The sequence below is a fragment of the Paracoccus sp. PARArs4 genome (assembly GCF_947311865.1).
Lineage (GTDB): Bacteria > Pseudomonadota > Alphaproteobacteria > Rhodobacterales > Rhodobacteraceae > Paracoccus > Paracoccus zeaxanthinifaciens.
The window spans coordinates 221340-267943 of the sequence record NZ_CAMZMW010000002.1 but is presented as its reverse complement, the minus strand read 5'-3'; the positions used below and the strand labels follow the sequence as shown (position 1 = coordinate 267943).

Below are 46604 nucleotides of genomic sequence, written 5' to 3'. Positions count from 1 at the left end.
TGACGGGCCAGTTCGCCGCGCGCGCTTTCGGCGCGGCTGCTGGCCATCGCCAGGTCGGATTCGGCGCGGGTCGCGGCGCGGGCGGCCTCGGACAGCAGGCGCTCGGCCTCCCGGCGGGCATCGCGGGCGGATTTCTCGGCCTCGGAGGCCGCCGCCAGCGCGCCGCGCGCATCCTCGTGCGCCTCGGCTGCGGCCTCGGCGCGGGCCTGCGCGGTTTCGGACTGGCGCGTGATCTCGGCCAGCTCGTTGACCTTCTGCAGGTGCAGCGCGGCGGACGAGGACGCCTCGCCGGCCATGACGCGCATCCCGTCCCACCGGAACAGATCGCCCGCAGGGGTCACCAGGCGCTGACCGGGCAGCAGCGCATGCTGCAGCGACGCGGCGCGGTCGGCATCGACCGCCAGCCCCGTCTGCGACAGGCGGCGGGCCAATTCGCGCGGTCCCTGCACATGCGGCGACAGGGGCTGAGCCCCTTCGGGCAGCGGCTGCGGGGCGTCCCAGAAGGGCAGCATGTGCCACCCCGAGCCGTCATCCGTGACGCCCGCGCGCAGATCGTCGCCAAGCGCCGCCCCGAAGGCGGTCTCGTAGCCGCGCGCGACCTCGACCCGGTCCAGCAGCGTGGCACCCCCCTGGCTGCCCCGTTCGACCAGCCGCTTCAGGGCGGCCATCTCGGCGGCAAGGGCGCTTGCCTCTCCCTCGGCCTCGGCGCGGGCGGAACGCGCGGCGCTCTCGATGCCCTCGCGGTCGGCGCGGGCCTCCTCGGCGGCGGCCAGCGCCTCTTCGGCGGCCTCGACGCGGTCGCGGGCCTGGCCCTGGGCGACATCGGCCCGTTCCAGCGCCTGCTGGGCATCCGTGCCGGACGCGGTGGCGCGGGCGACGGCCTCCTCGGCCTCGGAGGCGGCGCGGGTCGCACGGTCGGACATGGCGCGCAGATCGGCGACCAGGCGTTCGGCGGATTGGTGACGCGCGGCAAGACGGGCGGATTCGTCGGTCAGTTCGGCCAGCCGCTGCTCGACCTCGCGCAGCGCCTCCGAGGCCTGTTCGGCGGCCTCGGCTGCGGCGTCCAGCCGGTCGTCATGGCCCTCGGCGGCCTTTTCCAGCTCGGCCTGTTCCCAGGCCAGCCTCTCGACCACCTCGCCCGCGTCGCGGTTCAGCGATTCCTCGCGGTCGATATCGCGTTCCAGCTGGGCGATGCGCGATTCCAGCGCGGCGATGGCCTCGGTGGCGCGGGTCTCGGCATCCAGCAGCGCGTCGCGTTCGACGGTCAGGCGCGACAGGATCGCGGCGGCGATCTGCTCTTCCTCGCGCAGGGGGGGCAGCGATTCCTCGGCCAGGGCGCGGCGTTCCTCGGCCTCGGTCGCGGCATGGCCGGCCTCGGTCGCGGCGCGGATGGCGGCGGACAGCGCTTCGGAAGCGGCAAGGCGGGCGGCCTCGGCCTCGGACCAGCGGCGGAACAGCAGCACGCCCTCGGCCTGGCGCAGGGCGGCGCCGATCTCTCGGTATTTCGCGGCGGCGCGGGCCTGCCGCGCCAGCGTCGCCGCCTGCGAGGACAGCTGGTCCAGCGTGTCGTCCAGCCGCGACAGGTTCGTCTCGGCCCCGTTCAGCTTCAGCTCGGCCTCGTGGCGGCGGGCATAGAGCCCCGAGATCCCGGCAGCCTCCTCGAGGATGCGGCGGCGGCTTTTCGGTTTGGCGTTGATCAGTTCGCTGATCTGGCCCTGCCGCACCAGCGCCGGGCTGTGTGCGCCGGTCGAGGCATCGGCGAACAGCATCTGCACGTCGCGGGCCCGCACGTCCTTGCCCGCGATCTTGTAGGCGCTGCCCGCGTCGCGGGTGATGCGGCGGGTGATGTCGAAGCCGTCGTCGTCGTTGAAGCCCGCGGGCGCCAGCCGGTCGCGGTTGTCCACAGACAGCGACACCTCGGCATGGGCGCGGGCGGGGCGGCGCGCGGTGCCCGCGAAGATCACGTCCTCCATCCCGTCGCCGCGCATGGCGGTGGGGCGGTTCTCGCCCATGACCCAGCGCAGGGCCTCCAGCAGGTTCGACTTGCCGCAGCCGTTCGGACCGACCACGCCGGTCAGCCCCTCGCGGATGACAAGATCCGTGGGGTCGACGAAGCTCTTGAAGCCGTTGAGCCGCAGCCTGTCGAAGCGCAATGGGTCCACCTTGGTCGGGGTCGGTCGGGGATTGTCCCAATCCCGCATCGGCAAGTCAACCGCAACCCCATATCTGGCGGGGTTTCGCCGCCCCCTCCACAAGATGAACGGGGCTGGCGCAGGGCAATGTGCCGCAGTATCCTGCGGCATGATCCCCGGCCTTGCCATCATCCTCTGTTTCCAGCTTGCGGGCGAGGTCGCGACCCGCGCCCTGGGCCTTCCCGTGCCCGGCCCCGTGCTGGGCATGATCCTGATGGTGGCCGCCTGCGCGATGCGGCCCAGGCTGACCACCCGCATCCGCCCCGTCGCCGAAGGGCTGCTGGCGAACCTGTCGCTGTTCTTCGTGCCCGCGGGCGTGGGGGTGGTGGCGCATCTGGCGCTGATCCGCGAACAGGGCGTCGCGCTGGCCGTGGCGATCGCGGTCTCGACGGTGCTGGCCATCGCGATCGGGGCGCTGGTCTTTCAATGGGTGTCGCGCCTGACCGGCACGACCGATCCGAACGCCGTGAAATCCGGGAAGGGGGCGCGATGATCTGGTCCTACCTGACGCAGGAGCCCCTGATCTGGCTGACCGCCACGCTTCTGGCCTATCTTGCCGGGACCGCCTGTTCGCGCGCCACGGGCGGCCAGAGCTGGGCGAACCCGGTGATGATCGCGGTCATCCTGCTGGGGGCGCTCTTGTCCCTGACGGGCACGGATTACGCGACCTATTTCGAGGGCGCGCAGTTCGTGCATTTCATGCTGGGCCCCGCGACGGTCGCGTTAGGCCTGCCTTTGCTGGACAACCTGCACCGCCTGCGCCGCGCGGCCCTGCCGATGATCGCGGCGCTGCTGGCGGGGTCGGGCACGGCGGTGATCAGCGCGCTGGCCATCGCCCGCGCCATGGGCGTCGAGGGCACCGTGCTGGCGTCGCTTGCGCCGAAGTCCACGACCGCCCCCGTCGCCATCGGCATCGCCGAGCGGTTGGGCGGTGAGCCCACGCTGACCGCCGTGATGGTCCTGCTGACCGGCATCTTCGGCGCGGTGGTGGTCACGCCCTTTCTGGACCTGCTGCGCATCCGCGACTGGCGCGCGCGCGGCTTCGCCATCGGGGTCGCGGCGCACGGGATCGGGACCGCCCGCGCATTCCAGGTGAACCAGACCGCCGGTGCGTTCTCGGGCATCGGGATGGGGCTGAACGCCGTGCTGACGGCGATCATCGCGCCCTTGGCGCTGGCGGCCTTCGGCTGACCTCGGCTCGGGCGGCGATTCGAAGCCTAGATCACCCGCACCTTTCCGCATCCCGCTCAAGATGCATGACATGCAAGGGAATTGGGGTATAGTTCACGGGTACGGTTCCCGGTTCCCTGTCATGATGTCCTTTGTTCCCCTGACCCACCGCGTCAAGCGCATCGCCGGAAGATCACGCGGGCTTGCCGAGGCCGCAGCCGAGGTCGTGGTCCTTGCCCCGTCCGAGGTTTCGCGGCGCAGCAGGGCGATATACCTTCCCGGCCAGCTGGACAAAATCGTTGCCGCACAGGCCGACACGTCGATTGCCCATGAATTGCAGCGGATCGATTGCTCGAAGGTCGTTCACGATCCGACGCTGGCCTTTCGTCTTGTCGATGCGCAGCTTCTGGGCGGAACGCTGTTCGCCGCCGGGACGATGCACCAGATGGTGGGGCGACACTCTCCGCGCATCCGGGGCCGCACCCAGCAACGGATCGAGGATACGGTCGCGCTTGTCGGAACGCCCGTCAGCGACCTCTATTTCGGGCACCGCGTCGTCGACGACAATGTGACGGCGCTGATGGCCGCGGAATTCGGCCTGGTCTGCCACCCCAAGGCGGTCCAGCGACCGGACTGGCCTCATGTCCGCGCCTATGGGCAGGCCCTGGGCACGACCTGCCACGAGATCGGCGATGTCGATCTTTCCGAGGCTTGGGTCTTTCAGGACCACGGCATGACCGATCACCGCCGCCAGCGGATGAAGCGACTGCGCGACAGGCTGCGGCTGGATACGGGCGGTGGCCAGGGGGTCGTGATCACGCGCGGATCGTCGGGCCAGGCAAGGCGACTGCGCAACGAGGGCGAAATCGTCGACATGCTTTGCGTAAAGGGATTCGAAGTGGTCGACCCGCAACGCGACGACCTGGGCACCATCCGCCAGAAGCTGTCCAACGCCTCCACCGTCGTCGGGGTCGAGGGCAGCGCGCTTGCCCATGCGCTGCTGCTGGGCGCAGACGACATGATGCTTCTGACGATCCAGCCGCCCAGCAGGTTCAACAACCTGTGGAAGGATTTCACCGACCTGATGGGAATGCATTACGGCTTCGTCGTGGCCGAGGGCCAAGGAGAGGATTTCACCGTCGATTGCGATGACATCCTCCGGACGCTCGACCTGAGGCCGGTCACTTCGCCCTGGGCCTGAACGCCTCGATCCGGGCGGGGTCGGTCTCGATCCGGGCGGCGCCCAGCAGGTCCAGGCAATAGGGGACGGCAGCGAAGACCGCGTCCAGACAGGTCGCGATGGCCGAGGGTTTGCCGGGGATGGTGATGATCAGCGTCCGGCCGCGGCTGACGGCGGTCTGGCGCGACAGGATCGCGGTCGGCACCTCGCGCAGCGATGCACGGCGCATTTCCTCGCCAAAGCCCGGATATTCGCGCTCGGCCACGTCGGACACGGCCTCGGGTGTCAGGTCGCGCGGCGCGGGGCCGGTGCCGCCGGTCACAAGGATCAGATCGGCCCCGCCGTCCGCCAGTTCGCGCAGCTTGCCGGCCACGATCTCTCGGCCGTCGGGGACGATATGCCGGTCGATCACCATGTCCGAGGTGATGACCCCGCGCAGCCAGGCCTCGGCCCCCGGACCGCCCTTGTCCTCGTATGCGCCGCTGGCGGCGCGGTCGCTGACGGTCAGGATGGCGATGCGGGCGGGACGGGTCATGGGGCGGCCTTTCGATGATGCGCGGCCAATCTGACGAGGCGCGGCGCAAAAGGAAACCCCGCCGGACAAAGGTCCGACGGGGCCGTGGAAACGCGTATCGCGGCGCTTACTTGAAGCGGGCGTTGCGGTTCGCGACCAGCTTCAGGCGCAGGGCGTTCAGCTTGATGAAGCCAGCCGCGTCCTTCTGGTCGTAGGCACCGGCGTCATCCTCGAAGGTGACATGCGCCTCGGAATAGAGCGAGTGATCCGACCAGCGGCCCACGCAGGTCGCGCTGCCCTTGTAGAGCTTCAGGCGGACGGTGCCGCTGACGTGTTCCTGCGACTTGTCGATGGCGGCCTGCAGCATCTCGCGCTCGGGGCTGAACCAGAAGCCGTTGTAGATCAGCTCGGCATAGCGGGGCATCAGGCTGTCCTTGAGGTGACCCGCGCCGCTGTCCAGCGTGATCTGCTCGATCCCGCGATGCGCCTCCAGCAGGACGGTGCCGCCGGGCGTTTCATAGATGCCGCGCGACTTCATGCCGACGAAGCGGTTTTCCACGAAGTCCAGACGACCGATGCCGTGCTTGCCGCCCAGCTCGTTCAGCTTGGTCAGGATCGCGGCGGGCGACATGGCCTCGCCATCGATCGCGACCGCATCGCCCTTCTCGAAGGTCACCTCGATGAATTCGGGCGTCTCGGGGGCGTCCTCGGGGGCGACGGTGCGCTGATAGACATATTCGGGCGCGGCATCGGCGGGGTTCTCCAGCGCCTTGCCCTCGCTCGAGGTATGCAGCAGGTTCGCGTCGACGCTGAAGGGCGCCTCACCGCGCTTGTCCTTGGCGATGGGGATCTGGTTCTGTTCGGCGAACTCGATCAGCTTGGTGCGGCTGGTCAGATCCCATTCACGCCAGGGGGCGATGACCTTGATCGACGGGTCCAGCGCATAGGCCGACAGCTCGAACCGGACCTGGTCGTTGCCCTTGCCCGTCGCGCCATGGGCCACGGCATCGGCACCATGCTTCTTCGCCAGCTCGACCAGCCGCTGAGAGATCAGCGGCCGCGCGATCGAGGTGCCCAGCAGGTACAGCCCCTCGTACAGCGCGTTGGCGCGGAACATCGGGAAGACGAAATCGCGGACGAATTCCTCGCGCAGATCCTCGATATGGATGTTCTCGGGCGCGATGCCCAGCATCTCGGCCTTGGCGCGGGCCGGTTCCAGTTCCTCGCCCTGCCCCAGATCGGCAGTGAAGGTGATGACCTCGCAGCCGTATTCGGTCTGCAGCCATTTCAGGATGATCGAGGTGTCCAATCCGCCCGAATAGGCTAGGACGACTTTTTTCGGCGCGTCGGTCATGCGGTTAACCCTTCATCGAATTTTCGCAGGGAATACGGCGTTCCGCGCGTTGTCACAAGGGTTCGACACGGATTACGGTCCGACGGCATTCAATAAGGGCATTTCCATGCTGGCCTTTCGACTTCTCCGCCATTCCATTCTGCAGCTGACCGGCAATCTGGGCGCGGCGCTGACCCTCTCGGTCCAGCCGCTGCTGATTGCGGCCCTGGGCATCGGCATCGGGCTGGCCGCGCGGCAGGTCTTCATCGGCGGCGATGCGCCCGGGATCGCGGTCGCGGCGGTGACTATCGCGATGGCCGCGACCTTCGTGCTGGCCTTCGTCAGCCTGGCCGCATCCTGGCATCGGTTCATTCTTCTGGATGAGCGTCCCCGTGTTCTGCGTCCGATCGGACGCCCGGAGCTGCGTTACGCCACAGCATCCGTGAAGCTGGCGCTTCTCCTCATGCTGCCGGGCCTGATGTTCGTGCTCTTGGGCCAGACGCTGATGATTGCCCTTGGAGGGGGCATCGGCCTCTATTTCGTCATCTTCATGATGTCGGGCTTCGTCCTTGCCGTTTTTGGTCTGCGTCTGGGAATCGGACTTGCCGGGGCCGCGACTGGGGCCGAACGCCCGATGACGACCGGCTGGCATGCAGGCGGATCGCATCTGGGGGTGCTGATCGTCCTGGTCCTGTTCGTTCAGATCCTGACCATGGCCGTGAACCTGTTGCTGTCGCTGCCCCTGGCCGGTCTGGCGGAATTGCTCGCATCTTTGCTGTTCGGATGGTTCAACACCCTGCTGTGGCTGTCGCTCATCTCCACGCTCTGGGGGCATTTCGTCGAAGGTCGCGATCTGCGCTGAGCCCTTGCCAAGCGCCTTCTTTCGCGGCATGGCCTTGGCCATGGAAAATTTTGTCGCCTCCGTCCAGAAAGCCGAGGCCGCGCTTCGCGACCTGTTCGAGCCCACGCCCCTGCAGCGCAACGACCACCTGTCTGCCAAGTTCGGTGCCGACATCTGGCTGAAGCGCGAGGATCTGACACCGGTGCGCAGCTACAAGCTGCGCGGCGCGTTCAATGCCATGCGCAAGCTGGTCCGCCCCGGCGCGCCCGGCCACTTCGTCTGCGCCAGCGCGGGCAACCACGCGCAGGGCGTGGCCTATGCCTGCCGTCATTTCGGCGCCAAGGGCACGATCTTCATGCCCGTCACCACCCCCCAGCAGAAGATCCAGAAGACCCGCGTCTTCGGCGGCGACGCCATCGAGATCGTGCTGACCGGCGACTATTTCGACCAGACGCTGGCGGCGGCGCAGGCCTTCTGCGTCGAACAGGGCGCGGCCTTCCTGTCGCCCTTCGACGCGCCCGACGTGATCGAGGGTCAGGCGACCGTCGGGATGGAGATGCTCGACCAGCTGGGCTGCGCGCCCGACCTGGTGGTGCTGCCCGTGGGCGGCGGCGGCCTTGCATCGGGCGTCACCCGCTATCTTCGCGGGCTGTGCCCCGAAACGCAGTTCGCATTCGCCGAACCCGAAGGCGGCGCCAGCCTGCAGGCCGCCCTGCAGACCGGCAAGCCGGTCGCGCTGAACGCGGTCGACAGCTTCGTCGACGGGGCCGCCGTCGCCAAGCTGGGCGCCCTGCCCTACGAGCACCTGTCGCATTTCTCGTCCGATCAGGTCTTCCTGGCACCCGAGGACCGCATCTGCGGCACCATGCTGGAGATGCTGAACGCCGAGGGCATCGTGCTGGAACCCGCGGGTGCGCTGGCGCTGGACGTGCTGGCCGACATGGGCGATCTGACCGACAAGACCGTGGTCGTCGTCTGCTCGGGCGGGAATTTCGACTTCGAGCGCCTGCCCGAGGTCAAGGAACGCGCGCAGCGCTTCTCGGGGCTGAAGAAATACTTCGTCCTGCGCATGCCGCAGCGTCCGGGTGCGCTGCGCGACCTGCTGCAGCTTCTCGGTCCCGACGACGACATCGCCCGCTTCGAATATCTGAAGAAATCCGCGCGGAACTTCGGCTCGGTCCTGATCGGGATCGAGACGACGGCCCCTGCGAACCTGACATCGCTGATGGAGCGCCTGACCGAGAGCGGGTTCAACTTCCGCGACATCACCAATGACGGCATCCTGTCCGAGCTTCTGGTCTGACGCGTCCTCGGCGGCGCACCCCGCGCCGCCGAAATCCGCGCAAGTTTAGCGGTCGTCTGTTGCGCGCTTTACGGCTTCTTTACGCCGGTCGCGCTAGAGACGATGCCATGAAAGCCGCGAATCCCTCATCACGCACCAAGGCGACCGCGCCAGCCCCGCTGCGACGGCAGGCATTGCTTGCGGGGCCGGACGGGGTCTGCCGCAAGGCGCTGGCCGACCTGCTGGACGCGGCGGGGGTCGATTGCACGCTGGTCGATACCGGCGCCGATGCCCTGCGATCCGTCGATGCCCGCCAGCCCGACATCCTTCTGTCATCGGCCGCCCTGCCCGACATGACGGGGCTGGACCTGTGCCGCGACTTCCGCTCTCGGCCGGGGCCGCATTACGGCTATTTCCTGCTGCTGACGCCCGACCGCAGCGACGACGGCATGGCTGCGGGGCTTGCCGCCGGGGTGGACGATTTCCTGTCGCTTCCCGTCGCACGCCCCGAACTGCTGGCGCGTCTTGCCGCCGCCGAACGCATGCGCCGGATCGAGGACGACCTGCGCGCCACCAATTCCCGCCTGCGCAGCGCAATGGCCCAGCTGTCGGAAACCCAGGCCGCGATGGAACGCGACCTGCGCGAGGCACGCAAGCTGCAGCAGGGCCTGGTGCGCGAACGGTCGGGCCGCTTCGGCCAGATCGACATCAGCCTGCTTCTGCGTCCGGCGGGCCATATCGGGGGCGACCTCGTCGGGTTCTTTCCGATCGCGGGGGACTGGATCGGGGTCTATGCGCTGGACGTGTCGGGGCATGGCGTCACGGCCGCGCTGCTGACCGCGCAGCTGTCGGTGCACCTGTCGGGATCGTCGGACCTGAACGTCGCGCTGCGCGCCGCGCAGGGCGGGGTCGATCCGCGCGGCCCCGGCGCTCTGGCGCATTTCTTCAACGGCATGATGCTCGAGGAGATGAACACCGACAGCTACTTCACGATGATCTATGCCGAACTGAACCACGTCACGGGCCAGCTGCGCATGGTGCAGGCGGGCCACCCCCATCCCGTGCTGCAACGCGCCGACGGCCGGGTCGAGCATCTGGGCCAAGGCGGCATGCCGATCGGCGTCTTCGAACGCCCCATCTTCGACGAGATGGAGCTGCGTCTGGAACCGGGGGACCGCCTTCTGATCACCTCGGACGGGGTGACCGAGGCCGCGTCCCCGAACGGCGTGCAGCTGGGCGACGAGGGGCTGGAGGCGATCCTGCGCACCAACGCCTTCCTGTCCGGCCACGGGTTCCTGGAATCGATGGCCTGGTCGGTGTCGGAATACAGCCGCGGCGAAAGGCTGGACGACGTGTCCGCCGTCCTGATCGAGATGCGGGGCGACAGCCGCGTCACCCCCATGCCCGTCAGGCCAGCCAGGCCCTGAGCGCGGCCAGCGAACCCGCATCCTCCAGCAGGTCCAGCGCCTCGTGGGGGGTGACCCAATGCGCGCTGTGGCCCGGTTCGGTCGGGGGTCCGATGCGCAGCGTCGGGCGCGCGGCCCAGATCTCGCAGCGCTTCTCGGCGTGGAAGCCAAGTTCGGGCATGTGGCAGAACCGGCGATAGGCACCGATCCGCTGTGCGTGCCCGATCCGCCAGCCGGTTTCCTCGAAGACCTCGCGATGCAGCGCGCGGATCGGGGATTCGCCCGGATCGACCCCCCCGCCGGGCAGCTGGAATTCATGTTCGGGCTGCCGCTGGAAGGTCAGCAGGATCCGCCCCTCGCGCCACAGGATCGCATAGGCCCCCGCCCGCCTGCGATAGCGGCGCGTGGCAAGCGGCGGCGGTCCGAAACGCGGAATCATGGCTTGTTCCCCCTGGCGGCGATATGCGCTCCGGTGATACCGCGCATGTCCTGCGGGCGAAAGCCGGGCCCTTGGGATCGCCGCAAAATCGCCTATATTGGGCCCCGACCCGGCGCTTCGCCCCCCGGACAAGAATTTCAAGGAAGCCTGATGAACAAGATCAACCAGATAGCCTGGGACGATACGGTCCTGCCGTTTCAGCTGGACCGCTCGGACATCCGCGGCCGCGTGGCCCGGCTGGACGGCGTTCTGGACCACATCCTCACCCGCCACGACTATCCCGCGCCCGTCGCCGCGCTGGTGGCCGAGATCGCGCTGCTGACGGCGCTGATCGGCCCCACCATGAAGCTGCGCTGGAAGCTGAGCCTGCAGGTCCGCGGCACCGGCGCGATCCGCACGCTGGCGGCGGATTACTATGCCCCGGAATCCGACGGCAAACCCGCGCGCATCCGCGCCTGGGCCAGCTTCGACGAGGATCGGCTGGACGCCTCGCAGCCCTTCGCGCAGATCGGCGACGGGTATTTCGCGATCCTGATCGACCAGGGCCAAGGCAGCACGCCCTATCAGGGGATCACGCCCCTGGCGGGCGGGTCGCTGTCGGCCTGCGCGCAGACCTATTTCGCGCAGTCCGAACAGCTGCCGACGCGCTTTAGCCTGGCCTCGGGCCATTCGCACCTGCCGGGCAGCGACGCGCAATGGCGCGCGGGCGGCGTGATGCTGCAGACCCTGCCCGCCCAGCCGCAGGTCGGCCCCGAGGGCGGCAGCGGCAAGGACGGCCTGATCGAGGCCGCCGACATCCTGCAGGGCGGCGAATCCGAGGACTGGAACCGCGCCAACATGCTGCTCGACACCGTCGAGACGCTGGAGCTGATCGGCCCCTCGGTCGGGCCGACCGACCTGCTGGTGCGCCTGTTCCACGAAGAGGCCCCGCGCGTCTACGACCCCCAGCCGGTCGAGTTCGGCTGCTCGTGCAGCTCGGACCGGGTGCGCGGCACGCTGTCGATCTATTCCGCCAAGGATATCGATCACATGACCACCGACGAGGGGATCGTGACCGCCGATTGCCAGTTCTGCGGCGCGCATTACGAATTCGACCCCAGCAGCCTGGGGTTCGAGGCGACCGTCGATCACGAAGGCAACCCCGTGGAGGCCCAGCCGGACCCGAAGGAGGGGCAGTGATTCCCGACTGGTCCGGCGATACCCTGCGCCGGGCCCTTGCCGCGTCGGGCGCGGCCAGCTCGGATTACGACCTGAACCCCGACGCGACCCCGCCCGATGCGCCCCTGCGCCGGGCGGGCGTCCTGGCCGCCTTCCACGCCGATGACGGGCGGCTGGTGCTGACCAAGCGCGCATCGGGCCTGCGCCATCATCCGGGCCAGATCGCCCTGCCCGGCGGCAAGGTCGATCCATCCGATGCCGACGAGACCGCCGCCGCCCTGCGAGAGGCCCGGGAGGAAGTCGGCCTCGACCCCGCATCCGTCACCATCCTCGGCACGCTGCCCATGCACCGCACGGTCACGGGCTTCGCCGTCACGCCCATCGTCGGGCTGATCACCGGCCCCTTCGATCCGCGCCCCGAACCCGGAGAGGTGCAGGAGGTCTTCACCCTGCCCTTCGCCCATGTCGCCGATCCCGACCGCTATGTCATCCATCGCAGGCGCTGGCGCGGCGGGTGGCGGGCCTATCAGGCGGCGCCCTTCGGGCCGTATTACCTGTGGGGCGCGACCGCGCGCATCCTGTTCGGCCTGTCCGAAAGGCTGGCGCGATGACCCGGATGCCCGCCCGCATCATGGACGATCCCGACCTGCGCCGCGTGCTGGGCGTGCTGACCCGTGACGGGGCGCGCGCCTGGCTGGTCGGCGGCGCGGTCCGCAACGCGCTGCTGGATCAGCCGGTGGACGATATCGACATCGCGACCGACGCGCTGCCGCAGCGGGTCATGGCGATGGCCGCGGATGCGGGCCTGCGCGCGGTTCCCACGGGCATCGACCACGGCACCGTCACGCTGGTCGCGGGCGGCAAGGGATACGAGATCACGACCCTGCGCCGCGACGTGGAAACCGATGGCCGCCACGCGGTCGTCAGCTTCTCGGACGACCTGACCGAGGATGCGGCGCGGCGCGACTTCACGATGAACGCGCTGTACGCGGACCCCGACGGCGTGGTGCTGGACCCGATGGGCGGGCTGCCCGACCTTGCGGCGCGGCGGCTGCGCTTCGTGGGCGATCCCGAACGCCGCATCGCCGAGGATTACCTGCGCATCCTACGCTTCTTCCGCTTCCTGGCCTGGTATGGCGACGATGCGGACCCGCAGGCCGTCGATGCCTGTGCCGCGCTGGCGGGTGGGCTGGACCGCATCGCCCGCGAACGCATCGGCGCCGAGATGCGCAAGCTGCTGGCCGCGCCGGATCCGCGCGCCTCGGTCGCGCTGATGGCGCGGACGGGGGTTCTGGCGCATCTGCTGCCGGGCGCCGATCCCGATGCGCTGGCCGACCTGGTCGCGACCGAGATCGCGCTGGAGGAACCGCCCCGCTGGCCGCGCCGGCTGGCCGCGCTTGGCACCGATGCCGCCGACGCGCTGCGCCTGTCCAAGGCCGAGGCCCGCCACCAGCAGGCCCTGCGCGCCGCCGCCGACTGGTCCCTGGACGAGGCCGGTTACCGCATGGACCCCGATGCCGCACGCGACCATGCCGTGCTGACCGCGGCGCGCGGCGTGCCCCTGCCCCCCGAATGGCGCGAGCGGCTGGAGCGGGGGCGGTCCGCGCGCCTGCCGATCGCCGCGGCGGATCTTGCCCCCCTGCGCGGCCCTGCCATCGGACGCGGCCTTCGCGCCGCCGAGGCCGCCTGGATCGCCTCGGGCTTCGTGCTGCCCGCCCCCGCCCTGATCGACACCGCCATCGCCGCCGCCGAGGAGACCGCATGAACCTTCACGCCCGCATGGGTCGCATGGTCGACGCCTTCCGTCCCGCAGACGGCCCGCCGCCGCGCACGCTGCTGGCCTTCTTCCGCTGGTGCCTCTCGGGCGCGTGGAAGGGGCTGGGCTTTGCCGCCGTCGCATCCGCGATGGGCGGGCTTGCCGATGTCGTATCCGCCATGCTGCTGGGCCTGATGGTCGATGCGGTCACCGGCAGCACGCCCGGCAGCTTCTGGGCCGACAACTGGACCGCGATGATCCTGTTCATCGCCTTCTTCCTGTTGCTGCGCCCGGCAATCTTCGGGCTGTCCACCGCCAGCAGCAGCGTCATCGTCGGGCCAAACGTGCTGCCACTCGTGCTGTCGCGGCTGCATCGCTGGACGATGGGACAGTCCGTGACCTTCTTCGACAACGATTTCGCGGGGCGGCTGGCGCAGAAGCAGATGCAGACCGCGCGCGCCGTCACCGATGTCGCATCGGAACTGGTGAACGTCGTGGCCTTCGCCCTTGCCTCGGTGCTGGGATCGGCCGCGTTCCTGATCTCGGTCGATGGCTGGGGGGCGCTTGCGCTGGTGGTGTGGTTCGGCGCCTATCTGGGGCTGATCCGCTTCTTCCTGCCGCGCATCCGGGCGAAATCGGGCGCGCGCGCATCGGCCCGCGCGATGGTCACCGGACAGGTCGTGGACACGATCACCAACATCAAGACCGTCAAGCTGTTCGCCCATGACGACCACGAGGATCAGGCAGCCCTTGGCGCGATGGCGGGGTTCCGCGAACGCGCGCTGGATTTCGGGGTGGTGTCCACCTGGTTCCGCTTCTCGCTGATGTTCGTGGCGGGCATCCTGCCGGTGATCCTGGTCGGCGGCTCGGTCATCCTGTGGCGCGACGGCATGGCCAGCGTGGGCGATGTCGCGGCCTCGGGTGCGATCGCACTGCGGCTGTCGCAGATGACCGGCTGGGTCAGCATGGCGCTGATGGGCATGTGGGGCAATATCGGCGAGGTCGAGGACGGGATGAAGACCCTGTCGCCGCCCCACGCGCTGTCGGACGCCCCCGACGCCACCGCGATCGAGCGGGCCGAGGGCCGGATCGAGTTCGCGGGCGTGGGCTTCGCCTATGGCCGCCGCGCGGGCGGGTTGCAGGACCTGGACCTGGTGATCGAGCCTGGCCAGAAGATCGGCATCGTCGGCGCCTCGGGGGCGGGGAAATCGACCCTCGTGGCGCTGCTGCTGCGGCTCTATGATGTCGAGACGGGATCGATCCGGCTGGACGGGCGCGACCTGCGCCGCATCCGGCAGGACAGCCTGCGCCGCCAGATCGCGATGGTCACGCAGGAAACCGCGATGTTCAACCGCTCGGCCCGCGACAACATATTGTATGGTCGGCCCGGCGCGTCGCAGGACGACATCGTTGCCGCCGCCAAGGCCGCCGAGGCGCATGACTTCATTCTGGGGCTGGAGGATCACGCCGGCCGCAAGGGGTACGACGCCCATCTGGGCGAACGCGGGGTCAAGCTGTCGGGCGGCCAACGCCAGCGCATCGCCATCGCCCGCGCCTTCCTGAAGGACGCCCCGATCCTGGTCCTGGACGAGGCGACCAGCGCCCTCGACAGCGAGGTCGAGGCCCAGGTGCAGAACGCGCTGACCCGCGCGATGCGGGGCAAGACGGTGCTGGCCATCGCGCACCGCCTGTCCACCATCGCGGAACTGGACCGGATCGTGGTTCTGGATGGCGGTCGCATCGTCGAACAGGGCAGTCACGACGAACTGCTGGCGCAGAACGGGCTTTACGCGCGCTACTGGAACCGGCAATCGGGCGGCTTCCTGGGCACCGAGGAGGCGGCCGAATGAACTGGACCATCGAACGGCTGGGCCGTCGCGGCGACGGCGTAGCCCTGCGTGGCGACGAACGCGCGCTGGCGCCCCTGACCTTGCCGGGCGAAGAGATCGCGGGCGAGGTCGCGGACGGCCGGATCGCGCAGCCCAAGATCGTCACGCCCTCGCCCGACCGGGTCCGCCCGATCTGCACGCATTACCGCGCCTGCGGGGGCTGCTCGCTGATGCATGCCTCCGAGGGTTTCACCGCGGAATGGAAGGCGCAGGTGGTCGGCGCCGCCCTTGCCGCCCACGGGATCGAGGCGCGGGTGGACGGGGTCGACACCTCTCCGCTGCAATCGCGCAGGCGCGCGGTCCTGTCGGGCAAGCGCACGAAGAAGGGCGCGCTGCTGGGCTTCCACGCCCGCGCATCCGACGTGATCGTGGACCTGGCCGAATGCCACATCCTGCACCCCGCGATCATGGCCGCCCTGCCGCTGCTGCGGCGGGTGGTCGTGACGGGGGCGTCCCGGCAGGCCGAACTGACGCTGACGGTCATCCACACCCCCGAGGGGCTGGACGTGACCGTCACCGGCGGCAAGCCGATGGAGCCTGCGCTTTTCGCCGCACTGGCGGCCCTGGCCGAGGAAGGCGATCTTGCGCGCCTGACATGGGACGGCGAATCAATCACCCGTCGCGCCCCCGCCCTGCCGATGGGTCGCGCCCGCATGGTTCCGCCGCCCGCCGCCTTCCTGCAGGCCACCGCCGAGGGCGAGGCCGCGCTGCTGTCCGAGGTGCGTCGCATCACGCAGGGCGCGTCGCGGATCGCGGATCTCTTTTCCGGCTGCGGGACCTTCACCCTGCCCCTGGCGGAAACCGCCGAGATGCACGCGGTCGAGGGGCTGGACGCGCCACTGCGCGCGCTTGATTCGGCCTGGCGCGCGGCCAGCGGCCTGCGCCGCGTCACGACCGAGCTGCGCGACCTGGCCCGCCGCCCGCTTCTGCCCGACGAGCTGACGGAATTTGACGCGATCGTGATCGATCCGCCACGGGCCGGTGCCGCGGCACAGGTGGCCCAGATCGCCTTGGCGCGCGTGCCCCGACTGGCCTTCGTCGCCTGTGATCCGGTGAATTTCTCCAAGGATGCGCGCATCTTGGTCGATGCGGGATACCGGATCGAATCGCTGCGCGTGATCGACCAGTTCCGCTTTTCGCCACATGTCGAAATTGTCGCGCATTTAACGCTGGCTTAAGGCGCGGCTAGGCAAGATACGGCAGCTTGTGGTATCCAGATATCTCAACAAACAAGAACACGTCTCAGAGGCAGTGATGGGCAGAACGACTCGTCGGAGTTTCACCTTGTCGGCGCTTGCGCTGCTGGCCGCTTGCGGCAAGCCGCAGGAGCCCAGCAAGTTCCAGCGCTATTCCGGGCCGCCGGTGACGCAGATCAACGTGAACAAGGGTGCGCGCAAGCTGTACCTCGTCAGCGGCAACACCGTCGTCAAATCCTACGATGTCAGCCTGGGCTTCGCGCCCATGGGCCACAAGCAGTTCGAAGGTGACGGCAAGACCCCCGAGGGCGTGTACTATATCGACCGGTTCAACCCGCGCAGCGCGTTCCACCTGTCGGTCGGCGTGTCCTATCCCAACCCCAACGACCGCGCCTTTGCAGAATCCCAGGGCCGCAGCCCCGGTGGCGACATCTTCATCCATGGCCGCGGCCCCGAGGGGAACAACCTGTTCCCGCGCCGCCGCGACTGGACGGCCGGCTGCATCGCCGTCACCGACGAGGAGATCGAGGAGATCTATGCGATGGTCCCGCCGGGCATCCCCATCGTGATCACCGCCTGACCCCGACGGCCCCGCCACTCGCGGGGCCTTTTCACATCCGGCCTCAGCTGCCGGTCAGCAGCACCCACCACAGCTTGCCCGACGGCTCCTTGTACCAGTCGAAGCCAAGCTGCGTCGCGGCCGGGTCCATGATGACATCGCGGGTGTCGCGCGTGCTCATCCAGGCCGACAGGGTCTCGATCTCGTTCTCGTATGTCTCCGAGATATTCTCGCCCACCAGCGATCCCTGGAACCCCGCCCTGCGCGCACGGTCCAGCGGCGACGACCCGTCCGAGCCCCAGTGCCACGCCCGGTTCTGGGCCGACATGTCGCGGGCATGGGCCAGCGCCGCAGCCTTCAGCTGGTCGTTCGGCGTCAGGGGCGGCTGGCCGATATTGCCGCGCAGCGTGTTGATCTGCTGCAACACCCGGTCACCGATCGCGGCCCTGTCATCGACCGGTGCGACGGGTGCCGCAACGGGCTGCGGCGCCTGCGGAAGCTGCTGCTGCTGCAGGTGATACGGCGTGCAGCCCGATGCCAGCAGCATGCCTGCGACGGCGATCGCCTTGAATTGCATGGTTTTCCTCGCGTCCCTCGAAGATTGTCGTCCCGAGCATTATCCAAACCCGGCCCGCGCATCAAACGCAACTTCACGTGACCGCGAGCGTGACGCCCCCGCGACCTTCGGGGTTTGTGGCGAATCGAGCGGCGGGCTATTCTGCGGGCAGACAACCCGCCCGTGAAGCGGGAACCAAGCAACGGATCAGAGCAGATGAGCAGATCGTCCTTCGACCGCCGGGCCTTTCTCGGTTCGGCCGCCGCATTCGGCGCCGCGGCGCTTGCCGTTCCGGCGCGCGCGCAGCAATACGACCCCTATACCGGCCAGCCCCTGCCCGCGGCCGAGGCCGTTCCGGCGACGCCCGCCGCACCGGTGAACAGCGGCCCGCAGCACAACATCTCCAGCTTCCGCATGCAGGACTGGCGCCCCCATTTCGAGACGCTGGCCAATGGCGCGATCCTGTGCGACCTGACCTCGCGCGCGGTGCATTACTGGTCCGAGGACGGGAACACCTATCGCGTCTATCCCAGCTCGATCCCGGTCAGCGCGGAACTGACCCGCACCGGCCGGACCGAGATCATCAAGAAGGTCGACGGTCCCAGCTGGGCACCCACGCCGGACATGAAGAAGCGCAACCCCGAATGGCCGGATTTCGTGCCCCCGGGGCCGGACAACCCCCTGGGGACGCATGCGCTGTGGCTGTCCTGGCAGTATTACCGCATCCACGGCACGCATGACACGCGCAAGATCGGGCGCAAGTCCTCGAACGGGTGCATCGGTCTCTATAACGAACACATCGCGGAACTGTTCGGCTTCGCCAAGCTTGGCACCCAGGTCCTGGTCATGGCCTGAATCCGGAGGGGGGCGGCAGCGATGCCGCCCCCTTCGCGTCACACCCAGCCGTGGATGTTCTCGCGCACGATCTCCAGCATCATGCGGACATGCGCCTCGTCGTCGTTCAGGCAGGGGATATAGGTGAAGCCGTGGCCGCCGGCCTCTTCGTAGGCTTCGAAGATCTCGCCGTTGATCTCCTCCAGCGTCTCGATGCAGTCCGACGAGAAGGCGGGCGAGATGACGGCGATGTCGCTGTGGCCCTGCCGTGCCAGTTCGGCCACATGCTCGACCGTGTAGGGGCGCAGCCATTCCTCCTTGCCGAAGACCGACTGGAAGGTGGTGTCGATCACGCCCTCGGGCCAGCCCAGCGCCTCGCGCAGCAAACGCGAGGTCTTCTGGCACTGGCAGTGATACGGGTCGCCCTGCATCAGGTAACGCCTGGGCATCCCGTGATAGGACGCGACCAGCTTGGACGGGATGCGGTCGCCCAGCGTGCGGCGCACGCTGTCGGCCAGCGCCGCGATATAGTCGGGGCGGTCCACATAGGGCTCGCAGGTGCGGATGGCGGGCTGCCAGGTCTGCTCCATCGCGGCGCGGAACAGCTGGTCGTTCGCCGTGGCCGAGGTCGGCCCCGCATATTGCGGATAGAGCGGCAGAAACACGATCCGCCGGCACCCCTCCTTCACCATCCGGTCCAGCACGTCATGCGTCGAGGGGTTCCCGTAGCGCATGCAGTAATCGACCATCACTCGGTCGCCCCATTCGGCCTCGGCCATCCGGGCCAGCATGCGGGTCTGGGACTTGGTGATCGTGGCCAGCGGGCTCTCGTTCGCTTCCTCGTTCCAGATCGACTTGTAGTTCTTGCCGGAACTGAAGGGCCGGAAGGTCAGGATGATCCCCTGCAGCAGCGGCTGCCATTTCCAGCGCGGCAGGTCGATCACCCGGCGGTCGGACAGGAACTCGTTCAGGTATCGCCGCATCGACCAGTAGTCGTAATTGTCCGGCGTCCCCAGATTCGCGATGAGGATGCCGGTCTTGCCGGGCTTGATGCCGGGGTGGTCCGCGGGCGCGTGGGTCGGTTTCATTCGTCGTTCTTCCTGAACTGGTTCAGCGCATCGGCCAACGAGGTCTTGGCCGAGCCGGGCCTGAGGGGTTTCTGCTGGTTTTCGGCCGGGGCCCATCCGGTCAGAAAGACCAGATCGAAGGTGACTGCGACACGGGACGGATCGTCGCGGTCGGCATGGTGTTCGGCCATGATCGCCCCCGCCCGCGCGAAGACCGCCCGAGAGGTCGGCCGCCGCAACCGGGCCGCCATCGCGTTCCCCTCGCCCATGGCCCGCAGGTCGTGGGCAAGGTGCAGGATGTCGCGATAGCTGGCGCGCTGGCTCAGCAGGTCGGCCACCGGCAGCGCCAGCCCGCCCCGCTGCAACAGGCCGCCCAGATCGCGGATCTCTCCCATGGGCAGGATGCGGGGGGCGAGGCCACCCGTCACCTCGGCCTCGGCCTGGGCCAGCGCGCCACGCAGTTCCTGCAGCGTCTGGTTCCCGAAGGCCACGCCCATGAACAGCCCGTCCGGCATCAGTGCCCGGCGGCATTGCGCGATCTGGCCCACCGGATCGTCGGCCCAGTGCAGCGCCATCGCGTGGATCACCAGGTCATGCGCACCGGGTTCAAGTTCCAGCACCGCATCGTCCGCGACGATCCGCGCCCCCGGAAAGCGTGCCTGCCACAGGTCGGGAAAGCCCGTCACGATCGCGATGCGCGTAAAGCTTCTGTTAACCTCGATCAGCCTATCCTCGATCTCGTCGGCGGCGATCTGGTGGAACAGATCGACCATGCCCTGGGCCTGCGCGCGCGCACGCTGGCGCAGCAGGGAGTCTCGGTCGGTCAGGTTCGGTCGGGTCCGGGGATCGGGAATTTTCATGACGCTTCAACATAGGGCGCTTTCGGGGGCGGTTAAAGCCGCGCTGGCGCTGATATATCCGCCCCAATGCCTGTGCTGCGGGGCGGCCGTCGCCCCCACGGGCGATGTGCAGCTGTGCCCCGACTGCTGGCCCGGGGCCGAATTCCTGTGGCGGTCGGTCTGCGACTGCTGCGGGGTGCCCCTGCCCGATGACGGCCTGGCCGAGGCGTCAGGCATCGTCTGCGACGACTGCCTCGATGCCCCGCGCCCCTGGTCGCGCGGGCGGGCGGCGATGGTCTATGGCGGAACGGCACGGCGGCTGATCCTGGGGCTGAAGCATGGCGACAGGCTGGACATGGTGCCGCCGCTTGCGGGTTGGCTGGCCCGCGCCGCCCTGCCGCTGGTCGAGCCCGACCAGATCGTCGTGCCCATCCCCATCCATCCGCGCAGGCTGCTCAGGCGGCGCTACAACCAGGCGGCGCAGCTGGCCGCGCGGCTGGCGCGGGACCTGGACCTGCCGCATCACCCGACGATGCTGCGCCGGACGCGCCACACGCAGTCGCAGGACAGGCGCGGCAGGCTGGAGCGCATCGCCAACCAGACCGACGCCTTTGCCGTCGCGCAGGGGCAGATCGCGGCGTTGCAGGACAGGCCGGTGCTGCTGGTCGACGACGTGATGGCCTCGGGGGGGACGATCTCGGCGGCGTCGCATGCGCTGCTGCAGGCCGGATCGGGGCCAGTTTCGGTGGTGGTTCTGGCAAGGTCGCTCAAGGAACACTAGATAAGGCGTCCAGACAGAAAGGACCGACATGACCCAACCCCGGATCGAGATCTTCACCACCCGCACCTGCCCCTTCTGCATCCGCGCCAAGCAGCTGCTGAACCAGAAGGGCGTGTCCTACGAGGAAACCGACGTGGGCGCCGATCCCGCCCTGCGCGAGGCGATGACCAAGCGCGCGGGCAAGCGCAGCGTCCCGCAGATCTTCGTGGGCGATTTCCATGTCGGCGGCTGCGACGAGCTGTATGCCATGGACCGCGCGGGCAAGCTGGACCCGCTGCTGAAGGGCGCGGCCTGATGGCCCCTGCCTCGCTGACGGTGGGGCTGGTGCAGCTGAGCGTGGGGGACGACCCCGCAGCGAACCTGCAGACCACGATCCCGCTGATCCGCGAGGCCGCAGCCTCGGGCGCAGGGCTGATCCTGACGCCCGAGGCCACGAACATCCTGTCGCCGTCCCGCGACCGGCAGCGTGCGGTCCTGGAACCCGAACATCGCGACCGGACCCTGGCCGCCCTGCGGGCCGAGGCGCGGCGCGCACGCGCATGGCTGCTGGTGGGATCGCTGGCGCTGCTGACGGACGATCCCGACGGCCGCTTTGCCAATCGCAGCCTGCTGATCGCCCCGGACGGCACCCTCGCCGCGCGATACGACAAGCTGCACATGTTCGACGTCACGATCAGCCCGACCGAGAGCTTTCGCGAAAGCGCGGCCTATCGCCCCGGCGACAGGGCCGTCGTCGCGGATGCGGGCGGGGTGCGGCTGGGCATGACCGTCTGCTACGACCTGCGCTTTCCGCACCTGTACCGGCGGCTGGCGCAGGCCGGCGCGCAGCTGCTGACGGTGCCCTCGGCCTTCCACCCCGAAACCGGCGCCGCCCATTGGGAGGTGCTGCTGCGCGCCCGCGCGATCGAGACGGGCTGCTTCGTGCTGGCGCCCGCGCAATGCGGCACCCATCCCTGCCCGCACAGCCCCGACCGGACGCCCCGCCGCAGCCATGGCCGCAGCCTTGTCGTCGACCCCTGGGGCAAGGTCCTTGCGGATGGCGGGACGGAACCCGGCGTCACGACGGTTTCGCTTGACCTTCAGGCGGTTGGCGATGCACGTTCCCGCATCCCTTCCCTGACGCATGACCGTCCCTTCGCGGGACCCCGAGGCTATGACGAAACCTGTGAACCGCAATGATGCCGGCCACCTGAACGGCGGGCTGGCCGCAAGCCTGTTCGCCGAGGTGCTGATCGCGGATCAGCTCTCTCGCAACCTGATCGGCAAGGCGCTGCCGCGCGGGATGCAGATTTCGCATTTCTCGGTCTTGAACCTGCTGGCCCATGTGAACGAGGAACGCACCCCTGCCCAGCTGGCCGAGGCGTTCCACGTCACCCGCGGGGCGATGACGAACACGCTGTCGCGGCTGGAATGGGCGGGGCATATCCACATCCGCCCCGACTGGGACGATGCGCGGCGCAAGTTCGTGTCGATCAGCCGCACCGGCCGCGAGGCCCGCGACCAGGCGATCGCGGCCTTCATGCCGCTGATCGCGGGCGTGGTCCGCGACATCGGCGCCGACCGGGTCCGCAGCGCCCTGCCCGTCCTGCGCGAATTGCGCAGCCGGCTGGAGGAGGACCCGCCCAGCGCCGAAGACGCTCAGGGCGCGCGCGACGTCAGCAGATAGTTCACCGACAGGTCGGTCGCGGACAGCCGCCAGCCGAAGCTGACGGGGTTGAACACCATCCCGCAGCGATCGACGGGCAGCAGCCCGCCGCGTTCGGCCATCGCGGCCAGCTCGTCCGGCGTCGGGAATCGCTGCCAGTCATGCGTGCCGCGCGGCAGCCAGCGCATCACCCATTCCGCGCCCACGATCGCCGCGAGGAAGCTTTTCGTCGTGCGGTTCAGCGTGGACAGGATCACCAGCCCGCCGGGGCGCACCAGCCTGCGGCAGGTGGCGACGAACTCGGCCGGATCGGCGACATGCTCGACGATCTCCAGCGCCAGGACCACGTCGAAGACCTCGCCCGCCTCGACCAGCGCCTCGGCGGTGGTCGCGCGATAGTCGATGTCCAGTCCCTGCGCCTCGGCATGGGTGCGGGCGACGTTGATGTTCAGCTCGGCCGCGTCGGCGCCGACGACCGTGGCGCCCAGACGGGTCATCGGTTCCGCGACCAGCCCGCCGCCGCAGCCGATATCCAGCACGCGCAGCCCCTCGAAGGCGCGCGCCTCGCGGCGGTCGCGTCCGAATTCGGTCCCGATCTGGGTGGTGATGTAGTCCAGCCGGATGGGGTTCATCAGGTGCAGCGGGCGGAACTTGCCCTTCGGGTCCCACCATTCGGCGGCCATGGCCTCGAACTTGGCGATCTCGGCGGGGTCGATGCTGGCGCTCATGCGGGCGTCCTTCTGGCAGGCGTCGTCTGTCTGTCTTATATAGGGGGCATGGACCGATTGGCAGGACAAATCACCGCGTCACATGGACGCCTTCACCCGGCCTCCGAGCCCTTCGCCCGCCACATGCTGGAGGTGGGCGACGGACATACCCTGTATGTCGAGGAATGCGGCAACCCCGCCGGACGACCCGTCGTCGTGCTGCATGGGGGACCAGGGGGCGGGTGCAGCCCGTTCATGCGCCGCTTCTTCGACCCTAGGCATTTCCGCGTCATCCTGTTCGACCAGCGCGGCTGCGGGCGGTCCCGGCCCCAGGCCTCGGTCGAGGCCAACACTACCCCCCACCTGGTCGCCGATATCGAGACGATTCGCACGCGCCTGGGCATCGAGCGCTGGCTGCTGTTCGGCGGCAGCTGGGGCGCGACCCTTGCCGTCGCCTATGCCGAGGCGCATCCCGACCGGGTGACGGGCCTCGTGCTGCGCGGCGTGTTCCTTGGCATGCAGACCGAGCTGGACTGGTTCTATGGCGGCGGCGCGGGGCGGTTCTTCCCCGACCTGTGGGCACAGTTCCAGGAACCGATCCCGGAATCCGAACGCGGCGACATGATCGCGGCCTATCACAAGCGGCTGTTCGATCCCGACGCCTCGCGGCAGGCGCGTTACGCGCAGCCCTGGCTGATGTGGGAAAACGCGCTGGCGGGGCTGCAATCGTCGGGGGGCAGCCACGCGCCCGCCGATTACGCCCGCGCCTTCGCACGGCTCGAGAATCACTTCTTCAGCAATGCCTGCTTCCTTGCGGAAGGCCAGCTGCTGCGCGACCGCCACCGGATCGAGCATCTGCCTGCCGTGATCGTTCAGGGCCGCTATGACATGGTGTGCCCGCCCGCCAGCGCATGGCGGCTGGCCGATGGCTGGGGGCGCTGCCAGCTGCGGCTGGTGCCCGCATCGGGCCATGCCCTGTCCGAACCCCGCATCACCGCGGAGCTGGCGGGCGTGATGGACCAGATCCGCGACGACGACCGCGCCAGGAACGGCGCAGGGGGGCAGGACGCATGAACCTGTTCCTGGTGTTCCTGTTGGCAAGCGCGGCGGCCGCGACGACCGGCATCGTGTTCAAGCCCGGCGCCTGGTATGACGGGCTGCGCAAGCCCGGCTTCACCCCGCCGAAATGGGCGTTTCCCGTGGCTTGGACCACGATCTATCTTCTGTCGGCCTATGCCGCATCGCGCATCGCTCCGCTGCCCGGGGCGGGCATGGCCTTGGCGCTGTGGGCCGCGCAGATCGCGCTGAACACGCTGTGGACGCCCCTCTTCTTCGGGGCGCACCGGATGGCGCTGGCGATGGTCTGCATGCTGACCCTGCTGGTCACGGTGCTGGCCATGACGCTGGCCTTCTGGCGGCTGGACTGGCTGTCGGGGCTGATGATCCTGCCCTATCTGGGCTGGCTGGTCGTGGCGGCGGGGCTGAACTGGCGGATCTGGCGCGACAACGCCTGATCGCGGTCGCGCTTGCATTTGGGGGGAAGCGGCGCTATATGCCCAGCAAGACAGCGGTGCAGGGGTCCAAACCCTGCCCACCGGAAATTCCGCATGGGGGCCGCTGACGGCCCCTTTTTCATGTCCGAGAGGATCTCATGTCGAACGATCTGCCCGTCTCGAACGACCTCATCGCCAAGACCGCGATCGACCGTCGCCTGGCCGAGATCATCATTCCGGTGATCGAGGATATGGGCTTCGAACTGGTGCGCGTGCGCCTGCAGGGCGGCAAGACGCCGCTGCTGCAGATCATGGCCGACCGCCCCGAGGGCGGCATCAACGTGGACGACTGCGCCGAGATCTCGACCGCGGTCAGCGCCACGCTGGACGTCGAGGATCCGGTCGAGGACGCCTACAACCTCGAGGTCAGCAGCCCCGGCATCGACCGCCCGCTGACCCGCATGAAGGATTTCGAGACCTTCGAGGGCTACGAGGTCAAGCTGGAGACGAACCAGCAGATCGACGGCCGCAAGCGCTGGAAGGGCATCCTTGCCGGCACCGAGGGCAACGAGGTCCTGATCAATATCGAGGAAGCCGGCGAGACGCACACGATCGGCCTGGATTTCGACTGGCTGTCGGATGCCAAGCTGGTGCTGACCGACGAGCTGATCAAGGAAATGCTGCGTCAGAAGAAGGAAGCCGGGGTCGAGATCGACAACCTGGACGAAACCGCCTTCGACGAGATCGAAACCGACGACCAAGATGGCGCAGACGGCGCCGAAACGAAGGAGTGAGCGATGGCGATCACCTCTGCCAATCAGCTGGAACTGCTGCAGACGGCCGAAGCCGTCGCACGCGAGAAGATGATCGACCCCGAGCTGGTCATCGAAGCGATGGAGGACAGCCTCGCCCGTGCCGCCAAGTCGCGCTACGGGGCCGAGATGGACATCCGCGTGAAGATCGACCGCCGCAACGGCAACGCGACCTTCACCCGCGTCCGCACCGTCGTCGCCGATGACGAGGTCGAGAACTACCAGGCGCAACTGACCGTCGAGCAGGCCCGCCCCTATCTGGACGAGCCCAAGGTCGGCGACGAGATCACCGATCAGGTCCCGCCCGTGGAACTGGGCCGCATCGCCGCGCAATCCGCCAAGCAGGTCATCCTGCAGCGCGTCCGCGAGGCCGAGCGCGACCGCCAGTACGAGGAATTCAAGGATCGTGCCGGCACCATCATCAACGGCATCGTCAAGCGCGAGGAATACGGCAACATCATCGTCGATGTGGGCCGTGGCGAGGCGATCCTGCGCCGCAACGAGAAGATCGGCCGCGAAAGCTATCGCCCGAACGACCGCATCCGCGCCTATGTGAAGGATGTCCGCCGCGAGAACCGCGGCCCGCAGATCTTCCTGTCGCGCACCGATCCGCAGTTCATGGCCGAGCTGTTCAAGATGGAAGTGCCGGAAATCTATGACGGCGTCATCGAGATCAAGGCGGTCGCCCGCGACCCCGGTTCGCGCGCGAAGATCGCGGTCATCAGCTATGACAACTCGATCGACCCGGTCGGCGCCTGCGTCGGCATGCGCGGCAGCCGCGTGCAGGCCGTCGTCGGCGAACTGCAGGGCGAGAAGATCGACATCATCCCCTGGAACGAGGATCAGGCCACCTTCCTGGTGAACGCCCTGCAGCCCGCCGAGGTCAGCAAGGTCGTCTTCGACGAGGAAGCCAACAAGATCGAGGTCGTCGTCCCCGAGGAGCAGCTGTCGCTGGCCATCGGCCGCCGCGGCCAGAACGTGCGCCTTGCCAGCCAGCTGACGGGCCTGGACATCGACATCCTGACCGACGAGGAGGAATCCAAGCGTCGCCAGGCCGAGTTCAATGCCCGCACCGGCCTGTTCATGGAGGCGCTGGACCTGGACGAGTTCTTCGCCCAGCTGCTGGTGGCCGAAGGCTTCACCACGCTGGACGAGGTCGCCTATGTCGACCAGGACGAGCTTCTGTCGATCGAGGGCGTGGACGAAGGCACCGCCGAGGAGCTGCAGGCCCGCGCCCGCGACGTCCTCGAGGCCAAGAGCAAGGCCGCGCTTGCGGCAGCACGCGAACTGGGCGCCGAGGACAGCCTCATTGAATTCGACGGCCTGACACCCCAGATGGTCGAGGCGCTTGCCAAGGATGGCGTGAAGACGCTGGAAGACTTCGCGACCTGCGCGGACTGGGAACTTGCCGGTGGCTGGACCACCGTCAACGGCCAGCGCGTCAAGGACGAGGGGCTTCTCGAACCCTTCGAGGTCACCCTGGAAGAGGCGCAGACCCTCGTGATGACGGCCCGCGTTTCGTTGGGCTGGGTCGATCCGGCCGAACTCGAGACCGAGGAAGAGCCGGTCGAGGACGAGATCGACGACGAGGAGACCGGGGCCTGATGCGCCCCGGACTGGAGGGCAGGATTGAGCCGAGGCGGACGCAACAATGACCGGGAGGACCCCGAACGCCGCTGCATAGCGACGGGCGAGGTCCAACCCAAGAGAGGGCTGATCCGCTTCGTGATCGGCCCCGAGGACCAGGTCGTTCCCGACCTGGCCGAGAAACTGCCCGGCCGCGGCATCTGGGTTGCGGCCGATCGCGACGCGCTTGAAAAGGCGACCTCGAAGGGTCTCTTTTCGCGGGCGGCGCGGACGAAGGTGACGGTGCCCGCCGACCTCGTGGCCCAGGTCGAGGACGGCCTGGCCAGGCGGGTTGTCGAACTGGTATCGCTGGCGCGAAAGACCGGAAAGGCCGTCGCCGGCTTCGAGAAGGTCAAGGGCTGGCTGGCCGAGGGACGCGCGAAGGTGCTTCTCCAGGCCAGCGACGGGTCCGAACGCGGCAAGGGAAAACTGTGGACTCCGACCGGCGGACTCTGGTTCGGGTGCCTTACCGCATCAGAATTGGGTTTGTCCTTCGGGCGTGATCATGTCATACACGGCGCGCTTGCGGCGGGTGGCCTGACGGACAAGGTGATCTTGGAAGCCGGCAGACTGACGGGTCTGCGCGGGCATGACGGCGGCAATTCGGCTGCCGGGAAGGAATGAAGACGCATATGAGCGACAAAGACGGAAAGAAGCCCCTGGGCGTCGGCGGCAGCGGCCGCTCGGGCCAGGTCAAGCAGAGTTTCAGCCATGGCCGCACGAAAAGCGTGGTCGTGGAAACCAAACGCAAGCGCGTCGTCGCCAAGCCCGGCGCCGGCGCTTCCCAGCCTGCCGACAAGGCAAAGACGCCGCTGACCGCGCGCGTCGCTGGTGACCCCTCGAAACGCCCGGCGGGCATCTCGGATGCCGAGATGGAGCGCCGCCTGAAGGCGCTTGCCGCAGCCAAGGCCCGCGAGGCCGAGGATGCGGAGCGCCGCGCGGCCGAGGAAAAGGCCCGCGAGGAAGAACGCGAACGCCGCCGCGCCGATATCGAGGCGAAGGCCCGCGAGGAGCGCGAGCGCGAAGAGGCCCTGAAGGCCAAGGCCGAGGAAGAGGCACGCGCCGCGCGCGAGGCCGAGGAAGCCAAGGCCCGCCAGAAGGAAGACGCCAAGCGCGAAGCGCGTCCGAAGCCCGCAGCGGCATCGGCCAAGCCCTCGGCGCCCGACCAGGCGACCATCGAGGCCGCCGCCGCTCGCGCCGAGACCAAGGGCGTCGCCAACACGCAGCGCAAGCCCGAGCGTGAGCGCAACGAGCGCGAGAACCGCAACAAGGGCGGCCGCGACGACAACCGTCGTTCCGGCAAGCTGTCGCTGAATCAGGCGCTGAACGGCGAAGGTGGCCGCCAGCGCAGCCTGGCCGCGATGAAGCGCAAGCAGGACAAGGCCCGCCAGAAGGCCATGGGCGGCAGCGCCCGTGCCGAGAAGCAGGTCCGCGACGTCCAGCTGCCCGAGACGATCGTCGTCTCGGAACTGGCGAACCGCATGGCCGAACGCGCAGCCGACGTGGTCAAGTCGCTCATGAAGATGGGCATGATGGTCAGCATGAACCAGGCCATCGACGCCGACACCGCGGAACTGGTGATCGAGGAATTCGGCCACCGCACCGTGCGCGTCAGCGACTCGGACGTGGAACAGGTCATCGACAGCGTCGAGGACAAGGCCGAGGACTTGCAGGGTCGCCCGCCGATCATCACGATCATGGGCCATGTCGACCACGGCAAGACCTCGCTTCTGGACGCGATCCGCAAGGCGAACGTCGTCTCGGGCGAAGCCGGCGGCATCACCCAGCATATCGGCGCCTATCAGGTGAAGGCGGAATCGGGGGCGGTGCTGACCTTCCTCGACACGCCGGGCCACGCGGCATTCACCTCGATGCGTGCCCGCGGTGCGAACGTGACCGACATCGTCGTCCTGGTCGTCGCGGCGGATGACGCCGTGATGCCGCAGACGGTCGAGGCCATCAACCACGCCAAGGCGGCGGGTGTGCCGATGATCGTCGCGATCAACAAGGTCGACAAGCCGACCGCCGACGTCCAGAAGGTCCGCACGGCCCTTCTGCAGCACGAGGTCGTGGTCGAGCAGATGTCCGGCGACGTGCAGGATGTCGAGGTTTCGGCCAAGACCGGACACGGCCTGGATGCCCTGCTGGAAGCCATCGCGCTGCAGGCAGAGATCCTGGAACTGAAGGCCAACCCCGCTCGCGCCGCTCAGGGCGCCGTGATCGAGGCTCAGCTGGACGTGGGCCGCGGCCCCGTGGCGACCGTCCTGGTGCAGCACGGCACCCTGCGTCGCGGCGACATCTTCGTCGTCGGCGAACAGTGGGGCAAGGTCCGCGCGCTGATCAACGACCAGGGCGAGCGCGTCGAGGAGGCCGGTCCGTCGGTCCCCGTCGAGGTGCTGGGCCTGAACGGCACGCCGGAAGCCGGTGACGTGCTGAACGTGGTCGAGACCGAGGCCCAGGCCCGCGAGATCGCCGAGTTCCGCACCCAGCAGGCCAAGGACAAGCGCGCAGCCGCAGGTGCGGCGATCACGCTGGACCAGATGCTGGCCAAGGCGAAGGCCGACCAGACCGTCGCCGAACTGCCGGTGGTCGTGAAGGCCGACGTGCAGGGCTCGGCCGAGGCGATCGTCCAGGCGCTGGAAAAGGTCGGCAACGACGAGGTCCGCGTCCGCGTGCTGCATTACGGCGTCGGTGCGATCACCGAATCCGATATCGGTCTGGCCGAAGCAAGCCAGGCGCCGGTCATCGGCTTCAACGTCCGTGCGAACGCTCCGGCCCGCAACTCGGCCAACCAGAAGGGCGTCGAGATCCGCTACTACTCGGTCATCTACGACCTGGTGGACGACATCAAGGCGGCCGCATCGGGCCTGCTGTCGGCGGAAGTGCGCGAGAACTTCATCGGCTATGCCGAGATCCGCGAAGTCTTCAAGGTCACGGGCGTCGGCAAGGTCGCAGGCTGCCTGGTCACCGAAGGCGTTGCACGCCGCAGCGCGGGCGTCCGCCTGCTGCGCGACAACGTGGTGATCCACGAAGGCACGCTGAAGACGCTCAAGCGCTTCAAGGACGAGGTCAAGGAAGTGCAGTCCGGTCAGGAATGCGGCATGGCCTTCGAGAACTACGACGACATCCGCCCGAGCGATGTCATCGAGATCTTCGAGCGGGAAGAGGTCGAGCGCACGCTCTGATCCCTTCCGGTTCCGGATGACGAAAGGGGCGGCCATCTGGCCGCCCCTTTTCGCCTTCCGGATCTGCTGCCTGCGGGCAAAAGAAAAAGGGGCAGTCCGAAGACTGCCCCTTCCCCCTCCTCCCGGATGTCGGGCCGGTCCCTCCCAAGACCGGCGCGCGGGAATTCAGCGTGCGACCGGCTTGCCCTCGTAGGTGCGGTTGCCGACGCGGACCACGATGTTGCCATCTGCGGTCGAGCCCTCGAAAAGGCCCTGAACGGAAATGTAGCTTCCGACGGAAATGGTGCGGATCATGTCAAGCCTCCTTTGCGCCCAATCCAAAGGTAGTCATGAAATGGTTAAAAAAGCATACGGAACGCGCTCAATAGATCGCGTGGCAGGCATTATTGCAAGGGAAAATCGGGAACCGTGGCCCTAGAGCCACATCTGCAGGGCCGGGATCAGCGGGATATCCGCCGCGGGCATGTCGTAATTGCGCAAATCGCGGGCATAAGACCAGGCCAGACGCTGTCCCTCGCGCGGTTGCACGATTCCCTGCCACTTGCGGCAGGCGAAGACCGGCATCAGCAGGTGGAACGATTCGTAGCTGTGGCTGGCGAAGGTCAGCGGCGCGAGGCAGCTTTCCCAAGTCTCGATGCCCAGTTCCTCGTGCAGTTCGCGGATCAGGGCGGCCTCGGGGGTCTCGCTGGGTTCGACCTTGCCGCCGGGGAACTCCCACAGGCCGGCCATGGACTTGCCCTCGGGGCGCTGTGCCAGCAGCACGCGCCCCTCGGGGTCGATCAGCGCAACGGCGGATACCAGGACCGTCTTCACGACCGGTAATCCGCGTTGATGTCGATATAGCCGTGGGTCAGATCGCAGGTCCACACGGTCTGCGCGCCCTGCCCCAGCCCCAGATCCACTGCGATGCGCAGGTCCTGGTTCTTCATGTAGGCGCTGGCCTCGGCCTCGTCGTAATCGGGATCGCGCCAGCCGTCGCGGGCGACGACCATGTCGCCAAAGGCGATGGACAGGCGGTCGCGGTCGGCATTCGCGCCGGACTTGCCCACCGCGGCCACGATGCGGCCCCAGTTCGCATCCTCGCCCGCGATGGCGGTCTTGACCAGCGGCGAGTTGGCGATCGACATGGCGACCAGGCGTGCATCGGCATCGCTGTCGGCGCCGGTCACGGCGATCTCGACGAACTTGGTGGCGCCTTCGCCGTCACGCACGACCAGATGCGCCAGCTCGCGCATCACGCCGTGCAGCGCGGTCACGAAGGCCGCACCCACGCCGTCCTGCAACGAGGTGATCGGTGCCGCAGTGGACCGGCCGGTCGCCGCCAGGATCAGCGCGTCCGAGGTCGAGGTGTCGCTGTCCACGGTGATCGCGTTGAAGCTGCCGTTCAGCCCGCCGCTCAGCGCCTGCTGCAGCAGGTCCGCCGGGATGGCCGCGTCGGTGAAGACATAGACCAGCATCGTCGCCATGTCCGGCGCGATCATCCCCGACCCCTTGGCGATGCCTGCGATGCGGATCTCTCCGCCCTCGCCCGCGACGGTCGCGGATGCGCCCTTGGGGAAGGTGTCGGTCGTCATGATCGCGCGCGCGGCCTCGGCCGCGCCTGCGGGGTCCAGCGCGCCTGCAAGGCCGCCGATCGCCGCGACGATGCGGTCATGGGGCAGCGGCTCCCCGATCACCCCGGTCGAGGACGAGAAGACCCGCGATGCGGGCAGCGACAGGGCCGATGCGACGGCCCCCGTCACGGCATCGACCGATTCCTGCCCGCGCGCGCCCGTGAAGGCGTTGGCGTTGCCGGAATTGATGATGATCGCGGCACCTTCGGGCGCGTCGCCCCCCTGTGCCAGCTTGGCCTGGTTGTCCAGCACGCAGGCCGCGCGGGTCGAGGAACGCGTGAACGCCCCCGCCACCGTGCTGCCCGGTGCCACGCGGATCAGCGTGACATCGGTGCGGCCCTGGTATTTCACGCCCGCGGCGCCGCTGGCGAATTCCACGCCCTCGATCACCGGAAGATCGGGGAAGGACGCGGGTGCAAGGGGCGAGACGGGAAGCCCGGCCTTGCCCATCACTCGGTCTCCAGCAGGCTGTCGTCCTGCAGCAGCGCGGGGTCCAGGTCCTCGGTCTTCGTGACCTCCGCCTCGCCCGCGATGCGCTCGATCTCGGCCTCGACCTTCTCGCGGCGGACCATCTGCGCCAGTTCGCCCCGGACCTCGTCCAAGGTGGGCGCTTCCTGCATGCGGGTCTCGTTCAGCTTGATGACGTGCCAGCCGAAATCGGTCTGCACCGGATCCGAGATCGCGCCCGGCTCCATCGCGGCGACGGCCTCGGCGAAGGGGGGGACCATCTGGTCGGCGGCGAACCAGCCCAGATCGCCACGGTTCGGACCGGACGGGCCGGTCGAGTGCTGTTCGGCCAGGTCGCCGAACTCCGCGCCGTCGTCCAGCTGCGCCTTGAGGTCCTTCGCCTCCTCCTCGGTCTCGACCAGGATATGGGCGGCGTTGTATTCCTTCACGGCCTCGGCTTCGGCGAACAGCTTGTCATAGGCCGCCTGCAGCTCCTCGTCCGAGGGCTCGGCCTCGGCCATCTGGCCCACGAAGGCGGTGGCGGCGGTGTTGCGGGCCTGCAGTTCCTGCTGGGCGCGCAGCATGGGCGTGTCCTCGGCGGCGCCGGCGACGGCGGCCTGGCGGACCAGCTGGTCCAGCAGCGTGTCCCACAGCGCCTCGGCGGGCATGCCGGCCATGGCCGGATCCTGCACCGACTGGCGCATCACGATCATCTGGCCCAGGGTGATGTCCTGCCCGTCCACGGTCGCGACCACGGTATCGGCATCCTGCGCCTGCGCGGCAGCGGCCATCAGCGGCAGCGCCACGAATGCGGCCTTCAGAGTCGGTCGAAACATCGGGAAATCCCTTCAGATCACGGCACCGTGCCCGTCACGGGCATTGGCGCCAACATTGACAGTCAGGCAGGGCGGGCCTACATCCCGAAGCAACTCCGTGGAAGGCGCCGCCGCCGCGTTCGTTCAGGGCCCTGATACGGCAATGCGACCGGTGCGGGCAAGTGGCCCGCTGCTGACGCACCTTTCCCAACTATGTGATTGTGAAGGTAACATGCTCGGAACTCTGGCGAAGAAGGTCTTTGGCACGCCCAACGACCGCAAGGTGAAATCGACCCGCACGATGGTCGCCCGCATCAACGCCCTGGAGGAGCAGTTCGCAGCACTGTCCGACGACGGCCTGGTCGAGAAGACCCGCGAGTTCCAGGACCGCGTCGCCAAGGGCGAGAGCCTCGATGCCATCCTGCCCGAAGCCTTCGCCAACTGCCGCGAAGGGGCCCGCCGGGCCCTTGGCCTGCGGGCCTTCGACGTGCAGCTGATGGGCGGCATCTTCCTGCACGAGGGCAACATCGCCGAGATGAAGACCGGCGAGGGCAAGACCCTGGTCGCGACCTTCCCGGCCTATCTGAACGCGCTGACCGGCAAGGGCGTGCATGTCGTCACGGTCAACGACTATCTGGCCAAGCGCGATGCGGAATGGATGTCCAAGGTCTATGCCCAGCTGGGCCTGACCTGCGGCGTCGTCGTCCCCTTCCAGCCCGAGGACGAGAAGCGGCAGGCCTATGCCGCCGACGTGACCTATGCGACCAACAACGAGCTGGGCTTCGACTACCTGCGCGACAACATGAAGGGCAGCGTCGCGGAAATGGTCCAGCGCGGCCACCACTATGCCATCGTCGACGAGGTCGACAGCATCCTGATCGACGAGGCCCGCACGCCGCTGATCATCAGCGGCCCGTCGCAGGACCGGTCCGAGCTGTACCGCGTGCTGGACCAGTACGTACCCCTTCTGACCGAGGAACATTACAAGCTGGACGAGAAGGCCCGGAACGCGACCTTCACCGAGGAAGGCAACGAGTTCCTGGAACAACGCCTGCAGGCCGATGGCGTCCTGCCGGAAGGCCAGACGCTGTACGATCCCGAATCGACCACCATCGTCCATCATGCCAGCCAGGCCCTGCGCGCGCACAAGCTGTTCCTCAAGGACCAGCACTACATGATCCGCGACGGAGAGGTCGCGCTGATCGACGAGTTCACCGGCCGCATGATGAAGGGCCGCCGCCTGTCGGACGGCCTGCACCAGGCGATCGAGGCCAAGGAAGGCGTCGAGATCCAGCCCGAGAACGTGACGCTGGCCAGCGTGACCTTCCAGAACTACTTCCGTCTCTACGAGAAGCTGGGCGGCATGACCGGCACGGCCTCGACCGAGGCCGAGGAATTCGCCGAGATCTACAAGCTGGGCGTGGTCGAGGTTCCGACGAACCGCGGCATCGCGCGTCTTGACGAACACGACCGCGTCTATCGCACCGCGCAGGAAAAATACGCCGCCGTGATCGAGGCGATCAAGGAGGCCCACGCCAAGGGCCAGCCCACCCTGGTCGGCACCACCAGCATCGAGAAATCCGAGATGCTGTCCCAGCTGCTGACCCGCGACGGCGTCCCCCACAACGTCCTGAACGCCCGCCAGCACGAGGCCGAGGCCCAGATCGTCGCCGATGCCGGCAAGATCGGTGCGGTGACTATCGCCACCAACATGGCCGGTCGCGGCACCGACATCCAGCTGGGCGGCAATGTCGAGATGAAGGTCATGGAGGCCCTCAAGGCCGATCCCGAGGCCAATCCCGACGAGCTGCGCGCCCGCATCGAGGCCGAGCATGCGGACGAGAAGGCGAAGGTGCTGGAAGCCGGCGGCCTGTTCGTCCTGGGCACCGAGCGCCACGAGAGCCGCCGCATCGACAACCAGCTGCGCGGCCGTTCGGGCCGTCAGGGGGATCCGGGCCGCTCGCTGTTCTTCCTGTCGCTGGACGACGACCTGATGCGCATCTTCGGGTCCGAGCGTCTGGACAAGGTCCTCTCGACGCTTGGCATGAAGGATGGCGAGGCGATCGTGCACCCTTGGGTGAACAAGTCGCTGGAACGCGCGCAGGCCAAGGTCGAGGGTCGCAACTTCGACATCCGCAAGCAGCTGCTGAAATTCGACGACGTGATGAACGACCAGCGCAAGGCGATTTTCAGCCAGCGCCGCGAGATCATGGACAGCGAGGAGGTGGGCGAGATCACCGCCGACATGCGCCACCAGGTCATCGACGACCTGGTCGAGGATTTCATGCCCGCGCGCAGCTATGCCGACCAGTGGGATGTCGAGGGGCTGGGCACCGCCATCCGCGAGCGGCTGAACATGAACCTGCCGCTGGCCGAGTGGGCCGCCGAAGAGGGCGTGGACCAGGAAGCCATGCGCGAGCGCATCGTGGATGCGACCGACACCTACATGGCCGAGAAGACCCAAGGTTTCGGCCCCGAGAACATGGCCATGATCGAGAAGCAGGTCCTGCTGCAGATGATCGACCAGAAATGGCGCGAGCATCTGCTGACGCTGGATCACCTGCGTTCGGTCGTGGGCTTCCGCGGCTATGCGCAGCGCGATCCGCTGTCGGAATACAAGACCGAGGCGTTCCAGCTGTTCGAATCGCTGCTGGACGGGCTGCGCTTCGACGTGACGCAGCGGCTTGCACAGATCCGGCCCCTGACCGAGACCGAGCGCGAGGAGATGATGCGCCAGATGGCGGATCAGCAGAAGGCGGCGCAATCCGACCTGACCGCCGAGCATCCGGGCGACAGCGACGCCGCGGCCGAGGAGAACCCCGCACGCCTGCCGGGCTTCGACGAGAACGACCCCTCGACCTGGGGAAACCCGTCGCGGAACGACCTGTGCCCCTGCGGTTCGGGCCAGAAGTTCAAGCACTGCCACGGCGCGATCTGATCGCGTGATGTCGCGGGATGTGCGTCTTGTTGCGTCCCGCGACGGTTTCGGCCCGGCCGGGGGGGGCGATGCCCCCCCGCGACCCGGACCGAAGGCCGGGGTGAACCCGGCCCGACCCGCCGCTTGCAGTGTCCTGCGGCCCTAGGTCAGGCGGTCGGGCAGCTTCCAGCCGCGCAGAAGATCCTCGGCTGCCATCGGGCGCTTGCCCGCCGGTTGCGCCTGGAGGATGCGGATGGCCCCCGTGCCGCAGGCGACGGTCAGCCCCTCGATCAGCTGGCCCGGTTCCCCCTGCCCCTCGACCACGGTCGAGCGGAGGAGCTTCAGCCGTTCCTCGCCCATCATGCACCAGGCGCCCGGAAAGGGTGACAGGCCGCGGATCTGGCGGTCCACCTCGGATGCGGGGCGGGTCCAGTCGATGCGGGCCTCGGCCTTGTCGATCTTGGCGGCATAGGTCACGCCCGCCTGCGGCTGGGGCGTTGCGTCCTTGGGCAGCGTCGAGAGCGTGCGCAGGATCAGCGACGCGCCGATCCCCGCCAGCCGGTCGTGCAGGTCCGAGGTCGTCTCGGACACGCCGATGGGCGTCGTTTCCAGGTCGAGCACCGGACCCGTGTCCAGACCCGCCTCCATCTGCATGATCGCAATGCCGGTCTCCGCATCCCCCGCCATGATCGCGCGGTGGATCGGCGCGGCCCCGCGCCAGCGCGGCAGGATCGAGGCGTGGATGTTCACGCAGCCCAGGCGCGGCGCGTCCAGCACCGGCTGCGGCAGGATCAGGCCATAGGCCACGACTACCGCCACATCGGCACCGAGATCCGCGAAGTCCTGCTGGTCGGCCGGATCACGCAGCCTTTCAGGGTGGCGCACCGGCAGGCCCAGATCCTGCGCCGCAAGATGGACGGGCGAGGGCCGCGCCTTCTGGCCACGCCCCGCCGCGCGCGGCGGCTGGGTATAGACCGCCACGACCTCGTGTTCGGCTGCGATTGCGCGCAGCGCCGGGACAGAGAATTCGGGCGTTCCCATGAAGATCACGCGCATGGCGGTTTCCCTTCGATGCGTTTGCGGGTCAGCGGCGCGACAGCTTGGCGGATTTCTGGACCAGCATCTTGCGGCGCAAAGGCGACAGGTGATCGACATACATCTTGCCGTTCAGATGGTCGATCTGGTGCTGCACGCTGGTCGCCCAAAGGCCGACGAAATCGCGTTCCTCGGTCTGGCCGTCGGCATTCAGGAAGCGGACCGTGACCGCGCGCGGTCGCTCGATCCGGGCGAAGACGCCGGGCAGGTTCGGGCTGGCCTCGTCATGGGCGCGCAGCTGCACGCTTTCGTGCAGGATCTCGGGATTGGCCATGGGGACGGCCTGGCCGCGCTTGTCCGAGGCATCGACCACGGCCAGGCGCATCGTGATGCCGATCTGGGGCGCGGCAAGGCCCACGCCGGGCATGGCATCCATCGTGGCGATCATGTCGTCCCAGATCATGCGGACGGTCTCGGTCACCTGGTCCACCGGGTCGGCGGGGCGGTGCAGGCGCGGATCGCCATAGGGGATGAAGGGGCGGGCAGGCATTCAGGACTCCGGTATCATGCGGCCGTCGAGGTGATCGGCCAGGTGCTGCGCGATGCGGGCGTCGGGCCCGTCCAGCAGCGCGTCGTGGTAACGTCCGTCCAGATCGTAGCAGCCAAGCCGGATCTCGACGGGGCGGTCGACATGGCAGGAGCGGTCCGGACGCGACAGGCAGGTCTCGATGCGGCTTTCGGTGCGCTCGGACCGCCAGAGGATCTCGGGATCGATGCAGATGACGGGGGGGTCGCCCTCGATCACGAAGATGCGGTTCATGGCGCCGATCTGGGGCGCGGCGATGCCCCTGCCCCGTGCCAGCCGCAAGGTGGCGATCAGGTCCGCGACGATCCCGACGATCGCGCCGGCATCCAGCACCCCCGCGGGTTCGCAGCGTTGCAGAAGGCGGGCATCGGGTGCCAGCAGCAGCTGGCGCGGCTGGCCCGAGGCCAGCCCCGGCAGGACCGGACGGGTTGCCCCGTCCCGACCTGCCAGCCCGTCAGCCACGCGCCCTCTCGCGCTTCAGCTTGACCATCTTGCGGGTGATCATCTGGCGCTTCATCGCAGAGAGGTGGTCGATGAACAGCACGCCGTCCAGGTGGTCCAGCTCGTGCTGGGCGCAGGTCGCCCAAAGCCCGTCGAATTCCCGTTCGTGCATCGCGCCGTCCAGGCCCAGCCAGCGCATCTTGACCTCGGAGGGGCGCGTCACCTCGGCATACTGGTCGGGGATCGACAGGCAGCCTTCCTCGTAGACGTTGCGGTCATCCGAGGACCAGGTGATCTCGGGGTTGATCAGCACCAGGGGCGCGGGCTCGGCCTCGGGGTCGCGGGTGGCGTCCATGACGAAGATGCGGCTGTTCACGCCGATCTGCGGACCGGCCAGCCCGATGCCCGGCGCGTCGTACATGGTCGCAAGCATGTCGGCGGCCAGCGTCTCGACCTCGGGGGTGATGCGCGCGACGGGTTCGGCCACCTTCTTGAGGCGGGGATCGGGATGGATCAGGATCGGTTTCAGGCTCATTCCCGCGAAATAAGCCAAGCCTTCACCATAGGCAACATCCGGCGTATGCAAGGGACCAAGGCCCTGAAACACAGCCAGACCCCTGGGGGACAGATGCACCAGCCCGATTTCGACGAGATCATCGACCGCACCGGCACCCGCTGCAGCAAGTGGGACGACATGGAGGCCGCCTATGGCGTGTCCCCCGACGACGGGCTGGCGATGTGGGTCGCGGACATGGACTTCCGCCCGCCCCACGCAGTGCAGAAGGCGGTCGAACGGGCGGCGGCGCACGGGGTCTACGGCTATCCGGGGGCAAACCGGCCCTATCTGGACGCGATCTGCTGGTGGATGGCCGAACGCCACGGCTGGACGATCGAGCCGTCCTGGATCCTGACCTGCGCGGGGCTGGTCAACGGCGTCGCGATGGCGCTGGACGCCTTCACCGCACCGGGCGACGGGGTAATCGTGATGTCGCCGGTCTATCACGCCTTCGGGCGCGTCGTGAACGCATCGGGCCGCAAGCTGGTCGAACTGCCGCTGGCGCAGCGCGACGGGGTCTACGGCTTCGACTGGCCCGCATGGGAGGAGATGCTGACCGGCAACGAGCGGCTGATGATCCTGTGCTCGCCGCACAATCCCGGCGGCCGCATCTGGACCGCGGACGAGCTGACCGAGGTGGCCGAGTTCTGCCGCCGTCACGACCTGATCCTGGTGTCCGACGACATCCATTGCGACCTGGTGATGCCCGGCTGCGGGCCGCACCGAATGATCGCGACCGTCGCCCCCCAGATCGCCGACCGGCTGGTCACGCTGACCGCCGCGACCAAGACCTTCAACATCGCGGGTGCGCATATCGGCAACGCGATCATCGCGGATGCGGGGCTGCGGGCGCGGTTCCAGGGGGCGCTTGCCGCGCGCGGCGTCTCGGCGGGGATGCTGGGCATGGATATGGTCGCCGCCGCCTATTCGCCCGAAGGCGCCGCATGGGTCGATGCGCTGGTCGAATACCTGGACGGCAACCGCCGCATCTTCGACGAGGGTATCGCCGCGATCCCCGGGCTGCGCTCCATGCCGCTGCAGGCGACCTACCTGTCCTGGGTCGATTTCTCGGGGACGGGGATGGCGCCTGCCGAATTCACCGCGCGCGTGCAGGACGGCGCACGCATCGCGGCCAATCACGGCGCGACCTTCGGCACGGGCGGCGCGCAGTTCCTGCGCTTCAACATCGCCACGCCCCGCGCCCGCGTCACCGAGGCGGTGGCCCGCCTGCAACATGCCTTCGCGGACCTGCAATAGGCGGCCCGCGTTGCAACCGGCACGGGCCTTGCTTATACAGCCAGCGAAACAGAACCCAAAGGCGTCACCTGATGGTCTATCTTGATTTCGAAAAGCCGCTTGCCGACATCGAGGGCAAGGCCGAGGAACTGCGGGCCATGGGCCGCAAGGGCGAAGGCGCCGTCGATGTCGAGAAAGAGGCGGCCGCGCTGGACAAGAAGTCGCGCGACCTTCTCAAGGAACTGTATTCCAGCCTGACGCCCTGGCGTAAGGCGCAGGTGGCGCGTCACCCGAACCGCCCGCATTGCCGCGACTATATCGACGCGCTGTTCACCGAATACACGCCGCTTGCGGGCGACCGTGCCTTCGGCGACGACCATGCCGTCATGGGCGGCCTTGCGCGGTTCCAGGACAAGCCATGCGTGGTCATCGGCCACGAGAAGGGCAACGACACCAAGTCGCGCCTGGTCCACAATTTCGGCATGGCCCGGCCCGAAGGCTATCGCAAGGCGATCCGCCTGATGGACATGGCCCATCGCTTCAACCTGCCGGTCATCACGCTGGTCGACACGCCCGGCGCCTATCCCGGCAAGGGCGCCGAGGAACGCGGCCAGTCCGAGGCCATCGCCCGCTCGACCGAGAAATGCCTGCAGGTCGGCGTGCCGCTGGTCTCGGTCGTGATCGGCGAAGGCGGATCGGGCGGGGCCGTGGCCTTCGCGACCGCCAACCGCATCGCGATGCTGGAACATTCGATCTACTCGGTCATCTCGCCCGAGGGCTGCGCCTCGATCCTGTGGAAGGACGCCGAACGCATGCGCGAGGCCGCCGAGGCGCTGCGCCTGACCGCGCAGGACCTGAAGAAGCTGGCCATCATCGACCGCATCATCGGCGAACCGATGGGCGGTGCGCAGCGCGCCCCCGCAGACGCGATCGCCGCCGTCGGCACCGAGATCGCGGCCATGCTGGACGACCTGTCGGGCAAGTCCCCCGAGGAACTGGTCAAGGACCGCCGCGAGAAGTTCCTGAAGATGGGCTCGGTCGGCCTGGGCTGAGCGAGCTTCGCGAAAACGTGACCAAAGCGCCACAGCGGGCCTGCAAGCACCGCTAGTGGCGCTTTTTCGTTTGCGCGACGGGCGGAACGCGGCAACGCTCCGCCCTGCCCGAAATGTCGTGAACGAAGGAGGGGCTGGATGAACCATACCGCACAGCAACTCCGACAAGGGGCCACCGTCCGGACGTCGAACCGACGCTGAACGCCGCCCCACGGGCAATTACCGCAGATGACATGACCGCATGACCCTTTTTGCCGGGGCCGATGCCGCATGCGCTGCATTTCCACATCCAAAGACCGGAACGCGATGCCAAGGGGGGAATCCCTTCATCGCCAGGAGAAAAGACCATGATCGCAGAGATGCACCCCGGCCACGGGCCGCTGATGCCCGCCATGCACCGCCTGATCCTTCGCCACGGCGCAAGCGCCGTCGCATGGGCCATGCTGCGCGCGCTGCTGATGCCACGGAAAAGGCGGCCGAGGCCGCCCGATCCCTATCACCTCAGCCCGCATATGCGGCGCGACATCGGGCTGCCGCCCGAGGCCCCGCACGTGCCGCGCTACTATGAACTGCGCTGATCGGCGATCGGCGTGAACCCCGCCTCGGCCATCAGTCGGTCCGAGGCGGTCTCGATCTCGGCCTCGAGCCGCGGAAGGAAGCCTTCGCGCGGGGCCTCGGGGCCGATTTCGGGCAGGAACTCGATGATGGCGGTGCCGGGGCGGATGCCCCAGCCCTTGCGCGGCCAGAACAGTCCCGTGTTCACCGCGACCGGCGCGACCGACAGCCCCGTGCTGGCGCGGATGGTCGAGACGCCGTGCTTGTAGGGGCGGCGTTCGCCCGGCAGCGTCCGCGTCCCTTCGGGATAGATGATCAGCTGACCCAGCCCGTCGCCCGCCAGCCGCTGGTTGATCTGCGACGAGATCGCGGCCATCGCGTCCCGCCCCTTGCGGCGGTCGATGGGGATGCAGCCGACCTTCCAGGCGAACCAGCCGACGACCGGGACGCGCATCACCTCGCGCTTCATGATGAAGGCGCGGCGAGGGACCGCCTGCGCGATCATCAGGATGTCCCAGAAGCACTGGTGCTTTGCGGCGACGATGATGTCGCGCGTGGGGGGCGTGCCCCGCACCTCGCAGCGCAGGCCCAGATGGATGCGGGCGGCCCATGCCAGATGCGCGATCCAGCGATCGCCGACGCGGTTCGCTCCGCGCCGTCCGTCGCGCAGGCTGACCAGCCCGAACAGCCCGATCAGCAGGGTGGCGATGGCCGCATGCACGTAGAAGGTGACGTTGCGCAGGTATTGCAGCGGGGTCAGCGGGCCGGGGCGGTAATCGCTCATCTCACGGCCTCCAGCATCTTCAGCGCGGCCCAACGGGTGGCGAAGAAGCCGACCGCCGCGGCGATCAGCGGGATGGTCAGCGGCACCAGCCAGCCCAGGCCCTGGAACCCGAGGCCTGTCAGGAACCCGCCCGCCTGTTCAGCCGATGGCAAGATCGCGATGCCCAGCATCCCCGCCGCGGTGCCGACCGAGGCCCCTGCCGCCGCGCGTCGGGTGAAGCGGCGCACGAAGGCCGTGGCGATGGTCAGGTCGCGCGCGCCGATCAGGCGCAGCACGCGGATCACCTGCCCGTTCGCGGCCAGCGCGGCCTTGGCGGCCAGCGTGATCATCGCGGCCGATGCCGCCGCGATCAGGATCAGCGACACGATCCCCAGGAATTTCAGGCGCTTCGCCGCCGAGATCAGCGGCCGCCGCCATTCGGTATGATCGTCCAGCACCGAACCCGGCGCCTCGGCCTCGAGGCGCAGGCGCAGGCCCTCGGGGTCGAAATCCGCGCTTTCGACCGGCAGGTCGATCAGCGCGGGCATGGGCAGCGCATCGACCGGCATGTCGGGGCCGAACCACGGCTCCAGCAGGGCGGCCAGTTCCTCGGGGGGCAGCTGGCGCGGCTGGCCGACGCCGGGCGTGGTGCGCAGGATCTGCAGCGCGGACTGGACACGGGCCTCCTGTTCGCCGGCGGGCGCGCTGACGCGCACCGTGACGGCGCCTGCAAGGTCCGAGGACCAGCGTTCGGCCAGCCGCCCCGTCGCCATCGCCAGCGCCAGCGCGAAGACGGCCAGGAAGGCCATCGCCCCGGCCGAGAACAGCGTCAGCTGCGCGGTGAAGCCGGTCGGCGGCACGATGCGGTCGCCGCCATTCACCTCGGATCCGAACAGGCCGCGCCACAGGGCGATCGGGTTCAGCGTTCTGCGGTCGTTGCCCATCACAGGTCGGCCCCCGCCAGATGCAGCGTCCCGCCCGAGATGCGCAGCACGCGCGCCGTCACCTGCGCCTTGGTGGCGCGGATCAGGTTCAGGTCATGGGTCGCGACCAGCACGGTCTTGCCCGATTTGTTCAGCTCGATCAGCAGCTGCATCAGCCGCATCGACATCTCCCAGTCCAGGTTGCCCGTGGGTTCGTCCGCAAGGACGACATCGGGCGACAATATCACGGCGCGGGCCAAGGCGGCGCGCTGTCTTTCGCCACCCGACAGCGATGGCGGCAGCGCGCGGGCGTGGTTCTGCAGCTGCACCCAGCCCAGAAGGTCGCGCATCGCCTGCAGGTCGACCGGCTCGCCCGCGATGGTCAGCGGCAGGGCGATGTTCTCGGCCACGGGCAGGTGGTCCAGGAACTGCGGGTCCTGGTGGACGACCCCCACCCGGCGGCGCAGATCGGCCACCGCGTCGCGGTCCAGCGAACGCGGCTCCTCTCCGAACAGGCTCATCCGGCCCGAACTGGGCATCAGGTCGCCATAGCACAGCCGCAGCAGCGTGGTCTTGCCCGCCCCCGACGGCCCGGTCAGGAAATGGAACATCCCCGCCTGAAGGCTCAGGTTCATGTCCGACAATAGCTCGGCCTGGCCCTGATAGCCGAAACCGACGTCCCGCATCTCGATCAAGCGCCACCTCATCGTTCCAAATCGGCCCGTCTTGATGCGGGCCCTGCGCCCGGATGCTTGGAAGCCGGACTGACGCTTGATAAAACAGCCGCAGGACGATTACGAGGGTGCCATGTCTGAAATCAGGTTGATCTGTCCGGGATGCGGATCGGACTATGCTTTGCCGGTTTCAGCGATCCCGGAGGCGGGCCGCGAGGTGGAATGCGCCGATTGCGGCCGCGTCTGGCTGGCGCGGCGCGGCGATGCGGTCCAGGCGGCCGCCGATCACGATGACGAGATCGCGCCCGACGACGATGCCCCGCCCCCGCAGCGCGAGGCGGTGATGCCCAGCAAGCGGCTGGCCCCCGACATGCTGCAATTCCTCAAGGACGAGGTCGAACACGAACGCCGCCTGCGCGAGGCCGAGGGCCAGACCCGTTACCGCCCCGTCAGCAGCGAGGCCTACGAAGCCGACTGGCCCGCGACCACCGTGACCCTGCCCGCCGCCGCGACGACGACCACCGCGACGGGGACCCGCGTGATCCGGCACAAGCCCCAGCCCGCCGCCGAGCCGCAGCCCGAAGCGCCCGCCCGCGTCCGCGGGGACGACGCCCCGACGCGCCCCGCCCGTGTCACGCGCATCATCGAACCCGCCCCCGTTCCCGGATCCGCCCCTGTTCCCGAACCGGCTGTCGTTCCCGAACCGGCTGCTGCGCCCGCGCCGGAAGCGCAGCGGCGCAGCGGTTACGGGGCCGGAATAGCGCTGATGCTGGCGGTCGCCGCATCGGTGGCCGTGGTCTATGTCGCGGCGCCGAACCTCGCCCCCGACAGCCCCCTGGGCGAGACGCTGATGGAATGGCGCGGCGGCCTGGACCGAGCGCGGCTGTGGCTGGACGGGCAGGCCGCGCGGCTGAGGGGCTAGAACCGTTCGAGCAGCCGGCGCAGGTAGTCGCGCTCGTCGCTCGGGCGGTTCGGGTCGGCGCTGCGGCGGCGGATCTCGTCCAGAAGTTCCCGCGCGCGGCGGTTGCCGTCGCCCGCGCCATCCGCCATGTCGCCGCCCTGCGCCGAACCGCCGCCATTGCCCGCCTCGCGGCCAAGGGGATCGCGACCGTTGCGTCCGCCGCGCGCGGACTGGCTGCCGTCCTGCCCCTGTCCCTGCGCGTTCCCATCCGCGGCCTCGCCCGGTTGGCCTTCCTGCGCCAGCATGTCGGCCAGCGCGCGCATCCCCTCGCGCATCGCGGTGATCGCATCCGCCTGCCTGCGCATCGCCCCCGAGGGGTCGCCGTCGCGCAGCGCCTGTTCGGCCTCTTCCATCGCGCGGCCGGCCTCGTCCATGCGGCGGCGGGCCTCGTCGCCGTCATCGGACCCCTCGCCCGGCATCAGTTCGCGCTGACGGCCCAGTTCCTCGCGCAGTTCGCGCTGGCGGGCGGCCAGATCGTCGTCGCCCCCCTGCCCGCGCTGCATCTGGCGGAACGCCTCGTCCGACAGGTCCTGCTGGTCGCGCAGCGTGTCGGCCAGGCGGTTCATCGAGGGGCTGCCCTGGCGCCCCTCGCCGCCCTGCTGGCCCTGCGACTGGCGGACCTCGATATTCTCCATCAGGCGGTTGAACTGCTCCAGCAGCTGCTCGGCCTCGGCCATGCGGCCCTCGTTCATCAGGCGCTGGATCTCGTCCATCATCTGCTGGATCTGGTCGCCCGTCACCTCGGCATTGCGCTGCTCGCCCCGGTCGGGGCGGTCGGTCATGTCCTCGGGTTCGGCCTGTTCCGCCAGCATCTGCGTATAGGCGTCGGTCGCCTCGCGCAGCTCGTCCATGAGGCGCTGGATCTCGTCGGGGCTGGCACCGTTGCGGATCGCCTCGGACAGGCGCTGCTGGGCATCCCGCATCCGTTGCAGCGCGTCCGACAGGCCGCCATCCTCCAGCAGGACCGCCGCCTCCCACAGGGCGTCGGCAAGGCGGTCGCGGGCCTCGGCGTCGAAGGCATCGCCCTCCAGCAGCCCAACCGCGCCACGCAGTTCGGAATAGAGATCGGGCTCGACGAAGCCCTCGGGCTGCCAGGTCAGGGCGCGCAGGATCTCGGCGCTGCGGCGGGCGTTCCGGCGCGACCACAGCAGGTCGCGGCGCAGCTCGATCAGGGCGGCGGCCATGGGCGCGAAGAAGCGGCGGCCCGGCAGGTCCATCGCGCGGGGGGCGGACAGCCCCTCCTGGCCGATGCCGTCAAGCGCGCGCAGGCGCAGCGTCACCGGCAGGTTGGCCCAGGGGTGGCGCGACAGGTCCTGCGTGATCTGGCCCGCGATGTCGTCGCGTCCCGTGCGCGGCAGGGCGATGGGCAGGGCCAGATCGTCCCGGGGTTCGGGATCGACGGCCAGCCCGAAGCGGCGGTCCACCGCGGGCAGGTCCAGCGCGATGCGGGCCTCGGCCGCGGTGACGCCGTGATCGTCGCCGGCGGTATAGTCCTGCACCATCCGCCCGTCGGCGCGGCGCTGCGGCACGTCGCCAAGCGCGATGACCGGCGCGGCATCCGGCAGCACGG

The 46604-nt window shown here is 68.6% G+C and carries 48 protein-coding genes (1 of these 48 only partly in view); 28 read left to right on the top strand and 20 right to left on the bottom strand.

What is annotated here, in order from left to right; all coding sequences use genetic code 11:
- On the bottom strand, nucleotides 1-2201 hold a 2201-nt coding region (locus QMZ16_RS02830), incomplete at its 3' end, for an AAA family ATPase (RefSeq protein WP_282602042.1).
- Nucleotides 2202-2301: 100 nt separating this feature from the next.
- Here QMZ16_RS02830 and QMZ16_RS02825 point away from each other — a divergent pair.
- The 3 genes from QMZ16_RS02825 to QMZ16_RS02815 all read left to right on the top strand — a co-directional run bounded on the left by QMZ16_RS02825 (nucleotide 2302) and on the right by QMZ16_RS02815 (nucleotide 4563).
- Entirely contained in the window at nucleotides 2302-2685 is a 384-nt protein-coding gene (locus QMZ16_RS02825; RefSeq protein ID WP_282602041.1) for a CidA/LrgA family protein, read from the top strand.
- Complete coding sequence (locus tag QMZ16_RS02820; RefSeq protein ID WP_282602040.1) at nucleotides 2682-3383, top strand: LrgB family protein; 702 nt, start codon at nucleotides 2682-2684, stop codon at nucleotides 3381-3383. The genes QMZ16_RS02825 and QMZ16_RS02820 overlap by 4 nt, the downstream gene beginning before the upstream one ends.
- A gap of 121 nt (nucleotides 3384-3504) precedes the next feature.
- Nucleotides 3505-4563, top strand: coding sequence for a glycosyltransferase 61 family protein (locus QMZ16_RS02815; RefSeq protein WP_282602039.1), 1059 nt, complete (start codon nucleotides 3505-3507; stop codon nucleotides 4561-4563).
- Here QMZ16_RS02815 and mog read toward each other — a convergent pair.
- Nucleotides 4544-5077 (bottom strand): molybdopterin adenylyltransferase, encoded by a 534-nt coding sequence (gene mog, locus QMZ16_RS02810; RefSeq protein WP_282602037.1) that lies wholly within the window; start codon nucleotides 5075-5077, stop codon nucleotides 4544-4546. The two genes, QMZ16_RS02815 and mog, sit on opposite strands and share 20 nt — an antisense overlap.
- Before the next feature lie 106 nt (nucleotides 5078-5183).
- On the bottom strand, nucleotides 5184-6410 hold the full coding sequence (locus QMZ16_RS02805; RefSeq protein ID WP_282602036.1) for an argininosuccinate synthase: 1227 nt from the start codon (nucleotides 6408-6410) through the stop codon (nucleotides 5184-5186).
- Nucleotides 6411-6516: 106 nt separating this feature from the next.
- Between QMZ16_RS02805 and QMZ16_RS02800 the strand changes: the two genes are divergently transcribed.
- The 3 genes from QMZ16_RS02800 to QMZ16_RS02790 all read left to right on the top strand — a co-directional run bounded on the left by QMZ16_RS02800 (nucleotide 6517) and on the right by QMZ16_RS02790 (nucleotide 9939).
- Nucleotides 6517-7251, top strand: a complete 735-nt coding sequence (locus QMZ16_RS02800; protein WP_282602035.1) for a hypothetical protein — start codon at nucleotides 6517-6519, stop codon at nucleotides 7249-7251.
- 40 nt (nucleotides 7252-7291) lie between these two features.
- Nucleotides 7292-8533: a threonine ammonia-lyase IlvA gene (gene ilvA / locus QMZ16_RS02795; RefSeq protein ID WP_282602034.1), complete on the top strand. Its 1242-nt coding sequence runs from the start codon at nucleotides 7292-7294 to the stop codon at nucleotides 8531-8533.
- Between the two features lie 107 nt (nucleotides 8534-8640).
- Complete coding sequence (locus tag QMZ16_RS02790; RefSeq protein ID WP_282602033.1) at nucleotides 8641-9939, top strand: response regulator; 1299 nt, start codon at nucleotides 8641-8643, stop codon at nucleotides 9937-9939.
- On the opposite strand, the gene QMZ16_RS02785 is transcribed toward QMZ16_RS02790, so the two are convergent.
- Nucleotides 9920-10357: an NUDIX domain-containing protein gene (locus QMZ16_RS02785; protein WP_282602032.1), complete on the bottom strand. Its 438-nt coding sequence runs from the start codon at nucleotides 10355-10357 to the stop codon at nucleotides 9920-9922. The two genes, QMZ16_RS02790 and QMZ16_RS02785, sit on opposite strands and share 20 nt — an antisense overlap.
- 150 nt (nucleotides 10358-10507) lie before the next feature.
- Here QMZ16_RS02785 and QMZ16_RS02780 point away from each other — a divergent pair, with 150 nt between their 5' ends.
- From QMZ16_RS02780 to QMZ16_RS02755, 6 genes are all read left to right on the top strand, one after another.
- Entirely contained in the window at nucleotides 10508-11536 is a 1029-nt protein-coding gene (locus QMZ16_RS02780; RefSeq protein WP_282602031.1) for an Hsp33 family molecular chaperone HslO, read from the top strand.
- Entirely contained in the window at nucleotides 11533-12126 is a 594-nt protein-coding gene (locus QMZ16_RS02775; RefSeq protein ID WP_022705794.1) for a CoA pyrophosphatase, read from the top strand. Before QMZ16_RS02780 ends, QMZ16_RS02775 begins: the two co-directional genes overlap by 4 nt.
- On the top strand, nucleotides 12123-13280 hold the full coding sequence (locus QMZ16_RS02770; protein ID WP_282602030.1) for a CCA tRNA nucleotidyltransferase: 1158 nt from the start codon (nucleotides 12123-12125) through the stop codon (nucleotides 13278-13280). Before QMZ16_RS02775 ends, QMZ16_RS02770 begins: the two co-directional genes overlap by 4 nt.
- On the top strand, nucleotides 13277-15121 hold the full coding sequence (locus tag QMZ16_RS02765; RefSeq protein WP_282602029.1) for an ABC transporter ATP-binding protein: 1845 nt from the start codon (nucleotides 13277-13279) through the stop codon (nucleotides 15119-15121). Before QMZ16_RS02770 ends, QMZ16_RS02765 begins: the two co-directional genes overlap by 4 nt.
- Nucleotides 15118-16338: a class I SAM-dependent RNA methyltransferase gene (locus QMZ16_RS02760; RefSeq protein ID WP_282602028.1), complete on the top strand. Its 1221-nt coding sequence runs from the start codon at nucleotides 15118-15120 to the stop codon at nucleotides 16336-16338. Before QMZ16_RS02765 ends, QMZ16_RS02760 begins: the two co-directional genes overlap by 4 nt.
- Nucleotides 16339-16414: 76 nt before the next feature.
- The gene (locus QMZ16_RS02755) at nucleotides 16415-16936 is read left to right on the top strand and encodes a L,D-transpeptidase family protein (protein ID WP_022705798.1); all 522 of its coding nucleotides are present in this window, start codon (nucleotides 16415-16417) and stop codon (nucleotides 16934-16936) included.
- Nucleotides 16937-16979: 43 nt separating this feature from the next.
- On the opposite strand, the gene QMZ16_RS02750 is transcribed toward QMZ16_RS02755, so the two are convergent.
- Nucleotides 16980-17492: a CAP domain-containing protein gene (locus QMZ16_RS02750; protein ID WP_282602026.1), complete on the bottom strand. Its 513-nt coding sequence runs from the start codon at nucleotides 17490-17492 to the stop codon at nucleotides 16980-16982.
- Between the two features lie 195 nt (nucleotides 17493-17687).
- Between QMZ16_RS02750 and QMZ16_RS02745 the strand changes: the two genes are divergently transcribed.
- Complete coding sequence (locus tag QMZ16_RS02745) at nucleotides 17688-18326, top strand: L,D-transpeptidase (RefSeq protein ID WP_022705800.1); 639 nt, start codon at nucleotides 17688-17690, stop codon at nucleotides 18324-18326.
- Nucleotides 18327-18364: 38 nt separating this feature from the next.
- Here the strand turns inward: QMZ16_RS02745 and hemH are convergent, their stop codons facing one another.
- Nucleotides 18365-19393: a ferrochelatase gene (hemH, locus tag QMZ16_RS02740; protein WP_282602024.1), complete on the bottom strand. Its 1029-nt coding sequence runs from the start codon at nucleotides 19391-19393 to the stop codon at nucleotides 18365-18367.
- Nucleotides 19390-20232 carry a methyltransferase domain-containing protein gene (locus QMZ16_RS02735; RefSeq protein WP_282602023.1) on the bottom strand — a complete coding sequence of 281 codons (843 nt, stop codon included), beginning with the start codon at nucleotides 20230-20232 and terminating at the stop codon, nucleotides 19390-19392. Before QMZ16_RS02735 ends, hemH begins: the two co-directional genes overlap by 4 nt.
- Between QMZ16_RS02735 and QMZ16_RS02730 the strand changes: the two genes are divergently transcribed.
- From QMZ16_RS02730 to QMZ16_RS02715, 4 genes are read left to right on the top strand one after another with little or no spacing between them, the layout of a single operon-like run.
- A complete protein-coding gene (locus QMZ16_RS02730; protein WP_022705803.1) occupies nucleotides 20231-20992 on the top strand; it encodes a ComF family protein in 762 nt (253 codons plus the stop codon). The genes QMZ16_RS02735 and QMZ16_RS02730 overlap by 2 nt on opposite strands.
- 28 nt (nucleotides 20993-21020) lie before the next feature.
- Nucleotides 21021-21287, top strand: coding sequence for a glutaredoxin 3 (gene grxC, locus QMZ16_RS02725; RefSeq protein ID WP_022705804.1), 267 nt, complete (start codon nucleotides 21021-21023; stop codon nucleotides 21285-21287).
- Between the two features lie 14 nt (nucleotides 21288-21301).
- Entirely contained in the window at nucleotides 21302-22171 is an 870-nt protein-coding gene (locus QMZ16_RS02720) for a carbon-nitrogen hydrolase family protein (protein ID WP_282602052.1), read from the top strand.
- Nucleotides 22146-22658: a MarR family transcriptional regulator gene (locus QMZ16_RS02715; RefSeq protein ID WP_022705806.1), complete on the top strand. Its 513-nt coding sequence runs from the start codon at nucleotides 22146-22148 to the stop codon at nucleotides 22656-22658. Before QMZ16_RS02720 ends, QMZ16_RS02715 begins: the two co-directional genes overlap by 26 nt.
- Here QMZ16_RS02715 and ubiG read toward each other — a convergent pair.
- Nucleotides 22631-23365, bottom strand: coding sequence for a bifunctional 2-polyprenyl-6-hydroxyphenol methylase/3-demethylubiquinol 3-O-methyltransferase UbiG (gene ubiG / locus QMZ16_RS02710; protein WP_282602022.1), 735 nt, complete (start codon nucleotides 23363-23365; stop codon nucleotides 22631-22633). The two genes, QMZ16_RS02715 and ubiG, sit on opposite strands and share 28 nt — an antisense overlap.
- Before the next feature lie 48 nt (nucleotides 23366-23413).
- Between ubiG and pip the strand changes: the two genes are divergently transcribed.
- The 6 genes from pip to infB all read left to right on the top strand — a co-directional run bounded on the left by pip (nucleotide 23414) and on the right by infB (nucleotide 30460).
- Nucleotides 23414-24418 carry a prolyl aminopeptidase gene (gene pip, locus QMZ16_RS02705; protein WP_282602021.1) on the top strand — a complete coding sequence of 335 codons (1005 nt, stop codon included), beginning with the start codon at nucleotides 23414-23416 and terminating at the stop codon, nucleotides 24416-24418.
- A complete protein-coding gene (locus QMZ16_RS02700) occupies nucleotides 24415-24858 on the top strand; it encodes a TspO/MBR family protein (protein WP_282602020.1) in 444 nt (147 codons plus the stop codon). The genes pip and QMZ16_RS02700 overlap by 4 nt, the downstream gene beginning before the upstream one ends.
- 137 nt (nucleotides 24859-24995) lie before the next feature.
- Nucleotides 24996-25631 (top strand): ribosome maturation factor RimP, encoded by a 636-nt coding sequence (gene rimP, locus QMZ16_RS02695; protein ID WP_022705810.1) that lies wholly within the window; start codon nucleotides 24996-24998, stop codon nucleotides 25629-25631.
- A gap of 3 nt (nucleotides 25632-25634) precedes the next feature.
- Nucleotides 25635-27254, top strand: a complete 1620-nt coding sequence (gene nusA, locus QMZ16_RS02690) for a transcription termination factor NusA (RefSeq protein WP_282602018.1) — start codon at nucleotides 25635-25637, stop codon at nucleotides 27252-27254.
- A gap of 24 nt (nucleotides 27255-27278) precedes the next feature.
- Nucleotides 27279-27899, top strand: a complete 621-nt coding sequence (locus QMZ16_RS02685; protein ID WP_282602017.1) for an RNA-binding protein — start codon at nucleotides 27279-27281, stop codon at nucleotides 27897-27899.
- A gap of 8 nt (nucleotides 27900-27907) precedes the next feature.
- Nucleotides 27908-30460, top strand: a complete 2553-nt coding sequence (gene infB, locus QMZ16_RS02680; RefSeq protein ID WP_282602016.1) for a translation initiation factor IF-2 — start codon at nucleotides 27908-27910, stop codon at nucleotides 30458-30460.
- Between the two features lie 165 nt (nucleotides 30461-30625).
- On the opposite strand, the gene QMZ16_RS02675 is transcribed toward infB, so the two are convergent.
- The 4 genes from QMZ16_RS02675 to QMZ16_RS02660 all read right to left on the bottom strand — a co-directional run bounded on the left by QMZ16_RS02675 (nucleotide 30626) and on the right by QMZ16_RS02660 (nucleotide 33356).
- Complete coding sequence (locus tag QMZ16_RS02675; protein WP_022705814.1) at nucleotides 30626-30754, bottom strand: hypothetical protein; 129 nt, start codon at nucleotides 30752-30754, stop codon at nucleotides 30626-30628.
- A 120-nt stretch (nucleotides 30755-30874) separates the two neighbouring features.
- Nucleotides 30875-31273, bottom strand: a complete 399-nt coding sequence (locus QMZ16_RS02670; protein WP_282602015.1) for a (deoxy)nucleoside triphosphate pyrophosphohydrolase — start codon at nucleotides 31271-31273, stop codon at nucleotides 30875-30877.
- Nucleotides 31270-32523, bottom strand: a complete 1254-nt coding sequence (argJ, locus tag QMZ16_RS02665; protein ID WP_282602051.1) for a bifunctional glutamate N-acetyltransferase/amino-acid acetyltransferase ArgJ — start codon at nucleotides 32521-32523, stop codon at nucleotides 31270-31272. The genes QMZ16_RS02670 and argJ overlap by 4 nt, the downstream gene beginning before the upstream one ends.
- A complete protein-coding gene (locus QMZ16_RS02660) occupies nucleotides 32523-33356 on the bottom strand; it encodes a peptidylprolyl isomerase (protein ID WP_282602014.1) in 834 nt (277 codons plus the stop codon). Before QMZ16_RS02660 ends, argJ begins: the two co-directional genes overlap by 1 nt.
- 211 nt (nucleotides 33357-33567) lie before the next feature.
- On the opposite strand from QMZ16_RS02660, the gene secA reads away from it, so the two are divergent.
- Nucleotides 33568-36273: a preprotein translocase subunit SecA gene (gene secA / locus QMZ16_RS02655; RefSeq protein WP_282602013.1), complete on the top strand. Its 2706-nt coding sequence runs from the start codon at nucleotides 33568-33570 to the stop codon at nucleotides 36271-36273.
- A gap of 141 nt (nucleotides 36274-36414) precedes the next feature.
- Here secA and fmt read toward each other — a convergent pair whose 3' ends face one another.
- From fmt to def (QMZ16_RS02635), 4 genes are read right to left on the bottom strand one after another with little or no spacing between them, the layout of a single operon-like run.
- Entirely contained in the window at nucleotides 36415-37308 is an 894-nt protein-coding gene (gene fmt, locus QMZ16_RS02650; protein WP_282602012.1) for a methionyl-tRNA formyltransferase, read from the bottom strand.
- A 28-nt stretch (nucleotides 37309-37336) separates the two neighbouring features.
- Nucleotides 37337-37837 carry a peptide deformylase gene (def, locus tag QMZ16_RS02645; protein WP_282602011.1) on the bottom strand — a complete coding sequence of 167 codons (501 nt, stop codon included), beginning with the start codon at nucleotides 37835-37837 and terminating at the stop codon, nucleotides 37337-37339.
- Nucleotides 37838-38335, bottom strand: coding sequence for a peptide deformylase (locus QMZ16_RS02640; RefSeq protein ID WP_282602010.1), 498 nt, complete (start codon nucleotides 38333-38335; stop codon nucleotides 37838-37840).
- Nucleotides 38328-38849, bottom strand: a complete 522-nt coding sequence (def, locus tag QMZ16_RS02635) for a peptide deformylase (RefSeq protein ID WP_022705822.1) — start codon at nucleotides 38847-38849, stop codon at nucleotides 38328-38330. The genes QMZ16_RS02640 and def (QMZ16_RS02635) overlap by 8 nt, the downstream gene beginning before the upstream one ends.
- 93 nt (nucleotides 38850-38942) lie before the next feature.
- Between def (QMZ16_RS02635) and QMZ16_RS02630 the strand changes: the two genes are divergently transcribed.
- The 3 genes from QMZ16_RS02630 (at nucleotide 38943) to QMZ16_RS02620 (ending at nucleotide 41736) form a co-directional block, all read left to right on the top strand.
- Nucleotides 38943-40127, top strand: coding sequence for a MalY/PatB family protein (locus QMZ16_RS02630; protein ID WP_282602009.1), 1185 nt, complete (start codon nucleotides 38943-38945; stop codon nucleotides 40125-40127).
- Between the two features lie 71 nt (nucleotides 40128-40198).
- A complete protein-coding gene (locus QMZ16_RS02625; RefSeq protein WP_282602008.1) occupies nucleotides 40199-41158 on the top strand; it encodes an acetyl-CoA carboxylase carboxyltransferase subunit alpha in 960 nt (319 codons plus the stop codon).
- A 347-nt stretch (nucleotides 41159-41505) separates the two neighbouring features.
- Nucleotides 41506-41736, top strand: coding sequence for a hypothetical protein (locus QMZ16_RS02620; RefSeq protein WP_282602007.1), 231 nt, complete (start codon nucleotides 41506-41508; stop codon nucleotides 41734-41736).
- On the opposite strand, the gene QMZ16_RS02615 is transcribed toward QMZ16_RS02620, so the two are convergent.
- The 3 genes from QMZ16_RS02615 to QMZ16_RS02605 are packed head-to-tail and all read right to left on the bottom strand — an operon-like array spanning nucleotide 41721 to nucleotide 44094.
- Entirely contained in the window at nucleotides 41721-42497 is a 777-nt protein-coding gene (locus tag QMZ16_RS02615) for a 1-acyl-sn-glycerol-3-phosphate acyltransferase (protein ID WP_282602006.1), read from the bottom strand. The two genes, QMZ16_RS02620 and QMZ16_RS02615, sit on opposite strands and share 16 nt — an antisense overlap.
- The gene (locus tag QMZ16_RS02610; protein ID WP_282602005.1) at nucleotides 42494-43423 is read right to left on the bottom strand and encodes a cell division protein FtsX; all 930 of its coding nucleotides are present in this window, start codon (nucleotides 43421-43423) and stop codon (nucleotides 42494-42496) included. The genes QMZ16_RS02615 and QMZ16_RS02610 overlap by 4 nt, the downstream gene beginning before the upstream one ends.
- Nucleotides 43420-44094, bottom strand: a complete 675-nt coding sequence (locus QMZ16_RS02605; protein WP_282602050.1) for an ATP-binding cassette domain-containing protein — start codon at nucleotides 44092-44094, stop codon at nucleotides 43420-43422. Before QMZ16_RS02605 ends, QMZ16_RS02610 begins: the two co-directional genes overlap by 4 nt.
- 76 nt (nucleotides 44095-44170) lie before the next feature.
- Here QMZ16_RS02605 and QMZ16_RS02600 point away from each other — a divergent pair, with 76 nt between their 5' ends.
- A complete protein-coding gene (locus QMZ16_RS02600) occupies nucleotides 44171-44995 on the top strand; it encodes a zinc-ribbon domain-containing protein (RefSeq protein ID WP_282602004.1) in 825 nt (274 codons plus the stop codon).
- Here the strand turns inward: QMZ16_RS02600 and QMZ16_RS02595 are convergent.
- A protein-coding gene (locus QMZ16_RS02595) for a DUF4175 family protein (RefSeq protein WP_282602003.1) crosses the window boundary here: on the bottom strand, nucleotides 44992-46604 show its 3' portion. The gene runs 880 nt beyond the window's last position; the window shows 1613 of its 2493 coding nt (coding positions 881-2493); its start codon lies off the right edge, out of view — the gene reads right to left on this strand; it ends in the stop codon at nucleotides 44992-44994. The two genes, QMZ16_RS02600 and QMZ16_RS02595, sit on opposite strands and share 4 nt — an antisense overlap.

Coding starts and splice junctions, on each gene's coding strand:
- QMZ16_RS02760 (WP_282602028.1), top strand. CDS start 15,118: ATGAACTGGACCATCGAACGGCTGGGCCGTCGCGGCGACGGCGTAGCC.
- QMZ16_RS02675 (WP_022705814.1), bottom strand. CDS start 30,754: ATGATCCGCACCATTTCCGTCGGAAGCTACATTTCCGTTCAGGGCCTT.
- QMZ16_RS02785 (WP_282602032.1), bottom strand. CDS start 10,357: ATGATTCCGCGTTTCGGACCGCCGCCGCTTGCCACGCGCCGCTATCGC.
- QMZ16_RS02825 (WP_282602041.1), top strand. CDS start 2,302: ATGATCCCCGGCCTTGCCATCATCCTCTGTTTCCAGCTTGCGGGCGAG.
- def (WP_282602011.1), bottom strand. CDS start 37,837: ATGCCTGCCCGCCCCTTCATCCCCTATGGCGATCCGCGCCTGCACCGC.
- infB (WP_282602016.1), top strand. CDS start 27,908: ATGAGCGACAAAGACGGAAAGAAGCCCCTGGGCGTCGGCGGCAGCGGC.
- QMZ16_RS02765 (WP_282602029.1), top strand. CDS start 13,277: ATGAACCTTCACGCCCGCATGGGTCGCATGGTCGACGCCTTCCGTCCC.
- nusA (WP_282602018.1), top strand. CDS start 25,635: ATGGCGATCACCTCTGCCAATCAGCTGGAACTGCTGCAGACGGCCGAA.
- def (WP_022705822.1), bottom strand. CDS start 38,849: ATGAGCCTGAAACCGATCCTGATCCATCCCGATCCCCGCCTCAAGAAG.
- hemH (WP_282602024.1), bottom strand. CDS start 19,393: ATGAAACCGACCCACGCGCCCGCGGACCACCCCGGCATCAAGCCCGGC.
- rimP (WP_022705810.1), top strand. CDS start 24,996: ATGTCGAACGATCTGCCCGTCTCGAACGACCTCATCGCCAAGACCGCG.
- QMZ16_RS02780 (WP_282602031.1), top strand. CDS start 10,508: ATGAACAAGATCAACCAGATAGCCTGGGACGATACGGTCCTGCCGTTT.
- ubiG (WP_282602022.1), bottom strand. CDS start 23,365: ATGAGCGCCAGCATCGACCCCGCCGAGATCGCCAAGTTCGAGGCCATG.
- QMZ16_RS02735 (WP_282602023.1), bottom strand. CDS start 20,232: ATGAAAATTCCCGATCCCCGGACCCGACCGAACCTGACCGACCGAGAC.
- QMZ16_RS02620 (WP_282602007.1), top strand. CDS start 41,506: ATGATCGCAGAGATGCACCCCGGCCACGGGCCGCTGATGCCCGCCATG.
- mog (WP_282602037.1), bottom strand. CDS start 5,077: ATGACCCGTCCCGCCCGCATCGCCATCCTGACCGTCAGCGACCGCGCC.
- QMZ16_RS02815 (WP_282602039.1), top strand. CDS start 3,505: ATGATGTCCTTTGTTCCCCTGACCCACCGCGTCAAGCGCATCGCCGGA.
- QMZ16_RS02615 (WP_282602006.1), bottom strand. CDS start 42,497: ATGAGCGATTACCGCCCCGGCCCGCTGACCCCGCTGCAATACCTGCGC.
- QMZ16_RS02790 (WP_282602033.1), top strand. CDS start 8,641: ATGAAAGCCGCGAATCCCTCATCACGCACCAAGGCGACCGCGCCAGCC.
- QMZ16_RS02820 (WP_282602040.1), top strand. CDS start 2,682: ATGATCTGGTCCTACCTGACGCAGGAGCCCCTGATCTGGCTGACCGCC.
- QMZ16_RS02700 (WP_282602020.1), top strand. CDS start 24,415: ATGAACCTGTTCCTGGTGTTCCTGTTGGCAAGCGCGGCGGCCGCGACG.
- QMZ16_RS02800 (WP_282602035.1), top strand. CDS start 6,517: ATGCTGGCCTTTCGACTTCTCCGCCATTCCATTCTGCAGCTGACCGGC.
- QMZ16_RS02770 (WP_282602030.1), top strand. CDS start 12,123: ATGACCCGGATGCCCGCCCGCATCATGGACGATCCCGACCTGCGCCGC.
- argJ (WP_282602051.1), bottom strand. CDS start 32,523: ATGGGCAAGGCCGGGCTTCCCGTCTCGCCCCTTGCACCCGCGTCCTTC.
- QMZ16_RS02715 (WP_022705806.1), top strand. CDS start 22,146: ATGACGAAACCTGTGAACCGCAATGATGCCGGCCACCTGAACGGCGGG.
- fmt (WP_282602012.1), bottom strand. CDS start 37,308: ATGCGCGTGATCTTCATGGGAACGCCCGAATTCTCTGTCCCGGCGCTG.
- QMZ16_RS02805 (WP_282602036.1), bottom strand. CDS start 6,410: ATGACCGACGCGCCGAAAAAAGTCGTCCTAGCCTATTCGGGCGGATTG.
- ilvA (WP_282602034.1), top strand. CDS start 7,292: ATGGAAAATTTTGTCGCCTCCGTCCAGAAAGCCGAGGCCGCGCTTCGC.
- QMZ16_RS02730 (WP_022705803.1), top strand. CDS start 20,231: ATGACGCTTCAACATAGGGCGCTTTCGGGGGCGGTTAAAGCCGCGCTG.
- QMZ16_RS02750 (WP_282602026.1), bottom strand. CDS start 17,492: ATGCAATTCAAGGCGATCGCCGTCGCAGGCATGCTGCTGGCATCGGGC.
- QMZ16_RS02745 (WP_022705800.1), top strand. CDS start 17,688: ATGAGCAGATCGTCCTTCGACCGCCGGGCCTTTCTCGGTTCGGCCGCC.
- secA (WP_282602013.1), top strand. CDS start 33,568: ATGCTCGGAACTCTGGCGAAGAAGGTCTTTGGCACGCCCAACGACCGC.
- QMZ16_RS02660 (WP_282602014.1), bottom strand. CDS start 33,356: ATGTTTCGACCGACTCTGAAGGCCGCATTCGTGGCGCTGCCGCTGATG.
- QMZ16_RS02630 (WP_282602009.1), top strand. CDS start 38,943: ATGCACCAGCCCGATTTCGACGAGATCATCGACCGCACCGGCACCCGC.
- pip (WP_282602021.1), top strand. CDS start 23,414: ATGGACCGATTGGCAGGACAAATCACCGCGTCACATGGACGCCTTCAC.
- QMZ16_RS02755 (WP_022705798.1), top strand. CDS start 16,415: ATGGGCAGAACGACTCGTCGGAGTTTCACCTTGTCGGCGCTTGCGCTG.
- grxC (WP_022705804.1), top strand. CDS start 21,021: ATGACCCAACCCCGGATCGAGATCTTCACCACCCGCACCTGCCCCTTC.
- QMZ16_RS02625 (WP_282602008.1), top strand. CDS start 40,199: ATGGTCTATCTTGATTTCGAAAAGCCGCTTGCCGACATCGAGGGCAAG.